This window comes from Rhodovulum steppense, from assembly GCF_004339675.1.
GTDB lineage: Bacteria > Pseudomonadota > Alphaproteobacteria > Rhodobacterales > Rhodobacteraceae > Rhodovulum > Rhodovulum steppense.
In genome coordinates this window covers 56,125-97,596 of sequence record NZ_SLVM01000015.1, presented here as the reverse complement: position 1 = coordinate 97,596, position 41,472 = coordinate 56,125, and the positions used below count along the sequence as shown (strand labels likewise).

Genomic DNA, 41,472 nt, shown 5'->3' with positions numbered 1-41,472 from the left:
CCCCGACGAACTCCGTCAGGGGCAAGGTTCCACATGGGTCAAATCTCAATGACAATTCCGACTGCCGCTGGGTCAGTTCTCAGTGACATCCAACATCCTTGAACTGGAAGACGTTGAGAAGGAGACGGGGCGGCTTGTTGCGCGTAGCTCCGTCGCTGACCGCGAGTCGAAGAGCACGAAGTCCGAGTTTCAGGTCGGCGACATTCTCTACGGCAAGCTCCGGCCATACCTGACGAAGGTGCTTGTGGCGGATGCCCCCGGCTATTCGACAACGGAAATCGTGGCAATTCGCCCGTTCCTTCCCCTCTGCTCGGAGTATTGCGCGCTTGCGCTGAGGCGTCCTGATTTCGTGGACTATGTTACCCGCCGCGGCCAAGGCACGAAGATGCCGCGTCTCCGTACGGAGGACGCTGTTGTGTCTCCTTTCCCCCTCCCGCCCCTCGCCGAGCAGCGGCGGATCGTGGCGAAGGTGGACGAATTGATGGCGCTGCTGGACCGGCTGGAGGCGGCCCGCACCGCGCGCGAGGCCACCCGCGACCGGCTGACCGCCGCCAGCCTCGCCCGCCTGACGTCTTCTGACTCGGGGCCCGACACCGACCCGGCCGATCTCCCGGCCAACGCCCGCTTCGCCCTCGCCACGCTCCCCGCCCTCACCATCCGCCCCGACCAGATCAAACCCCTCCGCCAGACCATCCTCAACCTCGCCGTCCGCGGCAAACTGGTGGCGCAGGACCCAGCGGACGAACCGGCGTCGGAGTTGTTGAAGCGCATAGCGGCGGAGAAGGCAGCCAGCGGTAAACGGCAGAAGGAGCTGCCCGAGATCAATCCCGACGAGTTGGGCGAACTTCCGTCAAACTGGTCAGCAGTGCCCTTGATCGCACTCGGTGATTGGGCGATCGGCTCGGGCTTCCCGAAGAACGAGCAGGGTGAGACGGATGGACCCTACTTCTTCCTGAAGGTGAGCGACATGAACCTTCCGGAAAATGAGAAATTCATAACGACGGCCAACAACACCATCGACGACGACGCTGCCAAGCGGATGCGGGCGGCAATCCATCCACCGGGAACCATCATCTTCCCCAAGATTGGCGGAGCCATCGCGACCAACAAGCGGCGCATCCTCTCGCGAGGCTCAGCCATCGACAACAACTGCTTGGGGATCACGTTTGCCTCCGATGTCGATGTCGAGTGGGCCTACCTGCTTTCGACCACGCTAGACTTCACACGCTACCAGGCCGGAACAGCGGTGCCGGCGCTGCAACAAGGAACGCTGGCAGCAATCCCGGTCGCCCTACCACCCCTCGCCGAACAACACCGCATCGTGGCCAAGGTCGATGCCCTCATGGCCCTCTGCGACCGGCTGGAGGCCGCCCTCACCACCGCCGACACCACCCGCGCCCGCCTCCTCGAATCCCTCCTCCACGAGGCGCTGGACCCTGCGAATGGCAATCTGGAGGCCGCTGAATGACGTTTTCCCCAAAAGACGCCGAGCGTGCGCTGCGCGCACGTTACGGCGAGCCTGCCAAAGCCGCTACAGACAAGGTTACGGGCTTCAAGACCGGTGCGGGCCGCGTGTTGGCCATCGATACAAGGGCCAAGGAAACCCGTGTATGGTTCCGGCCTCCTGCGCCACCGCCAATGGAAGGGATCATCGTGCTCCCGGAGCCGAACAACGGCAACCATCACATAAACGGTCCTCTCGCATCTCTTAGGCGTCCCGACACACAGCGGGTTGAGATCGGTAGTCCGTCGGCCTTAGAGCGCTTCCTCGACTGGTACGACCGCGGCACCGCACCTGAGGCCAAGAAGCCTGACCCGTTGGATGGCATCGACTTCCCCGCTGCGTTCGCCCGCTTTCAGGACCTCGTCTTACGCTACGACCAACCTTTCACCCGCTTCGACGAGGGGCTCATCGCCGCCTGGGAGAGCTACAAGCCACGGGTCCGCGATGTCGCCTTGGAGCGTTTACAGGCGGACAGCTGGACACCGGATGAGATCGGGTCTGGTGAGATCGTCGCCAAGGTCATCGATGCCATCGAGATCCAGGCGACCCATGGCGACCTGACCAACAACATGGTGTTCTGGCAAAACCGCTTTGGACACGCCAACCGCGACCACCGCGCCTTGATCGAAGCCGCAACGACCGGAAAAGGGTTGGCGTCGATCGAGCGGCTCCTGTTTGATCTCTACAGAGGGGACCGACAGGAAAGCGAGGTCTTCGAGGACCTGAGCGCAGCCACCGGCGCGAAATATCCGCTGATGGCCTACCTGTTTTTCCTAAAGGACATGGACCGCTTCATGCCGATTCAGCCGACTGGCTTTGACCGCGTTTTGGCCGAGATCGGATTTGAGCTCCGGACCCTAAGAAACTGCACCTGGTCGAACTACTCGGAGTTCAACGGTGTCCTCGAAGGTCTTCGCCAGCCCATCGCTCAATCCGCCGGGTTGGAAAGCGTCCGGCTCATCGATGCCCATTCGCTCCTGTGGCTGTTTTCGGCACTGTTGCGGATGGAAGCGAAGGGCGAACTCTCCAACGGTGCGAAAGCCAGCGAGAGATACCTGGGAGCCCGCGAAAAATCCATCGCCGAGATGAAGCATTCGGTGGGGAAGACAGTTTTTAATTCCAACGGTCAGGTGATCGAGACAAAGGTCAAGAACAAGGAGCTGCGCATGTCCGACGCGGAACTGGAGCAGCTCCTGCGCGAATTGTTAGAGGTGCAAGGGGATCGTTGCGCCATCACGGGCTTGCGGCTGCAATTCCGAGGAACTCACTCAGACGATAACATGCTGCCCTCGCTCGATCGTATAGACAGCAGCGGGCATTATGAACGTGAAAACCTTCAGATCGTCTGCCGCTTCATCAACTTCTGGAAGCAGGCGTCGAATGACCGAGAATTCCGACGCCTCCTGAATCTGGTCCGCGGCATTGAAGCTTCCGAATCCTGATCACCCGAAGGTATCGCTGTACCTGTCAACCGAGCGGCATTGAGCCATCAGCTAACACCCTCCGCCGAACAACACCGCATCATGGCGAAGGTGTATGCCCTTAACGTCCGCAACAAGATGCGGGTGAATATCCGGCGTATCCTGCGCAAGCATGGATTTCCGCCGGATCTTCAGGCAGATGCAATCACAGCCTCATGACGCGGAAACGTCGCCTGGCGAGTTCGGCCCTTTGGCCTATGGGAGACACCGAGGAAGACTCCGCCCAGCTTAAACAGATGCTCGCGGATGGAGAAACCATGGCGACTGCGGACCCGGTCCGCGTTGCCATGACGCGAATGTTCGAACGTGACGAGACCCAAATGCCGCCGGTGAACCCTGACGGGTCCATTCTTTACCAATGAGTCGAGATGCTCGGCGCATCACTTATCCGATTGCGCTACCGCCTTTGACCGAAGGGGCGCGCGCAAATAGCGCTTGTGCACGAGTCCACCTTTGGCACGTCGCTTCAGTTATTTACCACTTCCGGGACCGACCTGGTCGGCCCTTTCCCGACTTTCGCCGACCGGGTCGGTGCTGCAGTGCGTCGTCACTGAACCGGTCATTCGTCGTAGTTGATATTCAATTCCGACCAGTCCACGGCGATCTGCTTGCCGCCGAACCCGAGGAAGCCGCCGACGGAGACGACGGCGGCGTTCACCGAGCCGTCCTCCTGGTCGAGGATGAGATCTTCGATCGACCCGATGGACTCGCCATCGAGGCTAGTGACGCGGGCGCCGAGCACCCAGTCGCCCCGCACCTCCGATCCGGCCTAGTCTTCCACGATGACGTCCCCGGTGTCCTGCGCAGACGCGTGGGAGGTCGCGAGCGGGACGGCGATGGCCGCCGCCAGAACGTATCTGATCATGGCTTGTCCTTTCCAGTTCGTTTTGGAAGGGGCACATGCTTTGCGCATCTTTGCCGCGCATGTTCCCCGACCATGTACCGTGAAAACGCCTCGCGCCGTCCAGATGTTCCCGGGTGGAACGCTCCGGCCAGATCTCGCCGCAATCCCGCCCTCGCGCTCGAAATGGAAACCGGATCGCAGCGTCCGCCGCGGTCGTGCCGAAATGGCCGAGATGGCGTTTCGGCCGACGCCTTGCAGGGCAGGAAAAGGCGCGCACGGAGGCTCTGACGCCTCCGTGCGCGCAGTCCGACAGGGAGGCTTGTCCGTTCACGACAGAGCAAGCCCCTGCCGTGAACCTTGCCCCGGCGGTCCGATCACCGCCGGGACGACGGGCAGACCGAAGATTTCCCCGATCAGTAGGCCATCTCGGCCACCGCCGGGAAGACCCTGGCGCACATCCGGTGTCAGAGTTGCGTCTCGGAGATCGCTTCGTTGACGCGCTCGGCGAAGGCCGGATCCCGGTTCGCCGCGTCGATGATGGCGCTGTATTCCTCGATCGTGATGTCGGGGGTGTCGCGAACCGCTTCGGTCATCTCGACCGTCGCCGTCTGGTTGATCTCCAGGCGTTGCTCTTCGGTCTGCGCGGCCTGATACTGCGCCGCGTACTCGGACCGGACTTCCTCGACCCTGGCCTGGGCGGCCGCGAAGGCCTCGATGGTCGCGTCGTCGAACTGTTCGGCGGCCTGGGCCTCGATCAGCGGACCCCCGCCCGAGGACACGTCCCCGGCCATGAGCGCAACCGGGGCCGCGCCCACCGCGGCGACGAGCCCGAACCGGACGAGGATCGACTTGAGGTTTCGGGTGAAAGGCATGCAGTCTTTTCTCCTTGCGTTGCGTCGTTCATGCCGGGCGGCAGAGCGCCCGACATGTACGAAAGGACAGGGCGCGGGGCCCTTTGGTTCCATCGGCGCCGGAAAAAATCCCGAAATCGACCCGTGCCACGGAACTTTCGCCGCTCGGCGCCTGTCGTAGTTCGGGACAACAGCGCGCAGAGGAGGCAGGATGCAGGAGACGAAGTGGCTGATCGCACGAGAGATCCCGCGGCTGCGGCGATACGCACTTGCCCTGACGCGCGACCCCGCGGCGGCCGACGACCTCGTGCAGGACACGCTGGAGCGGGCGATCCGCAAGCGGCATCTGTGGAAACGCCGCGGCAGCCTCCGCGGCTGGCTCTACCGGATCCTCTACCACGTCTTCCTCAACCAGAGCGCGCGGCGTCGGCGCCGCGCCCGGGAGGTCGATCTCGACGCCGTGCCCGAGCCGGTCGCCCCCGGATCGGCGGAGTCCGGCCTGGTGCGCCGCGACATCGTTTCCGCGATGCATGACCTTCCCGCCGAGCAGCGCGCCGCCATCGCGCTGACCGCGGTCGAGGGGCTGTCCTACGACGAGGCGGCTGCGGCGCTCGACATCCCGGTGGGCACGCTGCGGTCGCGGCTGTCGCGGGGGCGCGAACGCCTGCGCAAGACTTTTGACGCGGCCGAGCCGCAGCTGCGCCAGGTGAAATGACATGACCGAACCCGACGACATCGACGAACTCGACCTTCTCGCCCTCGCCGACGGGGGGCTCGATGACGATCCTGCCCGGAAGACCGGCCTGGAGGCGAACGTCGCCCGCTGCCCGCGCGCCTCGGCACGGCTCGCGGCCTATCGCGCCCAGACCGTGGCGCTGCGCGCCGCATATGCCGGCGCGCTGGCCGAACCGGTGCCGCGGCGGCTCTACGACGTGCTTGAGCGGGACGCGAAGACCCGCGCGCGGCCGGTGGTGCGGAGCGCGATGGCCGGGCTGATGGTTGCCGCCGCGGGGCTTGGGGGCTGGCTGATCGGGGAGGCCGAGGACGACCCGGCACGGCAGGCCCTGCTGGACGAAAGCTACCGGCAGTTCGTGTTGAACGGCCCGGAGCAACAGGCCCTGGCGCGCCAGACCGGTCCAGCCGCAACGGAGCGCGCGATCAACTGGGGCGACGACGACGTGGCGATCCGGCTGGCGGTGCCCGATCTCTCGGCCGAGGGTTTCGCGCTGACCGCGAAGCGCGGGCTGCGCGAGGGCGAGGACAGGCTTGTCGTGCTCGACTACACGTCGCGGGACGGGCGAGCCTTCAGCCTGTTCATCGCGCCGCGCTGGACCAACCGGCCCGGCCCGATCGTCGAAGAGCGACGCGAGGGGGTAACGCTGGCCTACTGGCACGACGGCCCGCTTGCCGCATCGCTCGCGACCGGCCTGCCGCGGGACCAGGCGCGCCAACTGGCAGAGCAGGTGCGGCGCGCAATGCGCGACGACACCACCGCGCCGCCCCCGGCCATCGAGCCGGAGTTCCGGCCGCTTGCGGTTCCCCGGCACGGTGAAATGGCCGACAACCTTGAAGCCCGCCCGGCCGGCCGGGCGCTCGACGCCGTCCCGAGGGCCGCCCCCGCCGCGCTGGGGGGGAACTGATGCCGTGGTCCACAATGCCGGACGGCCGCAGGGCCGCCCGACGTGATCCCGCTATCTTGCCGTGCGGGACCATGTCCGTCCAGCCGCCGTCCGAAACCGGCCCGCCGTTCCGGTTGCCCGCACGACAGCTTGCCCTTCCTCGCTCACGCCAATAGGATTCCGCTCCATGACATTCACGACCTGTCCAGGCCCCCTCGATGGGGCCCTGCCATGCCCGGTTGCCACGGCCGCCAAGGCTGCCAAGGTCAACTGGCGCTGGACGAGCCTGCGCGTCCAGGTGCGCAACATGCTGTTCGCCGCCTGCCTGTCGCTGCCCGCGACGATGATCCTGCACGCCGAGGAAGCGCCGCAAGGCTGGCTGCCCGAGGTGGTCGAGATGCCCGCCGACATGGAGGTCATCACCGACCGTGCCATCGGATCGACGATCCGGATGTTCTCGTTCAGCACCGGGCGCGATCCCGATGAGCTGCTCGCAGAGTGGGAAGATGCCCTTCGGACCGCGGGCTACACGATTCAGCAGGCGCAGGGCGAGATTCTGGCCCGGTCGATCGAGTTCTCGGGGCAGGGCATCGCGAATGCCAAGATGGTCGTCGCACCGGTCGTCGAGGGTGCGCGGTCCGTCATCGAGGTCGACGCCACGCTGCAATAGCCGTGTCCGGCCGCGCCCCGGGATGTCGTTTGGTCGCGCCATGGCGACGGCACCCCGCATGACCGTCATCCGACCGCCGACCATGGGCCGTTACCGGAGCGCGGGGATCACTCGGTCAGCCTCCTGACGATCCGTGCGCTCAGATCCGGATCGCCTTCCGCGAGGACGATGATCTCGACATAACGGTCCATGTCGATCCCCGGCGTCCCCTCGACGATTTCGGTCGTCCTGTCCTGCGCTTCTTCCAGCAGCGCTTGAAGCTCGGTGTCGTCCGTTGCCTCGGCTATCTCTGCATTGTAGTCCACGTTGAGCGCCTGGACGTTTTGGTAGGCGGCGGCGAAGGCGTCGAGTTCGTCGCCCGAGACCTGCGCCGCGGCCGCATCTGGCTGCCGCTCCTGGGATGCCGCGGCAACGGACATCGTCACGCCCATCAGGCCGGCGAGGGCAAACGTGCAGACATGCCTGGCAATTCTCACGAGTCCCTCCTCGGGCTTCCGTTCCGCACAGGTTGGCAAACAGCGCCGTTCTCTTCACCCTATAAGGCTCACGGCGGGGACTCAAATCCGTGTGCGTGAACCCGCCGACCGCGCCGGAGCGATCGGCGCATTGTCGCGAGAATGTGGAGGTCCGGACGGGCCCTGCGGTGAGGCTGCATCGGCCCAGGTCGGCCGTATCGTCGGGCCATGAAAGCCATGCCATCACCGGCCGGGTCGGCTGATGGTCCGACACTTATGCCGATCCGTCTGCTTTCCCGGAAAACGAGACGCGGCGACGGGCGCGGGGGGTCACCTCAGCCCGCGTCGACAAGCACCTACCTCCCAGCCTCCCGCCATTCCGGCAAAGGGTCGTCTTCGCCGGCGACATCGTGTTTACCGAACGACTTCTGGGCGTGCTGGACGTCTCGAGCTCCGCAGGCTGGCTCGAGGCCTTCGAGGCGATGGCCGCGCTCGCGCCCCTGCACGTCGTCCCCGGTCACGGTGATCCCACGACGCTGGAGCGCGCGCGGGCGGACACCTACGACTACCTCGTCAACCTTCGCGACCGGATGGGAGGAACTGCCATGCCCACTGCCAACCTGCCTGTCATTCGCGCTTGTCGCCCCGCCTGGAACAAGGGCCGCGTCGTCGGTCAGAAACGTCCGCTGATGCCGAAACACGTCTGGGCCATTCGCGTCCGCCTGGAGATCGCCGAGAACCACCGCGACCTCGCCCTGTTCAACCTCGCCATCGACAGCAAGCTTCGGGGCTGCGACCTGGTCAAACTCAAGGTCGCGGATGTCTACGCGGCGGGCCAGGTCAAGGAACGCGCCTCGATCATCCAGAGCAAGACCCAAAGGCCGGTCCGGTTCGAGATCACCGAAGGTACGCGCAACTCACTGGCACTTTGGATGAAGGAGCCCCTGATGGTCGATTCCGAATACCTCTGGCCCGGTCGGTTCCATGAGCGCCTGCACATCTCGACCCGCCAATACGCCCGCCTCGTTCGGGAGTGGGTGCGTTCCATCGGCCTCGACCCGACCTCCTACGGCACGCATTCCATGCGCCGGACAAAGGTCGCCCAAATCTACCGGAAGACGGGCAACCTGAGGGCCGTGCAACTGTTGCTTGGGCACACCAAGATTGACAGCACCGTCCGATACCTCGGCGTCGAACTCGAGGACGCGCTCGCGATATCGGAGAGCGTCGAGATATGAAGGTGACGGGCTGCCTTCACAGGCGGCCCACCGGTAACATTGACATCTGAGACCGCCGCCGCGGTGCAGCTTCGCCAGAACGGCCGTTCATGCGGCATGCAGCATCTCGGCCTGCTACGGCAGCCCTGTCCCGGGTTGCGCGATCCAGATGCGGCAGTTCGGACGTATCGCCGTGCGGTGTGGTAGTTGGCATGTTTTGCCCGGTGCCGTAACTCTGCCAGCATGACCGATAGATCCAAGCCCCTGATTAACGCCATCGCCAACGCTCCGGATGAAGCGACCCATGCCCGCCTGCTCCGAGACGGCGCCCGTGTCCTGCTGGCCGATCCCGCGACCATTGCAAATGTGGCCGCTGCCGCCGCGGACCCAGAGGACGATGCCACGACGCAGGCGGCCGCGGCGCTCCTGTCCAGCGCCCTCGATGAGGCCCGCATGGCCGCGGAGAACGACGCGCCCGAGGGCGCCGCGCTGCTCGACGCCGTCGCCGCCGCGATCACCGCGCAGGATTCCACGCAGCCGCTCGCGCTGGCCCAGCGTCTCCGACTGGCCCGGATCTATGCCCGCGCGGGCCTGGCGCCGCCGCTCTTCGCCACCCTGACCGCCGATGTCATGGCGGAGGCCGGAGCCGCCTCCGAGGACATGCCCGACCTCAATGCATTGCTCGACCCGATCCTGAAGGAGATCGGCGATGAGCCCCTGCAGGTCCATGCCGCACTGGGCGAACTCCTCGCGGGGCTTCCGGCCGAGCTTGCCGCCATGCTGGTTTCCATGATCCTCGCGCGGCCCGGCGCTGTGGAGGCGCGGCTCGGGCTCTACTGGCTGCTGGATCCTCAAGCGGATCTCCGCCTTGCCGCCGCGACGGCGCTCCTGTCCCGCGCCGAGGCAGGGCTGCTGGACCCGGACCTTGCCACGCTTCTCCCCGCCATCCGGAAGTGGCTGCCCGACGATTCCACCCGCGCCGCCCTCGACGGGACAATCCGGCGTCAGATGCGCCGCGGCATGGCACAGACCGGGGCGCCCACCGCAAAGATTCACCGGGCCGCCGCCAGCCTGCCGGATGGCGCCGGTGCTCAGAGCCTGATCGTGGCCGTCCAGACCGGCAGCCGCCGCGGCGTGGCGATGGCAATGCTGAAGCAGGGCCACGGTGTGAAGGATGCCTTTATCATACCGTGCGCAAGCGCGACCGAGCAAAGGCAGATGCTTGCTGGCGTCCTGGACGAGATCGAAACCTTCGACATCTCGCCCGATGCGCTGGCCGCGGCTCTGGCGCGCGGTCTTGGCGAGGGCCTGGCTCTTGGGCACCTGCCCGCGCCCGGGATAGTGGACCTGGCCGAAAGCCTTGGCCTCGCTGCGCTGATCCCCGCCGCCGCGGAGACCGAGGACATTCTTGCGTCCATCGGCGCGGCCGAGGCGCTCGCGGGCCTTCCGGCGGCCCACCGCATCGAGCTTGTGAAGACCAGCGCCGACTGGATCGAGTTCTTCGATCAGGCCGATAGCTGGTTCTTGGATACCGGCACGCTCCGCGCCGCCATCACGCGGGCGCGCACGGACAAGGGGCGCGAAGCCGCTGTCTGGAAACACCTCGGGACCCGACGGGACTGGTGGGCGCGGCATTTCGCAGTTTCGGCGGCGACCCTGAAGGCCGCGAGTGAGGTGCACCCGATGCTCTGGCTGTCATTCGCCGCGGTGGCGCAGGCGCTTCTGGACGGTCGGTCGCTCAAGAGCATCCCGATCATGACCGAGATCGTGGCGATGACGCTGGAAGCCCATTCCGAGCGCGAAGGGAATGCTGCGCCGGTGCCACGACGCGAAGAGCACGATGGGGTCGGTTCTCTTCTCGCGCATGCCGGGGTGACCGAGGCCTATCTTCACGGCTATCTCGCAGCGCTGGCGATCACACCGCTGGAAACCGAGCCGGAGGCCTGGCTGGGAGCGCTGGTCGGCGGAATCGAGTTTCCGGGCCAAGGCGCGCTCGATCAGCTGATGGAGTTCGTTGTTGTGCAAGCCAACCTCGCCGACGATGACGCCGGCGACCCGGAGACCACAGCCCGCGCGCTTGCCGCGCTCAACGAAGACGGTCTGCGGGATTGGGCGACAGGCTTCAACGACCTCGTGGCCGCGACCCGACAATCCTGGCCGACAAAGTCGCTGGCTGCTGACGACAAGCGTGTCCTGCGCGACATTGGACTGATCGCCAAGGGCGGGGATGGTACAACGCTTCGCGCGGTGCTGCCGTCCTGGGTGGCCCGACGCCACGCCTTGCGGAAATAGATGGTCGATCCGCGATGGCGTGGCCTCGATGATTTTGAATGATCCGGCCCACAGCTGCCTTTCACCTCTTCAAGCCGCCGCTGCAGTGCGGCCCGTCATTCCGGACTTTCGCTGCAGCTGCGAAATCGAGCCGACAGCGAACTGGTAGCCTGCGGACGGAACTGTCGTTCGTCAGATGCCCGGCAATGGCCGTAGTCAGCCCTTTCTTGACTTTCGTGTTAGGTGCAGCACGAGGTCAAGCCTTGGAGCGCAGGCCGGAAGGTGTGAATTCGCTGCGATCGCGCACCACCGGCCCAGATGCCCCGAAACGGACATTGGCATCGTCCCGTGAACCGTTGCTGCCATGCGGTGCGCCCGTGATCCCGGAGGATGGCAGGCCGGTAAACGCTGCCCTCGACCGTCACCTATGCTGGCACGATCATTGCTTCTTTCCTTGTGTTGCGAGCATATTTTGGCTGCGGCCCGATCGTCTGCACCCGACGGTCAGGGCGCATCTCCAAGGGGAGACCGGATGGCAAGGATTACATTCTTCGAGAAGCCGGGATGTATAGGAAACGCCCGCCAGAGGGCGCTGCTTGCCGCATCCGGTCATGACCTCGACACACGCGACATCCTGCACGAGCCTTGGACGGTCGAGCGCCTGCGCCCCTTCTTCGGCGATCGACCCGTCCGGGACTGGTTCAATCAGAGCGCGCCCCGGGTCAAGTCGGGAGAGGTACAGCCCGACGCACTGACCGCAGAGGAGGCGCTTGGCCTCATGGTCCGCGACCCCCTGCTGATCCGGCGCCCGTTGATGCAGGTCGGATGCGAACGGATGGCGGGGTTCGAGCAGGAAAAGGTGGAGGCCTGGATCGGGCTTCGTCCGACGAACCGCCCGGTCACGGATGATTGCCCCCGGTTCGAACCCGGGCGTCGCTGACTGCGGAGCGAGGCGAGGCGGCGACGGGCAAGGAGCAGGCGAGTCGGCCCTTTGTCGGATCGTGCGAGAACAGCCGACGAATTCAGCACGTCCATCGTGCCGCGCCTTCAGGTGGAGCACGACACAGATGGCGACGATGGCTTCGCGTGACCCAGCTCGATTCGTTATGTATGTGGTCCATATATCGAATCGGCTGTACGGGATCGAGCCTTGTCGACGAATTCGGTCATCCCTGTGCAGCAAACCGGAAAACACCCACAGCAGAACCGGGGCTGGCGCGCTGACGTCCTGCCGGCCGGGAAAGGCGAAGGAATGACAATGCCGATCTCCGTCCTTGTCTGCACGATGGTTCTTGGGCTCGGTCTGTCGGCGACCGCCTGGGCCGATACGCCACGCGACGGCGACCCCCGTATTCCCGATGCGCTTCCGGCCCCGGCGACGGAGAGCGAGGTCTTCGACGTGCCGCGTCCGGATGCGCCGTCGTTACGTCCCGAAAGCACGCCTCCGGCGCCGGCATGGACGGAAGGAAACGCGCTCCTGCCGCAGCCCGCCGGTCTGGCGGCACCCGACCGCCCCCTGACCCCGCGCGCGATGTTCGCGGCGGCGCACCCGGTGGTGCAGGCGGTCATGGCTGTCCTGGCCGGCGCGATCCTGGTGACCGGAACGGTCCTGATCTTCAAGGCCATGGAGATCGTCCTGGCTCGCCGCCGTCTGTCGCGATCGGTCGCGACGATCCGCGGGGCCGAAAGCCTCGGGGCGGCGGCGCGGCGGCTTTCGGGGCGCCTCGATCCGGCCGCGTTCATGGCGACCGCGTCCTTCGAGGAGTATCTCCGATCGGACGAGGCGCTTTCGCTGGCCGGTCCGGAAGGCCTCAGGCAGCGCGTGCGGTCGATCGTCGAGCGCACCGAGGCACAGGCTGCGGCCCGCCTGCGGCGTGGCCTGGGGCTTCTGGCCACCATAGCATCGACCGCGCCCTTCGTCGGACTCTTCGGCACGGTCTGGGGCATCATGAACGCCTTCGTGGGCATATCGGATAGCGGGACCACCAATCTCGCCGTCGTGGCGCCGGGGATTGCCGAGGCGCTGCTTGCGACCGCGATGGGACTTCTCGCGGCGATTCCGGCCGTCGTGCTCTACAACCACTTCGTCCGCGCGACCGCCTCCTGGCGGCTGGCGCTGTCGGATGCCGACGCGGCGGTCGAACGGCTCATGAGCCGGGACCTCGATCTGCGTGTCGCGGGCCGGGCCGAACGATGATGCGGGCTGGCGGCGAGGAGGACGGCCTCGAGGAAACGCACGAGATCAACGTGACCCCCTTCATCGACGTCATGCTGGTGCTGCTTATCATCTTCATGGTCGCCGCGCCGCTTTCGACCGTCGATGTGCCGGTGGACCTGCCCGGATCGACCGCACAGCCGGCCCCGCGGCCCGACGAGCCGGTCTTCCTCAGCCTTCGGCGGGATCTCGGCCTGTATCTCCGGAACGCCCCCATCCCGCATGAGACGCTTGGGGCCGCGCTCGATGCGGTGACGGGCGGCGACCGGGACACGCGGGTCTTCCTGCGCGCGGACGAGGCCGTTGCCTATGGCGCGCTGATGGAGGTGATGAACGACCTGCGCGCGGCGGGCTATCTCAAGGTCGCGCTGGTCGGGCTTGGGGTCGGCGCAGGAGGTTCGCAATGACGGCCACCGACGACTGGGCGCTGCGCCTCGGTGCGCGCCACCGCTGGCAGGACGGGCTCGGCTGGCCAGCAGCCGCGATGGCGGGGGGGCTTGCCATTCTGGCCGGTGCCCTGGCCCTGCAGGACCATGACCGGATCTTCGGGCGATCCGACGGGGTCGAGGCGGCGATCCTGCTCGACCTCGGCGCTGCGTCGGTAGACCTAGCCGCCGTCGCCGCGCCGGAAGTCGCCCCCGCCATGCCCATGACCGCCCTGCGCCCCATGCCTGCGCCCGATGCCCTACTGGCAACCGGTTCCAGGTCGAGCCTTCCTTTCCGGGAGCCCTCACCTTTGGCACAACGGACAGCGCTGCCGAGGCTTGCGGCGCCGCTTCCTGAGCATTTCGACATCGAACCTCCTCCGTCCGCACCAGTGCGGGTGACCAAGCGCCCGGAGTCGCGGCCGCAACCGCGCAGCGAAGCGCCCGGAACGGCGCACGGCGAACGGCCACGGACCGCCCGGCCGACCGACGTTGTGCCCTCCCGGGGCGGTTCCGTCGCGTCCGGCCGGTCGGCGGCCGGACCGAGTGCCGCGAAGGGGGACCTCTCCAGCCTGAAGGCGCGCTGGGGGTCCGAAATTCTCGCACGCATTCAGCGCCAGGCGCGTGGAGCGCCGGGTCGGGAGGGGATCGTGGCACTTTCCCTGTGGGTCGGGCGGAACGGCGCGTTGCTGTCTGCCTCGGTGGCCAGGTCGTCGGGCAATCCGCGCCTGGACGACATGGCGCTTCGGGCGGTTCGTTCCGCGGGACGTTTCCCGCCCGCGCCCGCGGCGCTGACCGAGGCCCGTTACGGTTTCTCCCTGTCCATACGTTTCAGGCGATAGGCGCCCGCGTCGGATTGTGATGCAACCGGTCAGGGCCGGGAGCGTTCGTGATCTGCCTCGTGGTTGGGCAGTTGCGCTGTCAGGGCGCTGGAATCGAATGAAGGCTGATCACGGCACGCATGGTCGAGACGCAGGCACACGGTCGCGCGGCGATGGCGCTTGCCTCGGACAGCACCGCTATATACCACATATGCCTAACGATTGTATGTCGAAACCCGTCGAAACCGCTGCGGGATGGGCTCGGCGGCAGGATGGGCGGCGAGGAACGGGACGCACGGATGGATCAGGCGAGTGAGGTCATGGCAGAGATTCGCATTGCCGCGATTCCCCTTGTCGAGGACGTGTCGGTGGACACGCTGCTGGCGGGCGTGGTGGCCGCACTCATGGCCCAGGGGCACCGGCTGGCGGGGTTCCGGCAGACCCGGACCGAGGCCTGCGGGATGGCGGTCGAAGACCTTTCCGGGGGCGGCCTGTTCGGCATCTCGCAGCGGTTGGGGCCGGGGTCGACGGGTTGCAGCCTCGATCCGCAAGGGCTGGCCGAAGCCGCAGGCGCGGCGCTGCTGGCGCTGGAAGGCGGCCCGGCCCTCGTCGTGCTGCCGCGCTATGGCAAGGCCGAGGCCGAGGGACATGGCTTCCGCGCCGTGATCGAGAAGGCGTGCGAGCGGCAGATCCCCGTCCTTGCCGCGGTCCGCCGCGATTGCACCGCCTCGTGGGAGGACTTCACCGGCGGCTGCGCCGAATGGCTGGCGCCCGATCCGCAGGCCGTGCTCGACTGGTGCCGCCGGGCGATGCCGCTGCGCGCCTGACCAGGCCCCGCCGGGGCTCAGGGCAGGGCCAGGATCACGTGGCTCGACTTGATCAGCGCGGTGGCCTCGTCGCCCGGTTGCAGGCCCAGCTTTTCGGCGCTGTCGCGGGTGATGGTGGCCACCAGCGTCTTGCCGCCACCAAGATCCAGCTCGATCTCGCTGTTCACCGCCCCGTCGGTGCGGGTGGCGACCGTGCCCGTCAGCCGGTTGCGCACCGAGATCGCGCCGACCTCCGCCCCCCTGGCGAGGATCACGAAGCTGGACTTGACCAGCGCGAACACCTCGACGCCCGGCGCAAGCCCCATCTCGGCGGCGCTGCGCCCGGTGATGACCGAGGCGAGGGTCTGGCCGTCGCCGAAGGCCATCACCACATCGGCGCTGACCTCGCCCTCGGTCACCCCGGTCACGGTGCAGCGATAGGCGTTGCGGGCCGAGGTCTTCATCATCAGGCTCCAGAGCATGTCGCCGGGGTTCATGTCGATCTGGGTCTCGAGCGTGGCGACAACGCGCGCAAGCCCCTCCTGGAGCGCGGTGAAGGCAGCGATCACCTTCTCGCCCGCAGGGGTCAGCGCAGCACCGCCCCCCGCGCGCCCGCCCGGCGCGGCGGTCACCAGCGGGGTCGCAAAGACGTTGTTCATCGCCTGCACGCCGTCCCAGGCCGCCTTGTAGGACAGCCCCACGTCACGGGCAGCGGCCGAGATAGACCCGGTCCGGCCGATCGCCGCCAGCAACGCCACCCGGTCCGCGCCCATCCGCGCCCCGGGCCGTTCCAGCGTCAACGCACTGCGCAGGTCTGTCGGCATGGCGTCGGCTCCTCCCTCTCCGTTGATCGCAGCCATACCGCGTAACCGACCCGCGCGGCAACGCCGCGTTGTCGGGACGGCGGGGCCCGTCGCGGGTCGGACACGCCCTGCGGATGGGCAGAAGGCGCCGCATCTGCACTTGCATAAGGCAACGGTTCGGCGTCGCACCCCTCGCGATACCCCCGGGCTATCACAATCGTTAACGCTATATAGTCTGACAATATAGCGAATCGATCGGCGGCGCCGAGAGACGCCGTCCGCAACACTGGGGGACAGATATGTCATTGCTTCTACGGCTGGTGCAGACCGGCTGTCTGGTCTCGTTCGGCTTTGGCCTGCCGGCCCTTGCCCAGCAGTCGTCGGGCGATCCCGGCGAGGTCTTCGCCCTTGGCGAAATCATCGTCCGGTCGGCCGGCGAAGCATCGCAGGGCGGCACCGGCAGCACGGTCAGTGCCGAAGAGATCAGGCGCACGAACCGCGCCGCGCTCGACGACGCGGTGCGCACGCTGCCCGGCGTCAGCGTCGGCAATACCGGCGGGTCGCGGAACGAGCGGCTGATCTTCGTGCGGGGCTTCGACCGCTTGCAGGTGCCGCTTTACGTCGACGGCATCCGCGTCTACCTGCCCGCCGACAACCGACTGGACTTCGGGCGTTTCCTGACGCCGGACCTGTCGGAAATCCAGATCCAGAAGGGCTATGTCTCGGTGCTGAACGGGCCGGGCGGCATGGGCGGCGCGATCAACCTGGTCACCCGGCAGCCCACCGAACCCTTCGAGGGCGAGGCGCGGGTCGGCATCGAGGCGGGCAACCGCGGTGATGTGACAGCGCGCATGGGCTATCTGTCGCTAGGCACCCGGATGGACCGGTTCTTTGTCCAGGGCAGCTATCTGACCCGCGACAATGACGGGTTCTACCTGTCGCGCGACTATGAGCCGACGCCGGTGCAGGGCTCGGGCCTGCGTGACTATTCCGATACCGAGGACAGCCGGCTCAACCTGAAGTTCGGCTTCACCCCCAACGCCACCGATGAATACGTGCTGAGCTATACCCGCCAGACGGGTGCGAAGAACGCGCCCTACAACGTCGATCAGCCCGTGCGCGGCATCACGCCCGCGCCACTGCCGCCCGGAGCGAGCTACCAGCGCGACTGGGAATGGCCGGAGTGGGATCTCGAGGCGCTGACCTTCTATTCGACCACCGATCTGGGCGGCACCGCATGGCTGAAGACCAGGTTCTTCTACCACCAGTTCGACAACGTGCTGTCCGCCTACGACGACTACACGCATACCAGCCAGACCGTCGGGCGCGCCTTCGACAGCACCTATGACGACACGGCCTGGGGCGGCAGCCTGGAGTTCGGCACCGACATCGGCGAGCGCAACACGCTGACAGCGGCGTTGCACTACCGCTATGACCGGCACCGCGACATCCAGTTGCCGCGTCCGGACGTCAACACCATCCCCGAACCGACCGAGACCAGCCGCGAGCGGACCTGGTCGGTCGCCCTGGAAGACACATTCCGCCTGCGCGAGGACCTCAGCTTCGTCGCGGGTCTCAGCTATGATCGGGCCGAGGTTCTGGCGGCCAGCCGCACCAGCACCGCTTTCGGCGATCCGGTGGGGTCATCGGACGCCGTGAACTGGCAACTCGCGGCGATCTGGACGCCCGAGTCGGGGGGCGAGTACCACGCCAGCCTGTCGTCGCGCACCCGCTTCCCGACACTGTTCGAGCGGTACAGCACGCGGTTCGGAACCGCCGTGCCCAATCCCGATCTGGGCTCCGAGCGCGCCCTGAGCGCCGAGATCGGCTATCGTGGCGACATCGGTCCGGTGGCGGTCGAGACCGCGCTGTTCTACAGCAAGGTGGACGACATGATCCAGTCGCTGTCCGTCGGGGTTGGCCTCACGCAGAACCAGAACGTCGGCGATGGCACCTATGCCGGCTTCGAGATCGGCGCCACGACCGAGCTCGGCGACAACCTCGCGCTGTCAGCCAACTATACCTTCCTCGACCGCGACATCACTGACCCGGTGCGGCCGGGGCTGAAGCCCACCGACACGCCGCGGCACAGTGCCTATCTCCGGCTCGACTGGCAGGCGACCGAGAGTTTCTCGATCTCGCCCTCGCTGGAACTCTCCAGCTCGCGGCTATCGAACAGCGCGATCCAGCCGGCCGATCCGACCCAGGTGGCCTACACGCGGAATGCGGGATTCGGGCTGGTCAATCTGGACATGGAATGGAAGGCCAGCGACCGGGCCAGCATCGTTTTCGGGGTCCGGAACGCCCTCGACAAGAATTATGAACTGGTCGAGGGCTTCCCCGAGGCGGGCCGGACGTTCTACCTGACCACGGCCTACACGTTCTGACAGGCGGCGGCCCCGGTGACGGGGCCGCCTTCCCCTCAGTCGGACGGCCCGGAAAAATGCAATCGGCCCTCGGGCAGAGCCTCGCGCCGAACCGGGATGTCATAGAGTCGGGTCAGACGGGCGGCGGTCATCACCTCCGCCACTGGCCCCGCGGCAAGAACGCCGCCGCGTTCGATCAGCAGCGCCTCGTCGCCCAGTTCGGCCGCCTGGTCGGGATCGTGGGTGCACATCAACACCCCCAATCCGCGCGCGGCGAGCCCCCTGATTGCCTTGCCCACCCGGATGCGGTTGGCGAAATCGAGGCTCGCGGTGGGCTCGTCCATAGCGATGGCCTCGGCCCCCTGGGCGATGGCGCGGGCGAGCAGCACCATCTGCCGCTGACCGCCCGAAAGCCGCGTGATCTCGGCGGTCGCCAGATCGCCGATGCCAAGCAGCGCCAGCGCCGCCTCGGCCCGCGCGGTGTCGGCCGGGCCCGGCCGGGCGAAGGGACCCAGCCGCGTCGCCGCCCCCATCAGAACGAGGTCCAGCGCACGCCAGGCGAAGGGTGTAGCCAGGGATTGGGGCACATAGGCCAGACGCTGGGCGACCTGCGACCGGCCGAGACCGGCAAGGGGGGACCCGCCCAGAAGCACTTCGCCGCCCAGCGGCGGCAGCAAGCCCAGAAGGGTGCGGAACAGCGTGGTCTTGCCGACGCCGTTCGGGCCGAGCAGGCAGAGGATACGACCGTGATGCAGGCTCAGTCCGACCCCGGACAGGATCGTTCTTCCGCCATGACCCACGGCCAGCCCACGGGCCTCGACCAGCGGCGTCACTCCGCCCATGACCGCACGCCCCGCGCAAGCAGCCACAGGAAAAGCGGGCCGCCGAGCACCGCGGTGAGGATGCCCAGCGGGACCTCCTGCACCGCGATGCTGCGCGCGGCGGCATCGACCAGCACCGTCAACCCCGCCCCCATCGCCAGCGCCACCGGCAGCAGCCGGTCGAAGCGGGGCCCCGTGACCAGCCGCGCCATGTGCGGGACCATCAGACCGATCCAGCCGATCACCCCCGCGACCGACACCGCCGCCGCGGTCAGCAACGTGGCCGCAAGGATCACCAGCAGGCGCAGCCGCCCGGCCTCCACCCCCAGCGTGCGCGCCTCGTCATCGCCCAGCGACAGCAGGCCGATCCGCCACCGCAACGCGATCAGCGGCACCAGGCCGGCGAGGATGGCAGGCAGCGCCGCGGCGACATCGGCCTGCTTGATCCCCGCAAGGCTGCCCATCAGCCAGAAGGTGATGGCGGGCAACTGGTCGTCGGGATCGGCCAGCAGCTTGACCAGCGAGATGCCCGCCCCCGCCAGCGCCGCGACCGCCATGCCGCACAGGACCACGACCAGCACCTGTCCCATGCCGCGCAATGCCAGCGCGAGGCCCATGACCAGCCCGATCGTCGCGATACCGAAGGCGAAGCCCATCATCTGGATCGCCAGAACCGGCAGACCCAGCAGGATGCCCAGCACCGCGCCGAAGCCGGCACCCTGCGACACGCCCAGGATGTCGGGGGCCACCAGCGGGTTGCGGAAGATCGTCTGGTAGGCCGCCCCCGCCGCCGCCAGCGCCGCCCCGATCAGCGCCGCCGCCACGACCCGCGGCAGACGGATGTTCCACAGCACGATGGCCGCCTGCGGATCGGGCGGGCGGCCGGCGAGCGTGCCCGCGACCTCAATGGGCGACAGCGGGTATGGCCCCAGCATCACGCCCGCCGCCATTGCCCCCGTCAGATCCAGCAACAGCAGCGGCGGCGCCGCACGCTCACTCACCCAGAAGCCCGGCCAGCGCCGCGTCATCCGGCGTCACGCCGTAGAAGAGCGTGTAGAACCCAGCCACCTCGGCCCTAAGATCACCCTTGGCCTGCGCGGGATAAAGCTTGTGCGCCAGCCATTTCAGCCCGATCAGCCGGTTGACCGAGGGCGGGCTGTCGATGAAGCCGAAGGGCGCGGAGGGGGCAAGATGGACCCGGCCCTCGCGCACCGCCGGAATGCCCTGCCATTCGGGCATCGCGCCGACATTGGCCGCGAAATCGGCGTCGATGGTCACGATCACCTCGGGGGCCCAGGCCTGAACCTGTTCAGGCGACACGATGGCCAGCCCGTCCGGCCCGGCCTCGACCACGTTCCGGCCGCCCGCGCGCTCGATGATCTCGGCATTGATCGAGCCCCGCGCCGCCGTCTCGATCCCCTCGGGGCCGCGGGCGAGATAGACGGTCGGGCGCTGGTCCTCGGGCACTGTGGCCAGGATTGCATCGATTTCGGCGAATGTCGCCTCGGCATAGGTGGCCAGCACTTCGCTCCGCTCGGGCTCGGCCAGCAGGCCGCCCAGGTCGCGCAGGGTGGCGGGGATCGTCGGGAACGAGCCGTCGATCAGGGCATAGGGCGTGCCGGTCTGCGCCTGAACCCGTTCGGCAAGATCGCGATAGGTGGCGTTCACCGTGCCGTAATCGACGATCAGATCGGGCCGCGCCGTCAGCAGCACCTCGAGGTTCAGGGTATCGCCCTTGCCGGTGAGCCAGCCAAGGGCGGGCAGATCGCGGGAATCGGGCCGCAGGAAGGGCAGATCGGCGTCGCGCGGCGCGCGCACCCAGCCGACCATGGCCCGCGGCTTCAGCGTGTAGAGCAGCGTCGCGGCCGGCGGGCCCGCGGCAAAGACCCGTTCGGGATCGGCGGGCACCTCGACCTGCCGTCCGGTGGCATCGGTGATCGTGCGCGTTTCGGCGGCCGCAGGCAGCGCCACAAGGACAGCGGCAAGACCCCCGGCAACCCATGCGGTCAGGCGGACATGCGTCATGGCAGGACTCCGAATTCGGGCTTGAGGTCGACCAGCGGCGTGCCGTCGATGCAATCAAGGCCCCGCACGGTCAGGAACTTGCCCTCGACCCGCAGCAGCCGAACGAAGGACGAGGCGATCGGGTTGGGCCGAAGTGGCGAGCGCAGGGCGAAGGTGCCCACCGACTGCGCGTCGAAGCAGGGGTTCTGCCGCACGAGGTCGCGCCGCGACAGATGCATCCAGTACAGAACCTGCATCCGGTCCTTGCCCTCGACCCCGGCCAGCGCCGAAAGCCAGGGGGCATCCACCTCGATGTGGCACTCCGGCCCGTTTTCCGGATCGCCGCGCTTGGGGCAATCCTCGCGGCGCGCCCAGGGCGTCCGGATGCGGCCGATGAACCACACGCCGGCGTCGAATCCGCCGGGCAGATGCACGCATTCTTCATGCGGACGCATGGGGTCGGGGGCGGTGAGGGTCATGGATGTCCATCAGCTTTTGCCACATCGTTCTTCTTGCGGAACCGGCGGCCCAAATTCCGGAACACCGCCTCTGTTCCCTCGTCGCTTCGTTTCCGCGTCATGTCCCTTGGTCTCCCGTCATCCATGCCGGTCCGGGCGGTCGCTGCCCCGTAAAAGCGCGGCAAGTCTCTCGCTATATTGCATGAGTATATAGCGATGCTTCGGCCGCAAGGGTCAAGGGCGGTTCTTCCCGGTCCCGTGGCCAGGCGTCGGCGGTTCTGCCCGATTTTCAAGCACGCCGCGGCCGGGTTGCCCGGACGCGATGCCCCGTTCGAACCGTACGGCCGCATCCGCGGGATGCGGTCATTTCAGGGTCATGCACCAGTTCTGTCGGGTTCCCGGCAGATGCTCGGCCCTCATGGACTGCCACCAGTCCTCGAGGGCCGGTGCGCTGCCGGACAGGCGGACGGAAAGGCCACCCGTGTAGTCCAGCCAGTCCCGGAAGATCACCTGGGGGACGGGAACGAGAACCGGAAGGCCCAGATCCATCGCGCGTGCAATGACCCGCCGCCAGCCGCCGCCGCAGCGTTCGAGCCAGCCGAACCGGTTCAGCACGACGAGGTCGGGCCGCAAGTCGAGGACGCCCATGATCCGGGTCTCGATCCCGGCAAACCGCGGGTCGTGTGCGTCGGTCAGGATCAGGCGCTCTTCCCAGGGGAACAGCGTCACTTCGCGCCCGATGTGCCCGTCCCGACAGGCACCCCGCTGCACCATTCCGGCGACCCGATACCCTTGGCCTGTCAGACGCGAAACGAAGGCTGCGATCAGCGCGTCCGGCGGCTCTCCTGGCCCGTAGGTCACCGCGGCGATATCGCACTCGGCATCGAAGGGGAAAGGATCCGTGCCGGCCATGATCTCCTCCGAATGACGTTCGCCCGGCGCATCGTTATGTTTTTGGCATACATAACGATATCCGTTCCATGAAAGGCAAGCGTCCTTACCGCGCAGTCACGGCCCGGGACGCACGCCCTTTCGGCATTACGGCTATCCGCCGCCAGAATTCCAGGCGCCTGCGGAACCGCGACTTCGGGGCAAGTCGTGGCCGCGGGCCGGGGTGCGGCCGCCCTGAGCCCGGCCCGAGTCGCAACACCGGGATACCGGCGCGACAGACGCAGGGCGCCACCCCCTCCCTCTCCGGTGTTTCGGAAGTGCCCACAACCTGTGCAGGGTCCGGCGATCTGCCCAGGTTTTCACGGGGAACGGCGCCACAGATGACTACGGCGCCGCCTTTTCCGGCCCTCCCGGGGGGAATATCCGCTGTAAAGGTGACAGTGTTAACGAAAGGTCTTGCGCCCGGCTTCGGCGACTCGTTATGCAGAATTAATATATAGCGCTTTCGTCGCGAACCCGGAGCCCTGCTCATGTCGGACAGCACGTTGAAGGCAGCCCTGATCCTGCAGCGCGAGGGCGCGCCGCGGGTGGGGGGCGACAGGATCCGGCTGTTGCGGGCCATCGACGCGCACGGCTCCATCGCGGGCGCGGCGCGCGAGGTGGGGTTGTCCTACAAGGCGGCTTGGGATGCGGTCGGCACGCTCAACAACCTCTTCGCCCAGCCGCTGGTCGAGGCGGCGCCGGGCGGGCGGACAGGCGGCGGGGCGACGGTGACGCGGGCCGGCTTTGCGCTGATCGACTGTTTTTCCATGCTCGAGACCTCTCTCGGCAAGGCGCTTTCCGCAATCAACACAGGCCTCGCGACCTCTCCGGTTGGCGCGGTCAACACCCTCTGGAGCCTCCTGATGCAGACAAGTACCCGCAACACCTACCGCTGCACCGTCACAAAGGTCACGCAAGGCGCGGTCAACGCCGAGATCGACCTGGCGCTGACCGATGGCCACGTCCCCCTGACCGCGGTCATCACCGAGCGCAGCACCGAGGACATGGGCCTGAAGGAAGGCGCGGAGGTCTTCGCCCTGATCAAGGCGACCTTCGTGATGCTGATGGCGGGTGACGACCAGGGCCGGGTCTCGGCCTGCAACCGGCTGACCGGCACCGTCGCGGCGCGCGAGGACGGACCGGTGAACAGCGAGATCACGCTCGATCTGGGCGCGGGCAAGACGATCACCGCGATGATCACCCGCAAGAGCGCCGAAAGCCTCGGGCTCGACGTTGGCGCGACCGCCACTGCGCTGTTCAAGGCGAGCCACGTCATCATCGCCATGCCGTGATCCCCGACCCACTTCCCGCGCCGGGCCGGATGCGCGCCGGGCGCCGAATTCATGCCATGACCGAAAGGAGCTTTCCCATGACCTTCCGCAGAGCCATCCTGCGCGGCAGTGCCGCGGCCCTTCTCGTCTCTTTCGCCTTCGCCGCCCCGTCCCGGGCCGCCCCGACCCTCGTCGCGGTCGCCGCGAACTTCACCGAGGCCGCGAACGAGATCGCCGCCGCCTTCACCGCGGCCACCGGCCATACCGTCACCTACAGCTTCGGGCCGACCGGGCAGCTTTACACCCAGATCACCCAGAACGCGCCGTTCGAGGTGTTCCTCGCCGCCGACCAGGCCCGCCCGGAGAAGGCGGAGGCCGAGGGCCTGGCCGTGCCCGGATCGCGCTTCACCTACGCGGTCGGGCAATTGGTGCTGTGGAGCGCCGATGCCGAACTGATCGACGGCAGCGAGGCGGCGCTGAAGACCGGTGGCTTCACCCATGTCGCCATCGCCACCCCAGAGACCGCGCCCTATGGCGCCGCCGCGGTCGAGGTGATGCGCGCGCTCGGCATCCACGAGGCGCTGGCGTCGAAGATCGTGCAGGGCAAGAGCATCAGCCAGACCCACCAGTTCGTCGCCACCGGCAATGCCGAACTGGGCTTCGTCGCGCTCAGCCAGGTCGTTGCCGACGACGCGGGCTCGCGCTGGATGATCCCGCAGGATCTCTACACCCCGATCCGTCAGGACGCGGTCCTGCTGAAGACGGGCGCCGAAAACGAGGCCGCCACGGCCTATGTCGACTTCCTCAAGGGGCCCGAGGCGCGCGCGATCATCGAGAAATACGGCTACGCGCCGGGCGAGTAAGTCATGGCGGAGGGGCCCCTGCTCGATGCTGCGATGGTCGAGACGATCATCCTGACGCTGAAGCTTGCCGGCGTCACGACCGTCGTGCTGCTGCTGGTCGGGACCCCTCTGGCCTGGTGGCTGTCGCGGGCGGGCGGGCTCTGGAAGGAGGTCGTCGCCACCATCGTCGCCCTGCCCATCGTGCTGCCGCCCACGGTTCTGGGCTTCTACCTGCTGATCGCCATGGGGCCGAACAGCCCCCTGACCGCGCTCCTGGGGCGCAAGCTGTCGTTCACCTTCGAGGGGCTTGTGGTGGGCTCGGTGATCTATTCGATGCCCTTCGTGGTGAACCCGATCCGCAACGCCTTCGAAGCGATGGGGCCGCGGCCGATGGAGGTGGCGGCGACCTTGCGCGCCGCGCCGCTGGATGCATTCTTCACCGTCGCCCTGCCACTGGCGCTGCCCGGAATCTTTACCGGCGCGATCCTTGGTTTCGCGCACACGGTGGGCGAGTTCGGCGTCATCCTGATGATCGGAGGCGGCATCCCGGGAGAGACCAAGGTGCTGTCGGTGACGATCTTCGACTATGTCGAGACGCTGCAATGGGGCAAGGCACATATCCTTGCGGGCGGCATGCTGGCGATGTCCTTCGTCGTGATCCTGGCGATGATGCTGGTGGAACGCCGCCTGAACCGGGCGCGGCAATGATCGGGGCGGCGTTCCGGGGGCGGCTGGGCTCGTTCGACCTCGACACGGCCTTCGAGGTGCCGGGACAGGGGATCACCGCGCTCTTCGGCCCGTCGGGCTGCGGCAAGACCACCGTCCTGCGCGCCATCGCGGGGCTGATGCGGCTGCCCGAGGGGCGGCTGGTCGTCAACGGCGAGACCTGGCAGGAGGGGCGCCGCTTCGTGCCGCCCCACCGCCGCGCCATCGGCTATGTCTTTCAGGAAGCGAGCCTTTTCCCGCATCTCTCGGTCGAGTCCAACCTGCGCTTCGGCCTGCGCCGGTCACGGGGCGCGGCCCGGATCGGCTGGGACGAGGTTGTGGACCTTCTGGGCATCGGGCCGCTCTTCGACCGGCCCACCGCGATGCTCTCCGGGGGCGAACGGCAACGCGTCGCCATCGGCCGGGCGTTGCTGTCCCAGCCGCAACTGCTGCTGATGGACGAGCCGCTCTCCGCCCTCGACCGCTTTTCCAAGGACGAGATCCTGCCGTATCTGGAACGGCTTCACGCCAGCCTGTCGATCCCGGTGATCTATGTCAGCCACGACATCGCCGAGGTGGAGCGGCTGGCCGACACGCTGGTGCTGATGGGCGGCGGCCGCGTCCGGGCCGCGGGACCCATCGCCGCGATGCTAGCCGACCCCGCGCTGCCGCTGATCCGCATGCCCCAGCCTGCCGCGGTGATCGACGGCGCGGTGGTCTCGACCGATCCGGTCTATGGCCTGTCCGAGGTCGAGGTGCCGGGGGGGCGGCTGGTGGTGCCGGGCGATCTGGGCCCACGCGGCATGCGCCGCCGCCTGCGTATCCCCGCGAGCGATGTCAGCCTCGGCCGCCATGCGCCACTCGACACCACCATCCTGAACGCGCTCCCGGCCCGGATCCAGGGCGCCGAGCCCGAGCCCGGCCACCAGGTCACCGTGCGCCTCGCGCTTGGAGCCGACGGGCAGGGCGCCGCCCTACTGGCCCGGGTCTCGCGCAAGTCCTGGGACAGGCTGAACCTGAGGGAAGGCGAACTGGTCGTCGCGCGCCTCAAGGCCGTCGCCCTGGCCGACCCGGCGCCGCCCCTGTCAACCCGTGTCACGCCAGCGGCCAGGACCGCAACCTCTTGAAGGAGATATCGACATGCGATCCCGTCTGAGGCTCGGCCTCGTGCTCTCGGCCGCCTTGTACGCCGCCGGCGCCCATGCCGAAACGCTTTTCGTCTATTCCGGCGCCGGGCTGCGCCCCGCGGTCGAGCCCCTCGCAGAGCGGTTCGAGGCGGTGACAGGTCACAAAATCGTCCTCGAATACGGCGGCACGGGCCAGATCCTTGCCCGGTTCGAGACCACCGGGCAGGGCGATGTCTTCCTCGCGGGTACGAGGTTCTTCTCCGACACGCTGGAGGCTGAGGGCAAGATCGCGGGCGTGACGGCCCTCGGCATCCACGGCGCCGCGATCGGGGTGGCCAGGGCGCAGGCCGGAAAGATCGCCGGCGTGGGCGATCTTGCCCGCCCCGGACTCAGGCTGGCGCTGGGTGATCCGGAGGCGATGGCGCTGGGGCGCACCGCCGACGAGATCATGGAGACGTGCGGTGACGCGCAGGCTATCCGGGCCAAAACGGTCGTGCGCGCCACAACCCTGCAACAGCTTGCGCTCTACGTGGCCGAGGGCAATGTCGACGCCGCGATCCTGTCGGTCTCGGCCGCGCTGCCCCATGGCGAGAAGATCGCGCTGATCGGGATTCCGCAGGACTGCTACGCGGCCGAGGAGATCACCGGCGGCGTGCTCTCGACCTCGAAGCATCCCGGGATCGCGGCCGATTTCGTGGCCTTCCTCGCCTCGGACGAGGGCCGCGCGGCCTTCGACGCGGCGGGCTTCGGCCCGGCCCGGGAGTAGGCGGCATGCGGGTGCTCGCGGTCCTCGTCTGGGCGCCCCTCGTCCTGATCGTGGCCACCATCCTCGGGGCGGTCGGGGCGCTCGCCAGCCAGTTGCCGCTTGCGTCGCTCGCCGAGGCGCTGGCCTCGGACGAGACGCGCTTTGCGGTGGCGATGTCGCTGCGGTCCTCGCTGACGGCGCTGGCGCTGGCGCTGGCCCTCGGCGTGCCGAGCGCCTGGCTGCTGGCCCGGCGCCGGTTTCCGGGCAAGCCGGTCGTCGAGACCATCCTCGACCTGCCCATGGTCACCCCGCCGCTGGTCGCGGGCATCGGCCTGCTGTTCCTGCTGGGACGCGAGGCGCCGGTGGGCGGCGCGCTGAGTGCGATGGGCCTCGAACTGCTGTTCTCGCCCGCGGGCGTGATCCTCGCGCAGACCTATATCGCAACCTCGGTCATCGTGCGCTCGGCGCGGGCGGCCTTCGGCGCGGTCGATCCGGGCTTTGCCGCCAATGCCGCGACGCTGGGCATCCCGCCGTTCTGGGCGTTCCTGCTGGTCGAGGTGCCGATGGCGGGCCGGGCGCTGCTGGCCGCGGCCGTGCTGGGCTGGGCCCGCGCGCTGGGGGAATTCGGCGCGACGCTGATGGTGGCGGGCGCCACCCGGATGCAGACCGAGACGCTGCCGATGGCGGTTTTCCTCAACATCGCCAGCGGCCGGACCGACATTGCCATCGCCTGCGCGCTGATCCTGCTGGCGCTGGCCTTCGCGCTGCTGCTGGCGATCCGCCTGCTGACCGCCGAGCGCGACGACAGCCTGCGGGAGGATGCGGATGTCCGGTTTGCGGCTTGAGGGCGTGGCGAACGCGGTGCTGGCCCCGCTCGATCTGACCGTCAGGCCGGGCGAGGCGGTGGCGGTGCTCGGCCCCTCGGGCGCGGGGAAAAGCACACTGCTGAAGATCGTCGCGGGGCTCTTGCCGCACCGGGGCCGGGTTCTGCTTGACGGGGGCGAGCTGACCTGGCTGCCGCCCCATCGCCGCGGCATCGGCTACATGAGCCAGGATCTGCACCTGTTTCCCCATCTCAGCGTGGCGAACAACCTGCACCTGCCGCTGGTGTTCCGCGGCCTCGACCGCGCCGCGCGCGCCGCCCGCGTGGCCGAGACGCTGGCGCTTTGCGCCATCGACCACCGCGCCAGCCGCCGCCCCGCCAGCCTGTCGGGCGGGGAACGCCAGCGCGCGGCGTTGGCGCGCGCCCTCGTCTGCAGGCCGCGGCTCCTGCTGCTCGACGAACCCTTCGCCAATCTCGATCACGCCACCCGGGGCGCGCTCTGGCGCGAGGTCGATGCGCTGCGCCGCCGGCTGGGCATCACCGCGCTGATCGTCACCCATGACCCGGCCGAGGCTGCGGCGCTCGCCGACCGCTCGGTCCGCATCGCCGATGGCACCCTGACCGAAAGGACCGCCCCCTCATGTTCCCCCTCGATGACGACGCCCTGCTGCGCCTGCTGAAGGAAGACCTGCCCCATGGCGACCTGACCACCCGCAGCCTCGGGATCGGGGCGCTTCCGGGCGTGCTGACCATGCGCGCCCGCGGGGCGATGACCGTCTGCGGCAGCGAGGAGGCGGCGCGGATCTTCGCCCTGCTGGGGGCCGAGGCGGAGCTGCACGCGCCGACCGGGCAGCGGACCGCGGCGGGCGAGACGTTGCTCGTCGCGCGCGGCCGGGCCGAAGCGCTGCATGCCGGCTGGAAGGTCGCACAGACCCTGACCGAATGGGCCTCGGGCATCGCCACCTCTGCCGCCGGCATCGTGGACGCGGCCCGTGCGACCGCTCCCGGCATCGTCGTGGCCTGCACCCGCAAGCCCGCCCCCTTCACCCGCGCGCTGTCGCTGAGGGCCATCGTCGCGGGCGGCGCCGAGATCCACCGGACGGGCCTTTCCGAGACGGTTTTGCTGTTCCCCGAGCACCGGATTTTCGGCGGCGCCGATGCGCTCGCCCCCCAGATCGCGCGGCTGCGTGCCGCCTGTCCCGAGCGGCGCATCGTCGTCGAGGTCACGACGCGGGACGATGCCCTGCATGCCGCCGAGGCCGGCGCGGACGTGCTGCAACTGGAGAAATTCGCGCCCGAGGATGTGGCGGCCACGGCCGAGACGCTCGTGGGCTGGCCCGGCTGTCTTGCCGCTGCGGGAGGCATAAACGCGGCCAACGCCGCCGCCTATGCCGCGACCGGTGCGCAGGTGCTGGTCACCTCCGCCCCCTATTATGCCAAGCCGGCCGATGTCGCCGTCACCATCGAACCGGCCTGAGCTGCTGCGGCGGCGTCCTTGCCGCCCACGGCGGGGGCACTCTAAACTTGACAATTAGAATCACCTTTAATGATCCGCCACGACCCCACCGTCAGGAGCGACGAACATGCCCGATCTCGACATCACGCCCCAGACAGGGCGCGGCCGCGATGCCGGGGGCCGAGGGGGGATGGCCCGGATTGCCAGCGGGCGGCTTTACCGCGACATGTGGCTGTCGCCCAACCGGCCATTCTTCGCGCTCTCGGCGCTCTGGGCCGTGATCGCGATCCTCGTCTGGCATGTCGGCCTGCGACTGGGCCTTCCGGTGCCGAGCCTCGGAACCACGACGCTCTGGCATGCCCACGAGATGACGGTGGGGGTGGGTGGCGCCGCGATGGCCGCCTATTTCCTCACGGTCATGCCCAGTTGGACCGGGGCGCGGCGGGTGACGGGGTGGCCGCTGATCGGTCTGGTCGCGCTCTGGGCGCTGGCGCGTCTGGCCGCCCTGCTGGCCGAGACGCTGCCGCTGCCCCTGGTCCTGGCGCCGGGGCTGGCCTTCTACGCCCTGTTCACGGGGCTCTACCTTCGGGCAATCGTCAGCCAGCGGCGGTGGGACCGCTGGGCGGTCCCGGCCGTGATCGCATTCCTTGGCCTCGCGGATGCGGCCTTCGTGGCCACGGCGCTGGGGGCGCTTCCCTGGCCGGGCGAGGCGGAGATGACGCGGGTGCTGGTGCTGTTCTTCGCCACCAAGGTTTCGGTGATCGCGGGCAACATGGCGCCCGCCTTCACCGCGGGCTGGCTGGCGCCGCGCGGCGGGCCGCTGCCCCGGATCGACCCGCTGGCCAGCCGGATCGGGCTGGCTCTGATGCTGCTGGCCTTTCCGCTGACCCTGGCAGGCCCGACGGAGGCAGCCGCCGCCGTCCTGATCGCCGCGGGCGCGGCGCAACTCTGGCGCATTCGGCGCTGGAAAAGCCTTGCTGCAGCGCGCTACGCGCCCGCGCTGATGCTGCACCTCGCCTTCGCCTGGCTGCCCCTCGGCCTGGTTCTGACGGGGCTTGCGGCGCTGCTCCCCACGCCCTGGCGCGAGGCCGACGCGATCCACGCACTGATGATGGGCGCGATGGCGGGGCTGGCGATGTCCATCGCCTCCCGCGCCGCGGCCCGGCGCGAGGGCGGGGCGCTGCGGATCGGCCCGGTGCTGGGCGGGGCCTTCGCGCTGATCTGGGCCGCGGCCGGGCTGCGTCTTGCCGCGCCGCTCATGCCCGCGACCTACGAGCCGCTGCTCGATGCCGCGGCGGCGGTCTGGTGCGCGGGCTGGGGGATGTTCCTTGTCGCCTACGTGCCGGGTCTGCGCGGACCGGTGGCGAACCCGGTGTTCAACGTAGGCGGTCATGGGCATGGCAAGGGTCCGGCCATTGTCCCGCTTGCGGCCATCGCCCCGGCCCACGCCCCCACCCGCGGCGACGCCTGCACGCAAGGCGCCTGCGGCGGCGGCGGGCATGGCCACGGCCGGGGTGGCGGTTGCGGTGGCGGCTGCGGTTGCGGCGGCCACGGGCATGGCAGCGACTCGGGCAGGGGCGCGGCACGGGGCCCGGGCCTCGTCCTGCCAAAGGTCTAGCCGCCGCGCCAGCGCCGGTCCGTTCGACGGTGACGATGCGGGCGGGCAGGACGTGGGGCGCCACGAGATCCGCACCGCCCCCATCCCGGGCGCGATCGCGGCTCAGCCCGCCTCGAACGCCACGTCGATCTCCTCGGGCGCGGAATGGTAGGGCGCCGAGGTCGACAACACATGCGCCCCCGAAGTCGCATAGGCCGCCGCCATGTCCTCACCGATGGATCCCGTCACGACAAGTTCGCCGTTCCAGCCGGCCGCCAGAGCCCGTGCCGTCGCGGCGACCTCGGCCGGCGTCATACGCGCCAGCTGGACGGTGTCGGCCCCGTATCCCGCGGCACAGAGCGCATCCTCGCAGGAGCCGACCTCGACCACGATGCCCTGGCCCGGATCGGCCGCGCGCAGCTGACGGATGCGCGCGACAAGGCCCTCGTGCCCTCCGAAGGCCCGGTGCTCGGCAAGAACCAGCACCGCATCCCGCGCCCTGCCACGCTGCATCGCCACCCCGCCTGCCGTCACCGCCTTCAGCGCCAGCGGTCGCGCACCGGGGATCGCCTTCTGCGGGCAGGCGACGACGATCCCGGGATTGGCCGCCCGCGCCGCCCGCACGATCCCGGCTGTCGATCCGGCCACGCCCGAGGCCCATTCGATCAGCCCCTGCACGGACTGCCATCCCGACAGAAGCGCCGCCGCCGGCCCCCGCGCGGCCAGCAGCAGGTCGCCCGGACCAACCGTCGCGCCGCTTTCCACCGCGACGTCCGCCGCACAGCCCAGCAACGCGAACATCCGCGCGCCTTCCTCGGTGCCGCAAGCGGTCCCGGGGGCGCGGGCCCGCATCGCGACCGTGGCCAGCCGGTGCCCAAGGGCGGGGCTGGACCCGGCGTGTGCGGCGGTTGCCGGATCCCGTTTCAGAAGGCAGGTCAGCGCGGTGTCGTCGAGAAGAAGCATGTCATCGGATCCCTTGCATCACATCGCCGCCGCAGACATGGGCAAACCCCGGTCGAAACGGGCAGAAAACGGATATCCGCCAGATGCCTTTCCCGAGGCGGCAGCCTGCCGGTTGCTCATCCGCTTGTCCGTGCCTAGCGTGTCAGGCGATATGTGAGTCATCTTTATAGCGACGATGAAGCAGGAACCGTGCCAAGCCGTTTCGCCGGGAAACCGGCGCATCCGGTCGAGCGTTCGTCGCGAATCCGACGCGGATGTCGCTTTGGCCACACGCGAACGGCCCTGCAAGGCCCAGATCGAGGAAAGGACATAAAATGGAAGGCACCAAGGCGACCATCCGGGCCGGAGAAATCTTCGTCCCCATTCCCCGCCAGGCCGATGCGCTGGTCTGGTTCATCGGCCGCTTGCGCACGCCCTGGCAAACCGCGCGTGACTGCCCCCGCCAAGGCGACCCGGTCGCGGGCCCCGTCTGCCGGATCGAGATCGCCCCGCACTGGGCCGAGGCGCTGGCAGGCATCGAAACCAGGGACCGACTGCAACTGCTCTACTGGATGGACGGCGCCCGGCGCGACCTTGTCCGGCAGAGCCCCCGCAACGATGGCACCACCATCGGCACCTTCGCGATGCGCTCGCCGAACAGGCCCAACCCGGTCGCCTCGTCGGTGGTGACCCTGCTGGGGCGCGAGGGCAATGTACTGACCGTGCGCGGGCTCGATTGCGTGGACGGTACGCCCCTGATCGACCTCAAGCCCGACTACGGCGGGCAGCCCTGCCCGAACCACTGAGCGATTGCGGGGCCCTTCCTCCAGCCGCACAGCCACCAGGACCGGGCACCGGGGCGCCCGGGGACCACACAATCACGCGTGCTCCCGGGACCGCTGCTTCATTGTCGAGACATGCGGGGGCCCAAGCCAGAGGGTTTCGTGCCCGGATTTTTTGGGGGGGGTGCGAGACAGGGCGCCACGCGAGATGTCGCCCCGTCGGGCAGGCGATGTGACGCCGTGCGAGGCTCGGCCCTAGTGCTTGCCGACGATGACGTCGGTCGACTTGATGATGGCGCTCGCCTTGTCACCCACCTTGAGCCCCAGATCGGATGCCGCCTCGTTGGTGATCGATGCCGTAACCGTCGCACCGCCGACGTCGATCTTGACATGGGTCGTGACGGTTCCCGTCTCGACTTCGGTTACTGTGCCAGCAAGGATGTTTCGTGCACTCAGCTTCACCTTTCGGTTCCTTTCGGTTCCTTTCGTTGGGAAAAGCCGGTCTGACGGCCCAAACCCGTATCGGCCGTCGCCCTTGTTTCCGCCACGCAAGCCTTTTGGAAATATAAGAAAAACATTCATATCGGGGTCTGCTGGACCGGCGCTGCTGGCAAGGGGCGAGCAGCCTGAGCCCGGTATCGTGAAGGGGCACGCAACGTCGCGCGCGAAATCGTGCGACGAACTGATGCCCTTGGGGTTACCCCGCGCGACGCGGAACCCGTGCATTCGACAGGTGATGTTCGCCATGGTGCGAGTTCCATGCCAAAGCCGGTTGCAAGAGATCGAATGACAGCACGGTTCGACAACGCAATTCCCGCTGGCAGTTCTCGCTGCGGTCCGCACGAACGGCCGCGAACCACGCCGCATTGCGGCGGGGAACGAACCGGTCGAAGAAACTCCGGGTCGCTTGCCCCCTTGCATCTTGTCCGGTGACATTGACGTTGCAGAGCGAGCTATCCTGCGCATTCCCGCCGCTCGGGCATAGCACAGCGAATCTCTGATGAAAGATCGAGGCTACGGCCGCCCGTGAGCGCTGCGAATGGCAGCTCTTCCAGATCTTGGCGAGCCGCTTCGCCTCTGCAGCGAACGGCAGCTATCCGCCCAGCACCACCGATAGAGCATCCTGTCGGGCTACCCCGGTCCTTCGACGCACCGGGGACGGTGGTCCGGTAGAGCCTTGTCCGATCGCAGCCTACGGTTCACGGGCAATCTCCTCTCGCGAACCGCAGGACGCGCCAGAGACCATGGCCCTCATGCCCGCGGCAAGTCTGCAGGATCCAGGATGCAGGATGCAGGATGCAGGTGACCGAACTCGGCGGCTGTCCTGTTCCATCGGCGCCGAGGAATTCGCTTCGGGTTCTCCCAAACCAGCCAATGTACCTCCTGTCGATCCCAGGGAGAATGGCATGTCTGCCCCAGTGCCGAACATCGCGATCAGGACTGCCCGACGGTCGGCGGTCGCCCAAGGCGCCACCGTCGCCGACGCGATCGGCGCGCGATCTTCCCATGACCGGCGGCGGGATCGGGCACCGGATACATCTCGACCTCGCCGGGAACGCGCGCCCTGCGAAGCGCCCGCCCAGGAGTGGCCCCTGATGCGCGATCACGGCCCACCGCCCTCCGGCCCCCGCGACGCCAATCGGCCGACCGCCGGCCGCCGCCTGCTTGTGGTCTGCAAGGGCTTCGGCCGGTCCGTCCCCGAGGGGCTCCGGAAGGTCGGCCACCGCGGTCTCGAAGTCCGCGAGGCGACCGGGAGCCCCCTGATGGGCATGGCGGGAACCATCCGCAAGGGCATGAGCGAGGTGGCATCCGTCCGCGGGCCCGCGCCCCCGACCAAACGGGGCATGCGGTGATCGGGTGCCCGCATGACCCCGCATGACATGGAGATCGAGGAGACCGGGCAACCGGATGTCCGGACCGTGCGTTTCCGCGGCAAGCCGACCGATATCGTCCTGTCGCCGCGGGCGTTTCAGCCGCTCGGCGTCATGGCCACGCCGCGCGAGGCGGCCCTGGAGCTTCGGGACCGCCTTCTCGAACAGGATCTCGCCGATGTCGCGACCTGGCTCGCGCTGCGCCATCCCGGCGCCGAATTCATCCTCCTCGCGCAAATGCACTACAGCCAGCCCGCCTTCGTCGCGGAAATCGCCTATGTCGTCGTCAAGACCGAACCGCAGGCCCTGAGACGCAGCCTGCGCGCGGAGGCCACGCGGGTGCTCTCGGCCCTTGGCTGGCACATCGCGCCCCGCCGGGCCGATGTCTACGACGCGGGTCAGGCCCCTCCGTTTCCGGCGGCCCATGGCCGCATGGCCGCGTTCGCGCGCGTCGCGGCCGCCCTGTCGCTCGTCGGTGCGGGCGCGCAGTATCCGCGGAGACGGGCCGCGCGGTGCCGGCGCTGCCGCGGCACCGACGTCATTCGGGTGGTGGATGGACGACGGCTGCGGTGGGGCGCGGCGGAGCAGGTCTGGGCTCCCTGCGATCCCTGGTCCGCCACGCCCGCATCGGAGCCGCCCGGATATACCTGCCGTGCCTGCGGGCACCGCGATGCCGTCTTCCGGTACACCGACACAGGCGAGCCCTGCGACTGGCTGCGCGGGCTGTTCGCGGGCGAGGTGCTCTCCGACGCGCAGGCGGCCCTTGTGAAACGGGCGCGCTGTCTTGAGCTGCGGTGACGCGGGCCGCGGCCATCTCGCACGCCGGTCGACCAACCCTGTCCGGGCCGGCCGTCGCTATCTGCCTGCGCCGGGCGCGACGAGGCGCATGCAGGTCACGCCGCGAAATCCGCCATCGTGGACATGAAGGGGCGGCCCAGGCGTGGTCCAGTTCCTGCACGGCCCGCGACCGTTGACCGGCACCGTGCCGGGACCGTGATCGTGTAGTAGCCATCGGGTGCGGTCCGCGATGGACGCGCCGACCGCCGGACGAGGATATCGGCCGTCCCGGGCCGACGGTCCGGATCGTTGCGCCTCCGGGTCACGACGGGGATGCCCGTCAGGCCCCTCCGGCTGGCAAGGCGATCGGCACCGGCGAAGAGCCGGTTCCCCGTGCCGAAGGCCCGATCACGCGGGACGCGCCCGGCCAAACGCTCCGTCCCCGGCGCTCCTCCAGGGGGCGAACCTCTCCTCCCCCCGTCAGGCCGACACCCCGCGCCGAAGCCTCCCATCCTGCCGGTCGATACGATCTCGCAGCCGAAATCGGCCCGATGGAAGAATTAACCGTGTTTTAATGGAAGTTTTCTGCCCAAAATGGAAGATTTACGCGTGTAATCAAAGTCGTCAAATTTATGGATCCTGACCCTAGCTGCACTTCGAGTGACCGCAATTCATGCAGGTCATGCAGCCTTCGACCATGCGCATCTCGTAGGCGCCGCAGGCCGGGCAGGCGGGGCCGCGGGGGGTGTCTCCGACGGCCATGGCCTGATAGCGGGGGTCGGATTTCAGGCCCATGCCCTCGCCCTCGATGAAGCCGATCGAGACCATGTGCCGTTCGATCACGCCCCCGATCGCCGCCAGGATCGAGGGGATGTACTTGCCCTGCATCCAGGCCCCGCCGCGCGGGTCGAACACGGCCTTCAGTTCCTCGACCACGAAACTGACATCGCCGCCGCGCCGGAACACGGCCGAGATCATGCGGGTCAGCGCCACGGTCCAGGCGAAATGTTCCATGTTCTTCGAGTTGATGAACACCTCGAAGGGGCGTCGGCGCCCGGCCATCACGATGTCGTTGATGGTGATGTAGATCGCGTGTTCGCTGTCGGGCCATTTCAGCTTGTAGGTGCTGCCCTCCAGCGCCTGCGGCCGGTCGAGCGGGTCCGACAGATAGACCACATCCGCGCCGGTCTCGGCCTCGGGCCGTTTCTCGGAGCTTTCCGCGACCGTCAGCACCGAGCCCGTCACCTCGTTCGGCCGATAGGTGGTGCAGCCCTTGCAGCCCGTTTCATAGGCCTGCATGTAGACGTCCTTGAACGCCTCGAAGCTGATATCGACGGGGCAGTTGATGGTCTTCGAGATCGAGGAATCCACCCATTTCTGCGCGGCGGCCTGCATCCGGACATGTTCGGCCGGGCTCAGCGTCTGGGCGTCCACGAAATAGTCGGGCAGCGGCGCATCGCCGAACTTCTCGCGCCAGAGGCGGACGGCGTGATCCACCACCTCCTCCTCGGTGCGCGAGCCGTCGCGTTGCAGCACCTTGCGGGTATAGGCATAGGCAAAGACCGGCTCGATCCCCGAGGACACGTTGCCCGCGTAAAGGCTGATCGTTCCGGTGGGCGCGATCGAGGTCAGCAGCGCGTTGCGGATGCCATGTTCGGCGATGGCGGCGCGTACATCCGCGTCCATATGGGCCAGTGCGCCGCTGGCCAGGTACTTGTCGGCGTCGAACAGGGGAAACGCCCCCTTTTCCCGCGCCAATTGCACCGACGCCAGGTAGGCGGCGCGGGCGATGCGGTGCAACCAGCGCTCGGTCTGACGCGCCGCCTCATCGGATCCATAGCGCAGGCCCACCATCAGCAGGGCGTCCGCCAGACCCGTCACCCCCAGCCCGATCCGCCGCTTGGCGCGCGCCTCGGCCTCCTGCTGCGGCAGGGCGAAACGCGACACGTCCACGACATTGTCCATCATCCGCACGGCGGTTGCCACCAGATCGTCCAGCGCGTCCTCGTCGAGTTCCGCCAGCCCCTCGAACGGCTCGCGCACCAGCCGGGCAAGGTTGACCGAGCCCAGCAGGCAGGCGCCATAGGGCGGCAGGGGCTGCTCGCCGCAGGGATTGGTGGCGGCGATGGTCTCGCAATAGGCGAGGTTGTTCATCGCGTTGATGCGGTCGATGAAGATCACGCCCGGCTCGGCGTAATCATAGGTCGCCCGCATGATCCGGTTCCACAGATCGCGGGCCTCGATCGTGTGATAGACCTTGCCGCCGAAATGCAGCTCCCACGGCTTGTCGTCCTTGACCGCCGCCATGAAGGCATCCGTCACCAGCACGCTGAGGTTGAAGTTGCGCAGCCGTGCGGGATCCTGCTTGGCGGTGATGAAGGCCTCGATATCGGGGTGGTCGCAGCGCATCGTCGCCATCATCGCGCCGCGGCGCGAGCCCGCGGACATGATCGTGCGGCACATCGCGTCCCAGACATCCATGAAGGACAATGGCCCCGAGGCATCCGCCGCCACCCCCAGCACATCGGCGCCGCGCGGCCGGATGGTCGAGAAATCGTAACCGATGCCGCCGCCCTGCTGCATCGTCAGCGCGGCCTCCTTGAGCATGTCGAAGATGCCCGCCATGGAATCGGGGATGGTGCCCATCACGAAGCAGTTGAACAGCGTCACCGACCGCCCGGTGCCCGCGCCCGCCGTGATCCGGCCCGCGGGCAGGAAGCGGAAATCCTCGAGCGCGGCATAGAACCGGTCCTCCCAGAGGGCGGGATCCGCCTCGGGGGCGGCCAGCGCGCGGGCGATGCGCCGCCAGGTATCCTCGACCGTCAGATCGACGGGCGTGCCGTCGGCCGCCTTGAGGCGGTATTTCATGTCCCAGATCTGTTCGGCGATGGGGGCGGAGAAGCGGGTCATCTGGGGAATCCTCGGAAAGTCGGCGGGCCTTCCACAATACGGGTCCGCCTTGAACTCCGCAACAATTAGCCTAGGCTTGGCGTTCATCAACAGAATCTGGGGGCAGGATGGCGGCGGCCCATGTCAATCTGGTGAAGCTCTGCGTGGGCGCCGAGCGGGTCGAGGATCTGATCGACTGGCAGCGAAACCCACGTGCCCTCGGGCCTGACGGGCTGCCGTGCCATGTCACGCGGATGTGGCCGAAGCGCGCCGACGAGGTGCTGGCGGGCGGCTCGCTTTACTGGGTGTTCAAGGGGGTGATCCTGGCGCGGCAGCGGGTGCTGCGGCTGGACCCGGTGACCGGGGCGGACGGGATCGCGCGGTGTGCCATCGTGCTGGACGCACAGGTGATCCGGACCGAGGCCGCGCCGCGCCGACCGTTCCAGGGCTGGCGCTATCTCGACCCGCGCGAGGCGCCGCGCGACCTGTCGGGCGCCCGCGCGCATGAGGACAGCCTGCCGCCCGGGCTAATGGCGGCGCTGGCCGAGATCGGGGTGCGCTGAGGGCGCGCGCGCCTCAGGCGTCAAGCCCCAGACGTGCGGCCAGCGCGCGGAAGCTGTCATGCGCCGCCCCGTCCCAATTCGCCGCGCGCGCCTTGAACAGCGTCGCCTGGCTGCGGTGGATCAGCCCGTCGGACAGGATTTTCAGGTGGTTCGCGCGCAGAGTCTCGCCGGTCGAGGTGATGTCGGCGATCGCCTCGGCGGTCAGGTTCTTGACCGTTCCTTCGGTCGCGCCCTGGCTGTCGACAAGCTGGTAATCGGCAACGCCCGCCTCGCGCAGGAAGTCGCGCACCAGCCGGTGATACTTGGTCGCGATGCGCAGCCGGTGCCCATGCGCCGCCCGGAACGCCGCCGCAGCCGCGTCCAGATCGTCCAGCGTGTCGACATCCGCCCAGCAGCGCGGCACCGCGATCACCAGATCGGCATAACCGAAGCCCATCGGTTCCAGCGCCACGACGCGCGTTTCCCAGTCGGCGATCCGCTCCTGCACCAGATCCGACCCCGTGACGCCCAGATGGATCCGACCCGCGGCCAGTTCGCGCGGGATCTCGCCCGCCGAAAGCAGCACCAGTTCCACCCCCGCGATGCCCTCGACCGCGCCGGAATATTCGCGTTCGGACCCGGTGCGGCGGATGTTCACCCCATGGCCCGCGAACCAGTCGAAGGTCTTGTCCATCAGCCGCCCCTTGGACGGCACGCCCAGCTTCAGCGTCATTGCCCGCCCTCCCGTGTCAGGGCCAGCACCAGTTCGGGCCGGATCACGCCGCCCACCGCAGGCACCGCGCGGCCCTGGCCCAGGATGCGGGTCAGCGCGTCATAGCGCCCGCCCGAGGCCACGGGCGGCAGGTCGGGCCGGGTTTCGGCGTAGAAGCCGAAGACGAAGCCGTCGTAATATTCCATCGTGGTGCGGCCATAGCTCGCCTCGAAATCCAGCAGATCGACGTCGATCCCCTGCCCCTCCAGCGCCTCGAGCCGCGCTTCCAGCAGGTCGAGCGCGGGCGCGATGGCGGGCAGGTCCACGGCGATGTCGCGCAAATGGGCCAGCGCGTTCGGACAGGTTTCGCGGATCGACAGCATGTCGTCCAGCAACTCGACCTCGGCGGGCGAAATCGGCGGTTCGGCCGCATCCTGCACCAGCGTTTCAAGGCGCGCGGCCACATCCGCGCGCGAGCGCAGGCCGATCTCGGGTCCGGCCGCGTCCAGGATCGCCGCGACCCCCTTTGCCTCGATCTCGGCCAGAAGCCGTTTGCGCGCCTCGGGCACGGGCGCGCGGCCGCCGAACCGGTCCAGCAGCGCGCGGAACCGGCGCGGGCGCCAGACATGGCGGCGCAGCGCCGCCTTGCGCTTGGGCGTGGTCGACAGCCCCCCGATGGCGGCCAGCAAGAGCCCGATATCGCCGGTCGCCGCGCGCAGGCCAAGCGGTGACAGCACCTCGGAGAACAGCGCGAACACCTCGGCATCGGCCTCGGCCGGGTTCTCGCCGCCGAAGAGTTCATAGCCCACCTGGATATATTCGTTGGGCCGGTTCGGGTCGCGTTCCTGGCGGCGGAACACCTCGCCGCAATAGGTGTAGCGCGCCGGATCGCCGCCCGCCTGCATGTGCATCTGCACCACAGGCACGGTGAAATCGGGGCGCAGCATCTGTTCGCCCCGCGCCGCATCGGCGGTGACATAGGCGCGCGCGCGGATATCCTCGCCATAAAGGTCCAGCAGCGTGTCCGCCGGTTGCAGGATCGCGGCCTGCACGGGGTCCGCGCCCGCATTGCGGAAAAAGGCGTGCAGCCGCTCGGCCTGCGCCAGGATCTCGGCCTTGGACGCCATCGCTCAGTCCCCGTTCCGGGCCAGCAGCCGTTTCACCTGTGCCACCAGCTCGGCGCGCGGGGCCTCGAACTGGGCGGGCTGCGACTTCCATTCCTCAAGGCTGGCGCTTTCGGCGATCTTCGCGCCCAGCACCAGATCCTTGATCTGGACGACATCGCGCGCGGCCTCGTCGCCGCCCTGGATGACGGCCACGGGCGAGCCGCGCCTGTCGGCGTATTTCAACTGGTTGCCGAAATTCTTGGGGTTGCCCAGGTAGACCTCGGCGCGGACGCCCGCGGCGCGCAACTCGCCCACCATCGCCTGATAGTCGGCCATCCGGTCGCGATCCATCACGGTGACGATGACGGGACCCTGCATGGTCTGCCCCGCCCGCCCCTTGGCCCGCAGCGCAGCCAGCAGCCGGTCGACGCCGATCGAAACCCCCGTCGCGGGCATCTTCTGGCCGGTGAAGCGTTCCACGAGGCCATCGTACCGCCCGCCCCCCGCGACCGAGCCGAACTGCCGCGGCCGGCCCTTTTCGTCGAGGATCTCGAAGGTCAGCTCGGCCTCGAAGACCGGGCCGGTGTAATAGCCGAGGCCGCGGACCACGGAGGGGTCGATCACGATGCGGTCGGGGCCGTAGCCTTGGGCGGCGAGCTGAGCGGCTAGCAGGCCAAGCTCATCCACGCCCTCCTCGCCCGTTTGGCTGCCTCTTACGGCG

Annotated in this window: 41 protein-coding genes (1 of these 41 only partly in view); 26 read left to right on the top strand and 15 right to left on the bottom strand. The window is 68.4% G+C overall.

All coding sequences use genetic code 11. The annotated features are described in order from the left end of the window. Positions 1-82: 82 nt before the first annotated feature. From EV216_RS11550 to EV216_RS18885, 3 genes are all read left to right on the top strand, one after another. Positions 83-1,468, top strand: a complete 1,386-nt coding sequence (locus EV216_RS11550) for a restriction endonuclease subunit S (RefSeq protein ID WP_132695593.1) — start codon at positions 83-85, stop codon at positions 1,466-1,468. Beyond that, positions 1,465-2,946: a hypothetical protein gene (locus tag EV216_RS18490; RefSeq protein ID WP_207894003.1), complete on the top strand. Its 1,482-nt coding sequence runs from the start codon at positions 1,465-1,467 to the stop codon at positions 2,944-2,946. Before EV216_RS11550 ends, EV216_RS18490 begins: the two co-directional genes overlap by 4 nt. Before the next feature lie 81 nt (positions 2,947-3,027). Further along, complete coding sequence (locus EV216_RS18885; protein ID WP_165899234.1) at positions 3,028-3,144, top strand: type I restriction enzyme endonuclease domain-containing protein; 117 nt, start codon at positions 3,028-3,030, stop codon at positions 3,142-3,144. A gap of 400 nt (positions 3,145-3,544) precedes the next feature. On the opposite strand, the gene EV216_RS11535 is transcribed toward EV216_RS18885, so the two are convergent. Further along, positions 3,545-3,742 (bottom strand): PRC-barrel domain-containing protein, encoded by a 198-nt coding sequence (locus EV216_RS11535; protein ID WP_132695590.1) that lies wholly within the window; start codon positions 3,740-3,742, stop codon positions 3,545-3,547. Between the two features lie 551 nt (positions 3,743-4,293). Next, entirely contained in the window at positions 4,294-4,701 is a 408-nt protein-coding gene (locus tag EV216_RS11530) for a DUF4168 domain-containing protein (protein WP_132695589.1), read from the bottom strand. Between the two features lie 190 nt (positions 4,702-4,891). Between EV216_RS11530 and EV216_RS11525 the strand changes: the two genes are divergently transcribed. The 3 genes from EV216_RS11525 to EV216_RS11515 all read left to right on the top strand — a co-directional run bounded on the left by EV216_RS11525 (position 4,892) and on the right by EV216_RS11515 (position 6,969). Continuing rightward, positions 4,892-5,395 carry an RNA polymerase sigma factor gene (locus tag EV216_RS11525; RefSeq protein ID WP_132695587.1) on the top strand — a complete coding sequence of 168 codons (504 nt, stop codon included), beginning with the start codon at positions 4,892-4,894 and terminating at the stop codon, positions 5,393-5,395. 1 nt (position 5,396) lies between these two features. After that, positions 5,397-6,320 carry an anti-sigma factor family protein gene (locus EV216_RS11520; protein WP_132695586.1) on the top strand — a complete coding sequence of 308 codons (924 nt, stop codon included), beginning with the start codon at positions 5,397-5,399 and terminating at the stop codon, positions 6,318-6,320. A 166-nt stretch (positions 6,321-6,486) separates the two neighbouring features. Continuing rightward, positions 6,487-6,969, top strand: coding sequence for a hypothetical protein (locus EV216_RS11515; protein WP_132695584.1), 483 nt, complete (start codon positions 6,487-6,489; stop codon positions 6,967-6,969). Between the two features lie 107 nt (positions 6,970-7,076). On the opposite strand, the gene EV216_RS11510 is transcribed toward EV216_RS11515, so the two are convergent. Next, entirely contained in the window at positions 7,077-7,400 is a 324-nt protein-coding gene (locus tag EV216_RS11510) for a DUF4168 domain-containing protein (protein ID WP_165899233.1), read from the bottom strand. A 629-nt stretch (positions 7,401-8,029) separates the two neighbouring features. Here EV216_RS11510 and EV216_RS11505 point away from each other — a divergent pair. The 7 genes from EV216_RS11505 (at position 8,030) to EV216_RS11475 (ending at position 15,200) form a co-directional block, all read left to right on the top strand. Beyond that, entirely contained in the window at positions 8,030-8,662 is a 633-nt protein-coding gene (locus EV216_RS11505) for a tyrosine-type recombinase/integrase (protein ID WP_132695604.1), read from the top strand. A gap of 222 nt (positions 8,663-8,884) precedes the next feature. Next, on the top strand, positions 8,885-10,933 hold the full coding sequence (locus EV216_RS11500; RefSeq protein WP_132695582.1) for a UPF0149 family protein: 2,049 nt from the start codon (positions 8,885-8,887) through the stop codon (positions 10,931-10,933). A 511-nt stretch (positions 10,934-11,444) separates the two neighbouring features. Beyond that, positions 11,445-11,852: an ArsC/Spx/MgsR family protein gene (locus tag EV216_RS11495; protein ID WP_132695580.1), complete on the top strand. Its 408-nt coding sequence runs from the start codon at positions 11,445-11,447 to the stop codon at positions 11,850-11,852. 210 nt (positions 11,853-12,062) lie between these two features. After that, positions 12,063-13,109: a tonB-system energizer ExbB gene (gene exbB, locus EV216_RS11490; protein ID WP_243642056.1), complete on the top strand. Its 1,047-nt coding sequence runs from the start codon at positions 12,063-12,065 to the stop codon at positions 13,107-13,109. Beyond that, entirely contained in the window at positions 13,109-13,534 is a 426-nt protein-coding gene (exbD, locus tag EV216_RS11485; RefSeq protein WP_132695602.1) for a TonB system transport protein ExbD, read from the top strand. The genes exbB and exbD overlap by 1 nt, the downstream gene beginning before the upstream one ends. Further along, a complete protein-coding gene (locus EV216_RS11480) occupies positions 13,531-14,394 on the top strand; it encodes an energy transducer TonB family protein (protein ID WP_132695579.1) in 864 nt (287 codons plus the stop codon). The genes exbD and EV216_RS11480 overlap by 4 nt, the downstream gene beginning before the upstream one ends. A 299-nt stretch (positions 14,395-14,693) precedes the next feature. Then, positions 14,694-15,200: a DUF2478 domain-containing protein gene (locus EV216_RS11475; protein WP_132695577.1), complete on the top strand. Its 507-nt coding sequence runs from the start codon at positions 14,694-14,696 to the stop codon at positions 15,198-15,200. 17 nt (positions 15,201-15,217) lie between these two features. Here the strand turns inward: EV216_RS11475 and EV216_RS11470 are convergent, their stop codons facing one another. Continuing rightward, positions 15,218-16,003 carry a TOBE domain-containing protein gene (locus EV216_RS11470; RefSeq protein ID WP_132695576.1) on the bottom strand — a complete coding sequence of 262 codons (786 nt, stop codon included), beginning with the start codon at positions 16,001-16,003 and terminating at the stop codon, positions 15,218-15,220. Between the two features lie 278 nt (positions 16,004-16,281). Here EV216_RS11470 and EV216_RS11465 point away from each other — a divergent pair, with 278 nt between their 5' ends. Then, entirely contained in the window at positions 16,282-18,369 is a 2,088-nt protein-coding gene (locus tag EV216_RS11465; RefSeq protein WP_132695575.1) for a TonB-dependent receptor plug domain-containing protein, read from the top strand. A gap of 35 nt (positions 18,370-18,404) precedes the next feature. Here the strand turns inward: EV216_RS11465 and EV216_RS11460 are convergent, their stop codons facing one another. From EV216_RS11460 to EV216_RS11440, 5 genes are all read right to left on the bottom strand, one after another. Further along, positions 18,405-19,190: an ABC transporter ATP-binding protein gene (locus tag EV216_RS11460; protein WP_132695573.1), complete on the bottom strand. Its 786-nt coding sequence runs from the start codon at positions 19,188-19,190 to the stop codon at positions 18,405-18,407. After that, a complete protein-coding gene (locus tag EV216_RS11455; RefSeq protein WP_341539362.1) occupies positions 19,178-20,170 on the bottom strand; it encodes a FecCD family ABC transporter permease in 993 nt (330 codons plus the stop codon). The genes EV216_RS11460 and EV216_RS11455 overlap by 13 nt, the downstream gene beginning before the upstream one ends. Then, a complete protein-coding gene (locus EV216_RS11450; RefSeq protein ID WP_132695571.1) occupies positions 20,163-21,194 on the bottom strand; it encodes an ABC transporter substrate-binding protein in 1,032 nt (343 codons plus the stop codon). Before EV216_RS11450 ends, EV216_RS11455 begins: the two co-directional genes overlap by 8 nt. After that, on the bottom strand, positions 21,191-21,652 hold the full coding sequence (locus tag EV216_RS11445; RefSeq protein ID WP_243642055.1) for an SAM-dependent methyltransferase: 462 nt from the start codon (positions 21,650-21,652) through the stop codon (positions 21,191-21,193). Before EV216_RS11445 ends, EV216_RS11450 begins: the two co-directional genes overlap by 4 nt. Before the next feature lie 342 nt (positions 21,653-21,994). Next, complete coding sequence (locus EV216_RS11440; RefSeq protein ID WP_132695569.1) at positions 21,995-22,543, bottom strand: DUF2478 domain-containing protein; 549 nt, start codon at positions 22,541-22,543, stop codon at positions 21,995-21,997. Between the two features lie 509 nt (positions 22,544-23,052). Here EV216_RS11440 and EV216_RS11435 point away from each other — a divergent pair. The 9 genes from EV216_RS11435 to EV216_RS11395 all read left to right on the top strand — a co-directional run bounded on the left by EV216_RS11435 (position 23,053) and on the right by EV216_RS11395 (position 31,151). Continuing rightward, positions 23,053-23,856: a TOBE domain-containing protein gene (locus EV216_RS11435; RefSeq protein ID WP_132695567.1), complete on the top strand. Its 804-nt coding sequence runs from the start codon at positions 23,053-23,055 to the stop codon at positions 23,854-23,856. Between the two features lie 77 nt (positions 23,857-23,933). After that, positions 23,934-24,698, top strand: a complete 765-nt coding sequence (gene modA, locus EV216_RS11430) for a molybdate ABC transporter substrate-binding protein (protein WP_132695566.1) — start codon at positions 23,934-23,936, stop codon at positions 24,696-24,698. 3 nt (positions 24,699-24,701) lie between these two features. Next, positions 24,702-25,385: a molybdate ABC transporter permease subunit gene (modB, locus tag EV216_RS11425; RefSeq protein ID WP_132695564.1), complete on the top strand. Its 684-nt coding sequence runs from the start codon at positions 24,702-24,704 to the stop codon at positions 25,383-25,385. Next, the gene (gene modC / locus EV216_RS11420; RefSeq protein WP_132695562.1) at positions 25,382-26,509 is read left to right on the top strand and encodes a molybdenum ABC transporter ATP-binding protein; all 1,128 of its coding nucleotides are present in this window, start codon (positions 25,382-25,384) and stop codon (positions 26,507-26,509) included. Before modB ends, modC begins: the two co-directional genes overlap by 4 nt. 13 nt (positions 26,510-26,522) lie before the next feature. Next, positions 26,523-27,275, top strand: a complete 753-nt coding sequence (modA, locus tag EV216_RS11415; RefSeq protein WP_132695560.1) for a molybdate ABC transporter substrate-binding protein — start codon at positions 26,523-26,525, stop codon at positions 27,273-27,275. A gap of 5 nt (positions 27,276-27,280) precedes the next feature. Next, positions 27,281-28,099 (top strand): ABC transporter permease, encoded by an 819-nt coding sequence (locus EV216_RS11410; RefSeq protein WP_132695558.1) that lies wholly within the window; start codon positions 27,281-27,283, stop codon positions 28,097-28,099. Further along, positions 28,080-28,757 carry an ABC transporter ATP-binding protein gene (locus EV216_RS11405; RefSeq protein WP_207894001.1) on the top strand — a complete coding sequence of 226 codons (678 nt, stop codon included), beginning with the start codon at positions 28,080-28,082 and terminating at the stop codon, positions 28,755-28,757. Before EV216_RS11410 ends, EV216_RS11405 begins: the two co-directional genes overlap by 20 nt. Next, the gene (modD, locus tag EV216_RS11400) at positions 28,718-29,554 is read left to right on the top strand and encodes a ModD protein (RefSeq protein ID WP_132695555.1); all 837 of its coding nucleotides are present in this window, start codon (positions 28,718-28,720) and stop codon (positions 29,552-29,554) included. The genes EV216_RS11405 and modD overlap by 40 nt, the downstream gene beginning before the upstream one ends. 106 nt (positions 29,555-29,660) lie before the next feature. Continuing rightward, the gene (locus EV216_RS11395; protein ID WP_132695553.1) at positions 29,661-31,151 is read left to right on the top strand and encodes an NnrS family protein; all 1,491 of its coding nucleotides are present in this window, start codon (positions 29,661-29,663) and stop codon (positions 31,149-31,151) included. Positions 31,152-31,253: 102 nt separating this feature from the next. Here the strand turns inward: EV216_RS11395 and EV216_RS11390 are convergent, their stop codons facing one another. Beyond that, positions 31,254-32,093, bottom strand: a complete 840-nt coding sequence (locus EV216_RS11390; RefSeq protein ID WP_132695551.1) for a beta/alpha barrel domain-containing protein — start codon at positions 32,091-32,093, stop codon at positions 31,254-31,256. A 314-nt stretch (positions 32,094-32,407) separates the two neighbouring features. On the opposite strand from EV216_RS11390, the gene tsaA reads away from it, so the two are divergent. Further along, complete coding sequence (tsaA, locus tag EV216_RS11385; protein WP_132695550.1) at positions 32,408-32,878, top strand: tRNA (N6-threonylcarbamoyladenosine(37)-N6)-methyltransferase TrmO; 471 nt, start codon at positions 32,408-32,410, stop codon at positions 32,876-32,878. 231 nt (positions 32,879-33,109) lie between these two features. Here tsaA and EV216_RS11380 read toward each other — a convergent pair whose 3' ends face one another. Continuing rightward, positions 33,110-33,316, bottom strand: coding sequence for a TOBE domain-containing protein (locus tag EV216_RS11380; protein WP_132541244.1), 207 nt, complete (start codon positions 33,314-33,316; stop codon positions 33,110-33,112). A 1,418-nt stretch (positions 33,317-34,734) separates the two neighbouring features. Between EV216_RS11380 and EV216_RS11375 the strand changes: the two genes are divergently transcribed. After that, positions 34,735-35,523 carry a hypothetical protein gene (locus tag EV216_RS11375; RefSeq protein WP_132695548.1) on the top strand — a complete coding sequence of 263 codons (789 nt, stop codon included), beginning with the start codon at positions 34,735-34,737 and terminating at the stop codon, positions 35,521-35,523. A 624-nt stretch (positions 35,524-36,147) separates the two neighbouring features. On the opposite strand, the gene EV216_RS11370 is transcribed toward EV216_RS11375, so the two are convergent. After that, positions 36,148-38,412, bottom strand: coding sequence for an adenosylcobalamin-dependent ribonucleoside-diphosphate reductase (locus EV216_RS11370; RefSeq protein ID WP_132695546.1), 2,265 nt, complete (start codon positions 38,410-38,412; stop codon positions 36,148-36,150). A gap of 107 nt (positions 38,413-38,519) precedes the next feature. Between EV216_RS11370 and EV216_RS11365 the strand changes: the two genes are divergently transcribed. Continuing rightward, a complete protein-coding gene (locus tag EV216_RS11365; RefSeq protein ID WP_132695544.1) occupies positions 38,520-38,954 on the top strand; it encodes a DUF1489 family protein in 435 nt (144 codons plus the stop codon). A 13-nt stretch (positions 38,955-38,967) separates the two neighbouring features. Here the strand turns inward: EV216_RS11365 and hisG are convergent, their stop codons facing one another. The 3 genes in view from hisG to hisS are tightly spaced (at most 3 nt apart) and all read right to left on the bottom strand, a layout consistent with a single transcriptional unit that may run on beyond the window. Beyond that, positions 38,968-39,666 carry an ATP phosphoribosyltransferase gene (gene hisG, locus EV216_RS11360; protein WP_132695542.1) on the bottom strand — a complete coding sequence of 233 codons (699 nt, stop codon included), beginning with the start codon at positions 39,664-39,666 and terminating at the stop codon, positions 38,968-38,970. Continuing rightward, positions 39,663-40,772, bottom strand: coding sequence for an ATP phosphoribosyltransferase regulatory subunit (locus EV216_RS11355; RefSeq protein ID WP_132695540.1), 1,110 nt, complete (start codon positions 40,770-40,772; stop codon positions 39,663-39,665). Before EV216_RS11355 ends, hisG begins: the two co-directional genes overlap by 4 nt. A gap of 3 nt (positions 40,773-40,775) precedes the next feature. Then, positions 40,776-41,472 carry the 3' end of a histidine--tRNA ligase gene (gene hisS / locus EV216_RS11350; RefSeq protein ID WP_132695538.1) on the bottom strand. It continues 848 nt past the right edge of the window, so 697 of the gene's 1,545 nt are visible here — the last part of the coding sequence; the start codon falls outside the window, past its right edge; its stop codon occupies positions 40,776-40,778.

Excerpts from the sequence above, each read along its gene's own strand:
- EV216_RS18490 (WP_207894003.1), top strand. The coding sequence starts at position 1,465 with ATGACGTTTTCCCCAAAAGACGCCGAGCGTGCGCTGCGCGCACGTTAC.
- EV216_RS11450 (WP_132695571.1), bottom strand. The coding sequence starts at position 21,194 with ATGACGCATGTCCGCCTGACCGCATGGGTTGCCGGGGGTCTTGCCGCT.
- EV216_RS11355 (WP_132695540.1), bottom strand. The coding sequence starts at position 40,772 with ATGGCGTCCAAGGCCGAGATCCTGGCGCAGGCCGAGCGGCTGCACGCC.
- EV216_RS11375 (WP_132695548.1), top strand. The coding sequence starts at position 34,735 with ATGGAGATCGAGGAGACCGGGCAACCGGATGTCCGGACCGTGCGTTTC.
- EV216_RS11410 (WP_132695558.1), top strand. The coding sequence starts at position 27,281 with ATGCGGGTGCTCGCGGTCCTCGTCTGGGCGCCCCTCGTCCTGATCGTG.
- EV216_RS11445 (WP_243642055.1), bottom strand. The coding sequence starts at position 21,652 with ATGACCCTCACCGCCCCCGACCCCATGCGTCCGCATGAAGAATGCGTG.
- EV216_RS11480 (WP_132695579.1), top strand. The coding sequence starts at position 13,531 with ATGACGGCCACCGACGACTGGGCGCTGCGCCTCGGTGCGCGCCACCGC.
- EV216_RS11395 (WP_132695553.1), top strand. The coding sequence starts at position 29,661 with ATGCCCGATCTCGACATCACGCCCCAGACAGGGCGCGGCCGCGATGCC.
- EV216_RS11500 (WP_132695582.1), top strand. The coding sequence starts at position 8,885 with ATGACCGATAGATCCAAGCCCCTGATTAACGCCATCGCCAACGCTCCG.
- EV216_RS11435 (WP_132695567.1), top strand. The coding sequence starts at position 23,053 with ATGTCGGACAGCACGTTGAAGGCAGCCCTGATCCTGCAGCGCGAGGGC.
- EV216_RS11515 (WP_132695584.1), top strand. The coding sequence starts at position 6,487 with ATGACATTCACGACCTGTCCAGGCCCCCTCGATGGGGCCCTGCCATGC.
- modB (WP_132695564.1), top strand. The coding sequence starts at position 24,702 with ATGGCGGAGGGGCCCCTGCTCGATGCTGCGATGGTCGAGACGATCATC.
- EV216_RS11525 (WP_132695587.1), top strand. The coding sequence starts at position 4,892 with ATGCAGGAGACGAAGTGGCTGATCGCACGAGAGATCCCGCGGCTGCGG.
- EV216_RS11530 (WP_132695589.1), bottom strand. The coding sequence starts at position 4,701 with ATGCCTTTCACCCGAAACCTCAAGTCGATCCTCGTCCGGTTCGGGCTC.
- EV216_RS11505 (WP_132695604.1), top strand. The coding sequence starts at position 8,030 with ATGCCCACTGCCAACCTGCCTGTCATTCGCGCTTGTCGCCCCGCCTGG.
- hisG (WP_132695542.1), bottom strand. The coding sequence starts at position 39,666 with ATGACGCTGAAGCTGGGCGTGCCGTCCAAGGGGCGGCTGATGGACAAG.
- EV216_RS11390 (WP_132695551.1), bottom strand. The coding sequence starts at position 32,093 with ATGCTTCTTCTCGACGACACCGCGCTGACCTGCCTTCTGAAACGGGAT.
- EV216_RS11465 (WP_132695575.1), top strand. The coding sequence starts at position 16,282 with ATGTCATTGCTTCTACGGCTGGTGCAGACCGGCTGTCTGGTCTCGTTC.
- EV216_RS11370 (WP_132695546.1), bottom strand. The coding sequence starts at position 38,412 with ATGACCCGCTTCTCCGCCCCCATCGCCGAACAGATCTGGGACATGAAA.
- modC (WP_132695562.1), top strand. The coding sequence starts at position 25,382 with ATGATCGGGGCGGCGTTCCGGGGGCGGCTGGGCTCGTTCGACCTCGAC.
- exbD (WP_132695602.1), top strand. The coding sequence starts at position 13,109 with ATGCGGGCTGGCGGCGAGGAGGACGGCCTCGAGGAAACGCACGAGATC.
- EV216_RS11520 (WP_132695586.1), top strand. The coding sequence starts at position 5,397 with ATGACCGAACCCGACGACATCGACGAACTCGACCTTCTCGCCCTCGCC.
- EV216_RS18885 (WP_165899234.1), top strand. The coding sequence starts at position 3,028 with ATGGCGAAGGTGTATGCCCTTAACGTCCGCAACAAGATGCGGGTGAAT.
- tsaA (WP_132695550.1), top strand. The coding sequence starts at position 32,408 with ATGGAAGGCACCAAGGCGACCATCCGGGCCGGAGAAATCTTCGTCCCC.
- modA (WP_132695560.1), top strand. The coding sequence starts at position 26,523 with ATGCGATCCCGTCTGAGGCTCGGCCTCGTGCTCTCGGCCGCCTTGTAC.
- modD (WP_132695555.1), top strand. The coding sequence starts at position 28,718 with ATGTTCCCCCTCGATGACGACGCCCTGCTGCGCCTGCTGAAGGAAGAC.
- EV216_RS11365 (WP_132695544.1), top strand. The coding sequence starts at position 38,520 with ATGGCGGCGGCCCATGTCAATCTGGTGAAGCTCTGCGTGGGCGCCGAG.
- EV216_RS11510 (WP_165899233.1), bottom strand. The coding sequence starts at position 7,400 with ATGGGCGTGACGATGTCCGTTGCCGCGGCATCCCAGGAGCGGCAGCCA.
- modA (WP_132695566.1), top strand. The coding sequence starts at position 23,934 with ATGACCTTCCGCAGAGCCATCCTGCGCGGCAGTGCCGCGGCCCTTCTC.
- EV216_RS11495 (WP_132695580.1), top strand. The coding sequence starts at position 11,445 with ATGGCAAGGATTACATTCTTCGAGAAGCCGGGATGTATAGGAAACGCC.
- EV216_RS11470 (WP_132695576.1), bottom strand. The coding sequence starts at position 16,003 with ATGCCGACAGACCTGCGCAGTGCGTTGACGCTGGAACGGCCCGGGGCG.
- EV216_RS11460 (WP_132695573.1), bottom strand. The coding sequence starts at position 19,190 with ATGGGCGGAGTGACGCCGCTGGTCGAGGCCCGTGGGCTGGCCGTGGGT.
- EV216_RS11405 (WP_207894001.1), top strand. The coding sequence starts at position 28,080 with ATGTCCGGTTTGCGGCTTGAGGGCGTGGCGAACGCGGTGCTGGCCCCG.
- EV216_RS11475 (WP_132695577.1), top strand. The coding sequence starts at position 14,694 with ATGGCAGAGATTCGCATTGCCGCGATTCCCCTTGTCGAGGACGTGTCG.
- EV216_RS11440 (WP_132695569.1), bottom strand. The coding sequence starts at position 22,543 with ATGGCCGGCACGGATCCTTTCCCCTTCGATGCCGAGTGCGATATCGCC.